This is a genomic window from Desulfomicrobium apsheronum (genome assembly GCF_900114115.1).
Classification (GTDB): Bacteria; Desulfobacterota; Desulfovibrionia; order Desulfovibrionales; family Desulfomicrobiaceae; genus Desulfomicrobium; species Desulfomicrobium apsheronum.
Map to the genome: position 1 here is coordinate 170,934 of NZ_FORX01000005.1, position 57,671 is coordinate 228,604.

Annotated in this window: 47 protein-coding genes, 1 tRNA gene and 1 riboswitch (2 of these 49 cut by a window edge); of the genes, 25 read left to right on the forward strand and 23 right to left on the reverse strand. The window is 59.2% G+C overall.

The features are described 5' to 3' along the window. The 5 genes from BMZ40_RS07490 to BMZ40_RS07510 all read right to left on the reverse strand — a co-directional run. A protein-coding gene (locus BMZ40_RS07490; protein WP_092373651.1) for a protein-tyrosine phosphatase family protein crosses the window boundary here: on the reverse strand, positions 1-814 show its 5' portion. 227 nt of this gene lie to the left of the window's left edge; only the first 814 of its 1,041 coding nucleotides appear in the window; the start codon lies at positions 812-814; its stop codon lies beyond the left edge, outside the window. Continuing rightward, the gene (locus BMZ40_RS07495) at positions 811-3,264 is read right to left on the reverse strand and encodes a PEP/pyruvate-binding domain-containing protein (protein WP_092373653.1); all 2,454 of its coding nucleotides are present in this window, start codon (positions 3,262-3,264) and stop codon (positions 811-813) included. The genes BMZ40_RS07490 and BMZ40_RS07495 overlap by 4 nt, the downstream gene beginning before the upstream one ends. Then, positions 3,261-3,650 carry a response regulator gene (locus BMZ40_RS07500; RefSeq protein WP_092373655.1) on the reverse strand — a complete coding sequence of 130 codons (390 nt, stop codon included), beginning with the start codon at positions 3,648-3,650 and terminating at the stop codon, positions 3,261-3,263. The genes BMZ40_RS07495 and BMZ40_RS07500 overlap by 4 nt, the downstream gene beginning before the upstream one ends. 165 nt (positions 3,651-3,815) lie before the next feature. Further along, positions 3,816-5,849 (reverse strand): ATP-binding protein, encoded by a 2,034-nt coding sequence (locus BMZ40_RS07505; protein ID WP_092373657.1) that lies wholly within the window; start codon positions 5,847-5,849, stop codon positions 3,816-3,818. After that, positions 5,846-6,769, reverse strand: coding sequence for a phosphate/phosphite/phosphonate ABC transporter substrate-binding protein (locus BMZ40_RS07510; RefSeq protein ID WP_092373659.1), 924 nt, complete (start codon positions 6,767-6,769; stop codon positions 5,846-5,848). Before BMZ40_RS07510 ends, BMZ40_RS07505 begins: the two co-directional genes overlap by 4 nt. A gap of 296 nt (positions 6,770-7,065) precedes the next feature. Between BMZ40_RS07510 and BMZ40_RS07515 the strand changes: the two genes are divergently transcribed. Then, entirely contained in the window at positions 7,066-7,932 is an 867-nt protein-coding gene (locus BMZ40_RS07515; RefSeq protein ID WP_092373661.1) for an HDOD domain-containing protein, read from the forward strand. An 89-nt stretch (positions 7,933-8,021) separates the two neighbouring features. Here BMZ40_RS07515 and BMZ40_RS07520 read toward each other — a convergent pair whose 3' ends face one another. Then, positions 8,022-9,260: an OmpP1/FadL family transporter gene (locus BMZ40_RS07520; protein WP_092373663.1), complete on the reverse strand. Its 1,239-nt coding sequence runs from the start codon at positions 9,258-9,260 to the stop codon at positions 8,022-8,024. A gap of 148 nt (positions 9,261-9,408) precedes the next feature. Between BMZ40_RS07520 and BMZ40_RS07525 the strand changes: the two genes are divergently transcribed. The 4 genes from BMZ40_RS07525 (at position 9,409) to BMZ40_RS07540 (ending at position 14,441) form a co-directional block, all read left to right on the forward strand. Next, positions 9,409-11,040, forward strand: a complete 1,632-nt coding sequence (locus tag BMZ40_RS07525; RefSeq protein ID WP_092373665.1) for a PAS domain-containing protein — start codon at positions 9,409-9,411, stop codon at positions 11,038-11,040. Positions 11,041-11,140: 100 nt separating this feature from the next. Continuing rightward, the gene (locus BMZ40_RS07530) at positions 11,141-12,466 is read left to right on the forward strand and encodes a tetratricopeptide repeat protein (RefSeq protein WP_177193068.1); all 1,326 of its coding nucleotides are present in this window, start codon (positions 11,141-11,143) and stop codon (positions 12,464-12,466) included. Positions 12,467-12,651: 185 nt separating this feature from the next. Further along, positions 12,652-13,503, forward strand: coding sequence for a flagellar motor stator protein MotA (motA, locus tag BMZ40_RS07535; RefSeq protein WP_092373669.1), 852 nt, complete (start codon positions 12,652-12,654; stop codon positions 13,501-13,503). A gap of 35 nt (positions 13,504-13,538) precedes the next feature. Continuing rightward, positions 13,539-14,441 carry a flagellar motor protein MotB gene (locus BMZ40_RS07540; protein WP_092373671.1) on the forward strand — a complete coding sequence of 301 codons (903 nt, stop codon included), beginning with the start codon at positions 13,539-13,541 and terminating at the stop codon, positions 14,439-14,441. A 109-nt stretch (positions 14,442-14,550) separates the two neighbouring features. On the opposite strand, the gene BMZ40_RS07545 is transcribed toward BMZ40_RS07540, so the two are convergent. Beyond that, positions 14,551-15,885 carry a DEAD/DEAH box helicase gene (locus BMZ40_RS07545; protein ID WP_092373673.1) on the reverse strand — a complete coding sequence of 445 codons (1,335 nt, stop codon included), beginning with the start codon at positions 15,883-15,885 and terminating at the stop codon, positions 14,551-14,553. Between the two features lie 260 nt (positions 15,886-16,145). Continuing rightward, positions 16,146-16,221, reverse strand: a tRNA-Lys gene (locus BMZ40_RS07550). Between the two features lie 297 nt (positions 16,222-16,518). Here BMZ40_RS07550 and BMZ40_RS07555 point away from each other — a divergent pair. Then, positions 16,519-17,178, forward strand: coding sequence for a TIGR04211 family SH3 domain-containing protein (locus tag BMZ40_RS07555; RefSeq protein WP_092373675.1), 660 nt, complete (start codon positions 16,519-16,521; stop codon positions 17,176-17,178). Positions 17,179-17,356: 178 nt separating this feature from the next. On the opposite strand, the gene BMZ40_RS07560 is transcribed toward BMZ40_RS07555, so the two are convergent. Both BMZ40_RS07560 and BMZ40_RS07565 read right to left on the reverse strand, forming a co-directional pair. Continuing rightward, positions 17,357-18,001, reverse strand: a complete 645-nt coding sequence (locus tag BMZ40_RS07560; protein ID WP_092373677.1) for a redox-sensing transcriptional repressor Rex — start codon at positions 17,999-18,001, stop codon at positions 17,357-17,359. A gap of 154 nt (positions 18,002-18,155) precedes the next feature. Then, entirely contained in the window at positions 18,156-19,139 is a 984-nt protein-coding gene (locus BMZ40_RS07565; protein WP_218143749.1) for a radical SAM protein, read from the reverse strand. 251 nt (positions 19,140-19,390) lie between these two features. On the opposite strand from BMZ40_RS07565, the gene BMZ40_RS07570 reads away from it, so the two are divergent. Continuing rightward, positions 19,391-20,080, forward strand: a complete 690-nt coding sequence (locus BMZ40_RS07570; protein ID WP_092373679.1) for a hypothetical protein — start codon at positions 19,391-19,393, stop codon at positions 20,078-20,080. Positions 20,081-20,195: 115 nt separating this feature from the next. Here BMZ40_RS07570 and BMZ40_RS07575 read toward each other — a convergent pair whose 3' ends face one another. From BMZ40_RS07575 to BMZ40_RS07595, 5 genes are all read right to left on the reverse strand, one after another. Next, the gene (locus BMZ40_RS07575; RefSeq protein WP_092373681.1) at positions 20,196-22,967 is read right to left on the reverse strand and encodes a cation-translocating P-type ATPase; all 2,772 of its coding nucleotides are present in this window, start codon (positions 22,965-22,967) and stop codon (positions 20,196-20,198) included. 225 nt (positions 22,968-23,192) lie between these two features. Continuing rightward, on the reverse strand, positions 23,193-24,482 hold the full coding sequence (gene thiC, locus BMZ40_RS07580; RefSeq protein ID WP_092373767.1) for a phosphomethylpyrimidine synthase ThiC: 1,290 nt from the start codon (positions 24,480-24,482) through the stop codon (positions 23,193-23,195). Positions 24,483-24,545: 63 nt separating this feature from the next. After that, a riboswitch (TPP riboswitch) is annotated at positions 24,546-24,639 on the reverse strand. Positions 24,640-24,684: 45 nt separating this feature from the next. Then, entirely contained in the window at positions 24,685-25,245 is a 561-nt protein-coding gene (locus BMZ40_RS07585; protein WP_092373683.1) for a tetratricopeptide repeat protein, read from the reverse strand. Between the two features lie 3 nt (positions 25,246-25,248). After that, a complete protein-coding gene (locus BMZ40_RS07590; protein ID WP_092373685.1) occupies positions 25,249-25,800 on the reverse strand; it encodes a cysteine peptidase family C39 domain-containing protein in 552 nt (183 codons plus the stop codon). Next, positions 25,787-26,185, reverse strand: coding sequence for a PA2779 family protein (locus BMZ40_RS07595; RefSeq protein ID WP_092373687.1), 399 nt, complete (start codon positions 26,183-26,185; stop codon positions 25,787-25,789). Before BMZ40_RS07595 ends, BMZ40_RS07590 begins: the two co-directional genes overlap by 14 nt. A gap of 566 nt (positions 26,186-26,751) precedes the next feature. On the opposite strand from BMZ40_RS07595, the gene BMZ40_RS07600 reads away from it, so the two are divergent. Both BMZ40_RS07600 and BMZ40_RS07605 read left to right on the forward strand, forming a co-directional pair. Next, positions 26,752-27,210, forward strand: coding sequence for a chemotaxis protein CheX (locus BMZ40_RS07600; protein ID WP_092373689.1), 459 nt, complete (start codon positions 26,752-26,754; stop codon positions 27,208-27,210). 262 nt (positions 27,211-27,472) lie between these two features. Beyond that, entirely contained in the window at positions 27,473-28,948 is a 1,476-nt protein-coding gene (locus BMZ40_RS07605; RefSeq protein WP_092373691.1) for a protein adenylyltransferase SelO, read from the forward strand. A 51-nt stretch (positions 28,949-28,999) separates the two neighbouring features. Here the strand turns inward: BMZ40_RS07605 and BMZ40_RS07610 are convergent, their stop codons facing one another. After that, positions 29,000-31,609 (reverse strand): PAS domain-containing sensor histidine kinase, encoded by a 2,610-nt coding sequence (locus BMZ40_RS07610; protein ID WP_143075570.1) that lies wholly within the window; start codon positions 31,607-31,609, stop codon positions 29,000-29,002. A 277-nt stretch (positions 31,610-31,886) separates the two neighbouring features. Between BMZ40_RS07610 and infA the strand changes: the two genes are divergently transcribed. The 4 genes from infA to BMZ40_RS07630 all read left to right on the forward strand — a co-directional run bounded on the left by infA (position 31,887) and on the right by BMZ40_RS07630 (position 34,821). Next, a complete protein-coding gene (infA, locus tag BMZ40_RS07615; protein ID WP_015772936.1) occupies positions 31,887-32,105 on the forward strand; it encodes a translation initiation factor IF-1 in 219 nt (72 codons plus the stop codon). Positions 32,106-32,222: 117 nt separating this feature from the next. Beyond that, positions 32,223-33,095, forward strand: coding sequence for a PHP domain-containing protein (locus BMZ40_RS07620; RefSeq protein ID WP_092373695.1), 873 nt, complete (start codon positions 32,223-32,225; stop codon positions 33,093-33,095). Between the two features lie 3 nt (positions 33,096-33,098). Continuing rightward, positions 33,099-34,352 (forward strand): peptidase U32 family protein, encoded by a 1,254-nt coding sequence (locus BMZ40_RS07625; protein ID WP_092373697.1) that lies wholly within the window; start codon positions 33,099-33,101, stop codon positions 34,350-34,352. Between the two features lie 4 nt (positions 34,353-34,356). Continuing rightward, the gene (locus tag BMZ40_RS07630; RefSeq protein ID WP_245751057.1) at positions 34,357-34,821 is read left to right on the forward strand and encodes a YaiI/YqxD family protein; all 465 of its coding nucleotides are present in this window, start codon (positions 34,357-34,359) and stop codon (positions 34,819-34,821) included. Positions 34,822-34,888: 67 nt separating this feature from the next. Here the strand turns inward: BMZ40_RS07630 and larC are convergent, their stop codons facing one another. Further along, on the reverse strand, positions 34,889-36,031 hold the full coding sequence (larC, locus tag BMZ40_RS07635; RefSeq protein WP_092373699.1) for a nickel pincer cofactor biosynthesis protein LarC: 1,143 nt from the start codon (positions 36,029-36,031) through the stop codon (positions 34,889-34,891). 44 nt (positions 36,032-36,075) lie between these two features. Here larC and BMZ40_RS07640 point away from each other — a divergent pair, with 44 nt between their 5' ends. From BMZ40_RS07640 to BMZ40_RS19160, 3 genes are all read left to right on the forward strand, one after another. Continuing rightward, positions 36,076-36,888: a carbon-nitrogen hydrolase family protein gene (locus tag BMZ40_RS07640; RefSeq protein WP_092373701.1), complete on the forward strand. Its 813-nt coding sequence runs from the start codon at positions 36,076-36,078 to the stop codon at positions 36,886-36,888. A 110-nt stretch (positions 36,889-36,998) separates the two neighbouring features. After that, complete coding sequence (locus BMZ40_RS07645) at positions 36,999-37,664, forward strand: CBS and ACT domain-containing protein (protein ID WP_092373703.1); 666 nt, start codon at positions 36,999-37,001, stop codon at positions 37,662-37,664. Positions 37,665-37,747: 83 nt separating this feature from the next. Next, positions 37,748-37,888, forward strand: coding sequence for a hypothetical protein (locus tag BMZ40_RS19160; protein ID WP_177193069.1), 141 nt, complete (start codon positions 37,748-37,750; stop codon positions 37,886-37,888). Positions 37,889-37,907: 19 nt separating this feature from the next. Here BMZ40_RS19160 and BMZ40_RS07650 read toward each other — a convergent pair whose 3' ends face one another. From BMZ40_RS07650 to BMZ40_RS07665, 4 genes are all read right to left on the reverse strand, one after another. Continuing rightward, positions 37,908-38,708, reverse strand: a complete 801-nt coding sequence (locus BMZ40_RS07650) for a tRNA1(Val) (adenine(37)-N6)-methyltransferase (RefSeq protein ID WP_092373705.1) — start codon at positions 38,706-38,708, stop codon at positions 37,908-37,910. A gap of 1 nt (position 38,709) precedes the next feature. Next, a complete protein-coding gene (locus BMZ40_RS07655; RefSeq protein WP_092373707.1) occupies positions 38,710-39,933 on the reverse strand; it encodes an LL-diaminopimelate aminotransferase in 1,224 nt (407 codons plus the stop codon). Positions 39,934-40,009: 76 nt separating this feature from the next. Continuing rightward, positions 40,010-41,545: a murein biosynthesis integral membrane protein MurJ gene (gene murJ, locus BMZ40_RS07660; RefSeq protein ID WP_092373709.1), complete on the reverse strand. Its 1,536-nt coding sequence runs from the start codon at positions 41,543-41,545 to the stop codon at positions 40,010-40,012. 147 nt (positions 41,546-41,692) lie between these two features. Continuing rightward, entirely contained in the window at positions 41,693-42,364 is a 672-nt protein-coding gene (locus tag BMZ40_RS07665) for a Crp/Fnr family transcriptional regulator (RefSeq protein ID WP_092373711.1), read from the reverse strand. A gap of 131 nt (positions 42,365-42,495) precedes the next feature. Between BMZ40_RS07665 and BMZ40_RS07670 the strand changes: the two genes are divergently transcribed. The 5 genes from BMZ40_RS07670 to BMZ40_RS07690 all read left to right on the forward strand — a co-directional run bounded on the left by BMZ40_RS07670 (position 42,496) and on the right by BMZ40_RS07690 (position 49,944). Next, positions 42,496-43,392, forward strand: coding sequence for a 4Fe-4S dicluster domain-containing protein (locus BMZ40_RS07670; protein ID WP_092373713.1), 897 nt, complete (start codon positions 42,496-42,498; stop codon positions 43,390-43,392). Between the two features lie 4 nt (positions 43,393-43,396). Further along, on the forward strand, positions 43,397-44,560 hold the full coding sequence (nrfD, locus tag BMZ40_RS07675) for an NrfD/PsrC family molybdoenzyme membrane anchor subunit (RefSeq protein ID WP_092373715.1): 1,164 nt from the start codon (positions 43,397-43,399) through the stop codon (positions 44,558-44,560). Further along, positions 44,557-46,743, forward strand: a complete 2,187-nt coding sequence (locus tag BMZ40_RS07680) for a tetrathionate reductase family octaheme c-type cytochrome (RefSeq protein WP_218143750.1) — start codon at positions 44,557-44,559, stop codon at positions 46,741-46,743. Before nrfD ends, BMZ40_RS07680 begins: the two co-directional genes overlap by 4 nt. Before the next feature lie 136 nt (positions 46,744-46,879). Next, positions 46,880-48,991 carry a transglutaminase domain-containing protein gene (locus BMZ40_RS07685; RefSeq protein ID WP_092373717.1) on the forward strand — a complete coding sequence of 704 codons (2,112 nt, stop codon included), beginning with the start codon at positions 46,880-46,882 and terminating at the stop codon, positions 48,989-48,991. Positions 48,992-49,077: 86 nt separating this feature from the next. Further along, on the forward strand, positions 49,078-49,944 hold the full coding sequence (locus tag BMZ40_RS07690; RefSeq protein ID WP_092373719.1) for a universal stress protein: 867 nt from the start codon (positions 49,078-49,080) through the stop codon (positions 49,942-49,944). A gap of 60 nt (positions 49,945-50,004) precedes the next feature. Here the strand turns inward: BMZ40_RS07690 and BMZ40_RS07695 are convergent, their stop codons facing one another. Both BMZ40_RS07695 and BMZ40_RS07700 read right to left on the reverse strand, forming a co-directional pair. Continuing rightward, on the reverse strand, positions 50,005-51,102 hold the full coding sequence (locus BMZ40_RS07695; protein WP_092373721.1) for an aspartate kinase: 1,098 nt from the start codon (positions 51,100-51,102) through the stop codon (positions 50,005-50,007). Positions 51,103-51,112: 10 nt separating this feature from the next. Continuing rightward, a complete protein-coding gene (locus tag BMZ40_RS07700) occupies positions 51,113-51,853 on the reverse strand; it encodes an RtcB family protein (RefSeq protein WP_281243776.1) in 741 nt (246 codons plus the stop codon). A 61-nt stretch (positions 51,854-51,914) separates the two neighbouring features. Here BMZ40_RS07700 and BMZ40_RS07705 point away from each other — a divergent pair, with 61 nt between their 5' ends. The 4 genes from BMZ40_RS07705 to BMZ40_RS07725 form a co-directional block, all read left to right on the forward strand. Next, positions 51,915-54,293: a hypothetical protein gene (locus tag BMZ40_RS07705; protein ID WP_092373723.1), complete on the forward strand. Its 2,379-nt coding sequence runs from the start codon at positions 51,915-51,917 to the stop codon at positions 54,291-54,293. Further along, entirely contained in the window at positions 54,286-56,079 is a 1,794-nt protein-coding gene (locus tag BMZ40_RS07710) for a hypothetical protein (protein WP_092373726.1), read from the forward strand. Before BMZ40_RS07705 ends, BMZ40_RS07710 begins: the two co-directional genes overlap by 8 nt. A 269-nt stretch (positions 56,080-56,348) precedes the next feature. Next, entirely contained in the window at positions 56,349-56,858 is a 510-nt protein-coding gene (locus tag BMZ40_RS07720; RefSeq protein ID WP_092373730.1) for a hypothetical protein, read from the forward strand. 75 nt (positions 56,859-56,933) lie between these two features. Next, on the forward strand, positions 56,934-57,671 hold the 5' portion of the coding sequence (locus tag BMZ40_RS07725; RefSeq protein ID WP_177193070.1) for a tyrosine-type recombinase/integrase. 621 nt of this gene lie beyond the right edge of the window; the window shows 738 of its 1,359 coding nt (coding positions 1-738); its start codon is at positions 56,934-56,936; its stop codon lies off the right edge, out of view.

The following is a 57,671-nucleotide window of genomic DNA, read 5'->3' on the forward strand; positions in this document are numbered from 1 at the left end:
AAAGAATGCATTTCCCATCCTCCAGCAGAGGGCAGCGCGCGCTGGCGTCGGACAGGCAATAGTCGTCGGCCGAAACCTGGCTGTCCGCAAGACGCTCCCGGCGAGCCGTCTCCACCGCCCTGGCGATGACCTCCAGGCGCTTTTCGCTGGTCAGCCCGACATTCATCTTCTGGGTGAGATACACGGCTTCGATCATCGACAATTTGATCGGCGTGCTGCAACACTTGTCGTGATCGCGACCACATTTGGAGGTGATATCGCGCGTTTCATCATCGACTCTGGCCTGAAGGGCTTCGTAATCCCGAAAGAACGGGCTTAAATCAACGGCCTTGTGCATTTCCAGGGACGGTTCGCGCACGGTGAGCTTCGGGCTTTGCTTTCCATATTTTCTGATTGTCCACCACTGCGAAAAATTGGCGGGTTTGGATCTGAGCGTTCGCAGCCGGACCCAGGCAAGGCGGTGCCCCAGGCCTCGGCGTAGCAGGTATGCGTTGAGCACCGTTCCGGTCCGTCCGATTCCATGACGGCAATGTATGAGCACCTTCTTGCCGAGATAAATGGCTTCATCGAGCCAGGCCAGCGCCTTTTCAAGCTCGGCCAGCTCCGGAGCCTCCTCGTCGGCAAGCGGCATGTGATACACCTCGAATCCGGCGGCGCACTCGATGTCGTGCAGATCGCAAAATTCGCCGCACAGGTTCAGGATCGCCCCGATGCCTTCGGCGCGCAGGCAATCGAGCTGCTCGTAGCTCATGGGAGCCGCTCCCACGGCCAACTGATCCGTGACCCAGGTCGCGGAATAGGCGCTGCGGCTCATGCGTTCTCCTCCGGGAAGAAGCGTTGGAGAAAAAGGGACGCCTCGCTGCGCGCCTCGGCCGAATCCGCGAGCTTCACATCCATGAGACGCGTCACGGCCAGAACCAACCCGAGGACGTTCAGGGCATGAGCGGTCTCGGCGGCGGGCATGCGCATGTACGACGCGTCGAGCATGTCTCCTTTGATGGCCGTTTCGTAACCGAAATGTTCCAGTACCTGCCGCACGAAGACCAGCCTGTTCATGCGCTGCGAAAGCGCCGCGCCACCGCCCTTGAAGCGGAACTTGATATAATTGGCGCCCGGCAAATCTCCACAAAGAGAATCCACTATGGAAAAATGATACCCAAAGCGGATGTTCAAATGCATGTATTCCGACGCAATGATCGAGTAACTGGCAAGAATTCTCGAATCCTTGCTGAAAATGCCGGCGCTGACCCGGTCAAAGGCCTCCCAGTCGACATGCAGCTGGCTCTCGTCCCAGGCCACGCGCTCATCGGCCAACCCGGCCCAGAGCGATCGCAAGGGAATGCAGGCCAGGGCTGCCACGTCCACGGGACCTTTTTCTCCGGCCTCGGGTGCCAGCCCGTCTCCCAGATCGAGCACATACATGACCAGCGGCAGGCTCGTTTCCAGGAGCCTTGACCTGCCAAGTCCCCTGCCCCCCCTTTCGACCAGGGAAAACATTTCCGCCACGCTCTTTTCGTGGCAAAAACGCACCAGATCATGCAACGAAAGGCACCCCTGCGGAGTGAAATTATCGCCCTCGGGATCCAGAAGGCTGAGGCGCACGGAGCACGCGGCCAGTTCCTGGTTTTCGGCCCGAACCTGAGCATGGGTTTTCTCCGCCGCAAGATTGCGCGCCATGATGGTCGGCAAACAACGGTCAAAGATTTTCCCCGCCGCCGCATCCACTGTCACCACCGCGCCATCCTCCAGAACGCCGGATTCGCACCCCACGACCACGGGCACGCCTCGCTCACGGGCCACCGAAGCCAGATGACTGGCCCTGCTGCCGCTGCCGGCCACGATGGCGGCGATGCGATCCAGAAACTGAGAAAGCGCGGGACGCAGGGTGCTCGTGACCACGACCGAGCCCTTGGGAATGCCCCGAAAATCCGCTCCGGTCGAAACATGATGAACGGGTCCGCAAGCCGCCCCTGGAGACGCGCAGTCCAGTTCCGAGATCAGCTCGATTGCGGTGCTGATTTCTTCGGGAGAAAAAACCTCCCTGTCCTGCTCCTGCTGCAGAGGTCGCGATTGCAGAATCGTAAGTCCGTCCGGTCCGTAGGCCCACTCCACATCCTGGGGCTGGCCGAAAACACTTTCAAGATGCATGGTCCGCTTGCCGAGTTCGCACAGGACCTCGTCGGAGACTGCCGCCGAGCTTTCGCAGACGCAGCCCATCAAAATGGACGGCTCGGGCTCCCGGGTCAGGTAATGCTTGCCCGGGGTCGCCGATCCGTCCACCAGCTCCGCCGCCAGTCCGCCGACCACATAGACGCCGATGGCCTTGCCTCCCACCGCCGCACACGCGGGATCGAAGGTGTAGACGACCCCCGCAGCCGAGGCCGCAACCATGGGCAGCACAAGGGCGGCCATGGCGGTGTCGTTGTCGGTGAGGCCGTGTCGAATTCTGTAGGCCAAGGCCCTGGGACAGTATTTTCCGGCCAGGACGCGTTTGTAGGCGGTCAGCACTTCGGACGGAGGGACATCGAGCTCGCTGGCGTATTGACCGGCAAAGGTGATGTCTCCGTCCTCGGCCAGGGCACTCGATCGCACCGCCAGATTCCTGTCCCCAAGATTCAGGTCCTCCACGGCGCGCAGAATTTCGTCCGCGATGTCGGTGGGAACCTTGGCCGCGAGGATCAGCTCCTGCAATTCACCGGTCACGCGAACAATGGCATCATTGTTGGACAGGGAAACGTCCTCGAAACGCTTCTCGATCTCCTTTTCAAGGTCATTGTCCCGCAGATAGCGGGCAAAAGCCGAAGCCGTGATGACAAATCCCGGCGGTGTCGCGACGCCATTGCGGCGCACGATGGACAGATTGGACGCTTTTCCTCCGACTTGGCCGGGATGGTCAGCGGCTTCGTCCAAGGAAAGCACGTAGGGAGGCCCAAAATCAAGCGGCGGCTGCGTGACCAGAACTGAAATTTCCGTGGCGATGCGCTCCAGCGCCGCCGGAAGATCGGCATAGGCATGGGGGTTCATGTCATAGAGACTGGTCGTCATGGCGCGGACAGCTTCCACAAGCTGCCCGGTCAGAACCCTGATTCTGGCCACGTCCGCCGGATCGTAGCCGTATATGGGAGCTTCGAGATCCGCGATCAGATCCAGGGCCCTGGCGTCGCTGTCCAGCAGCTCCTTGAAGTGCTCATATTTTTCACGGATGAGCCTGTTTGGAGCCACCAGCCGGGTGAACCAGTGCCGCAGCAGACGGGAAGCGGTCATGGAACCTCATCCTGCAAATCGGCGATATCCTGCCTCAACACATCCGCGACCTTGGATTCGAGTTCTTCCTTGTCGATGGGCTTGACGCAGTACTCGCTGGCTCCCAGCTTGAGCGATTCCCGTGCCGTTTCCAGGGTGGGATAGCCCGTCAGCATGATGACCTTGATGCCCGGAGCGAACTTCTTCATCTCCGCCAGTACTTCGACTCCGGTCATCCTCTTCAGCTTGATGTCCAGAATCGCGAGATCCGTGGCGCCCTTGGCCGCGTGGCGGATGGCCTCCTCTTCTTCGGTGAATGCCGTGACCTGATGACCCTGACGCTCCAGAATCCTTTTCACCAGGACTCCCGCATCGGAAACATCGTCCAAAACAATAATCGATGCCATGCATCTCTCCTTAAGATAGATTCTTGACCCGCAGGGCATAAGCGCCCCGGACCGTGCACCTGCGCCCAAAGCCGATGCCTGCGGGGTGTGTCCGAAATGTGCCCGCCTGGCTCCCGTCCTGCCGGAAGCTTGCCCGGCACGTGACGCAGGCCGTCAATATCGGTCCTAATACTCGGATCCGTGATCCAGGGGAATATCAACGGTAAATATCGTCCCCGGACCCTTCACGGCCCCCTCCGGCAAGACAGGGAGGTCGAAATCCGATGACAACGGGCTGTCCACCCGAATCTCGCCCATGTGATCCTTGACGATGCCAAAGGACACGGACAGCCCGAGTCCCGTCCCCTTGCCCACCGACTTGGTGGTGTAGAACGGGTCGAAAATCTTCTTCAAGGACACTTCGTCAATCCCGGTGCCGCTGTCGGCGACATCAAGCGTGACGATGCCGAGCGGTGTCTTGAGCTTGGTGACCACCACGATGACACCTCCGCTCTCGGGCATGGCGTCCTTGGCGTTGTTGAGCAGATTTATCCAGACTTGCTTGAGCTTCTCCGGGTCGCCGTAAATGATGGGGAAGCTGTCATCAAGCCTGGTCACGATCCGTACCCGGTCCAGCTCGAAGGAATGCCGGACCAGGCTCACGGACTCCATGACCGAGTTGTTGAAACACATCTCCCGCTTGTCGGTCTGCCCCTGGCGGGAAAAACCCAGCAGGTCGGCCACGATCTTGCGGCAGACCTTGGTCTGTTTCTCGATGACGGCCAGATCCTGGCTCAACTGGCTTTCTGGCGGCGCATCCTCCTTCAGAAGCTGGGAATACCCGAGGATGATCCCGAGCGGGGTGTTGATCTCATGCGCCACGCCGCCGGCCAGCTTGCCGATGGATTCCATCTTCTGCGCCTGGATGAGCTGCTGCTCGTATTCCTTGATGTCCGTGACATCCCTGTCCATGCGCAGCAGGCTCACGATGCGGCCCGATTCGTCATGCACCGGAATCTGGACCACATGGAACCACTTGCGGCCGTCAGGGCCATCGACGCGTTCCTGCCTGTCCACGCGCTCACCGGTGATGAGCACCTCCCGGCCTTCGAGATTTCTGCGCTCCGCCTCTTCTTCCGAGAACAGGTGAAAATCGTTGAGTCCCCTGATTTCGGGCACGGTCTTGCCCACGCTCTGCGCAAAAGCCCGGTTGGATGTCTGGTAGATCATGCGTGTGTCCACCAGGGAGATGAGATCGGGATTCATGTCCAGCACCGTGGACAGAAGGCGCTGCTGGTTGGTCAGGGTCTGCTCGGCTTCGCGCAGGCCGCGAATGTGATCGCGGAGGGTAAAAGCCATGAAATCGAGCGATTCGGCCAGATCCTGGATTTCATCACCCACGTTCTGCAGAAAAACAGGACAATCCCTGCAACTTGAGGGCTTGGGCCCGATTATGCACGCATGACAGGCGCATTTCGTATCCGGAACCAGCCAGCAACGGCGCACGCGATCATGGTGGGCCGGACAGCTCGTCTCGGTGCAGTTCATGATCTCCCAGCAAAAATGCTCACCCGGCAATACGGACAGGTTGTCGAGACTCCCCGTCACCAGATCCTCGGCATGAGCACGAAGCTTGGCCAGGCGGCGGGTCACGGTCCGGGCAAATATGCTGCCCAGGGCCATGGCCGCGAGCAGAACCCCGCCGAACATGGTCGCCAGGGCCGAGACGAACTGCTTGGTGGTTGCGTTCAAGCGGGACTTGGACAACCCGATGCGCACCGTCCCAATGCGCTCTCCCGCGACCATTATGGGCGCCGCAAAATCGTAGACGAAGATCTGGCCCGTATCGATGAGCTGGACATGAACCCGCTCATGGCTGCCGACCCGATTGGCCTCCACCAGCTCGACGGGATAGCCCTTGACGAAGGAATGGGTGACGACACGGTTGTCCGCGTTCTGGACAAAGGCGTAGACCACGTCGCCGATTTCACTGACCAGATTTCTGAGCACGAGATAATCCTGCGCCAAAAGCGGATTCACGGCGCGGGCTGCAAGGCTCTCGACCAAGGCGGCCCCACGCAGCTTGTTTTCCGTCACCAGAGCCGAAGACGTCATCTTGGCCACGACGGGCAACAGGACCAACGCCATGCCAAGCACGATGGCGATGATGCCCAGATTGAGCTTGGTCTCGAATTTGAGTTTGGAAAAAAGGGACTTCATTGAAAATCCCTGTTCAGGCCAAGGCGTCGTATCAAGGTTCTGATTGGCTCGTAGTCCTCGTCGTGGGCGGAAATGATGTCGATCATTCCGGCGGCGGCAAGAACCGGAGCATCATCGTGCCGGCTTGCGCTCAGGTCCAGCAGGGCCCGGGCGATCTTGTCCTTGATGGCCGGATCAAAGCCTTTGCGCACGGAGTACACCCAGCCCGGGTACGGACGGCTTTCCGCGAGCACGCGGATCTGGTCCAGGTCGATCTTGTCGCGCACGATATCAAGCGTGCCCTTGCGGATGGTGCCGACATCATAGGCACCCGTATACACGGCCAGGACCACCGCCTCCTGCCTTCCACCCGCGCCGGTGGCAAAGGCGACCTCCTGAAAATCCTTTTGCGTGATGCCATGATCGAAGAACAGTCCGAAAGGATACAAAAAACCTCCGGCGGAATTGGGGTCAACGGCAATGATTCTTTTTCCCCGACAGTCCGCGAGGCTGTTTATGGCGGGGTTGTCGGCGCGCACGATGATCTGGCCCTGGAAATTGGCACCCCCGTCAGGCTCCACGACGCGCGCGAAGGCTTCCGAGCCCAGCTTGGCCAAGGATATGTAAACGAAAGGATTGGTAAAGGAGATGTCTATCTCGCCGCGCTCCACCATCTTGACGTGCTCGGCGAATGTATTGGGAAAGACCTGTCGCAGGGACAGCCCGGTCTTGTGCCGCAGGTATTCGAGCAGGCGGCGATGACGTTCAAAGGAGACGGAGTGGGAATACTGGGGCAGATAGGCATAGGTGATGGCCGAGGTCGAGCCGAGCGGAGCCACGCTTTCGACCTTTGACATGTCCACCTTCACGACGGGCTCGTTTTCCGTACAGGCAGCCATGAAGAAGAGCAGTATGAAAATCGGAAGTCGTGCTAACGTCATGGTCCCTCTTCGGCAATGGAATTTATGCCAATGCACGTACCCCAAAAGGACAAAACCAACAACCAGAAGGTTTCTTCATCCTTGGGGCTGCGCACTTTCGGACATCCCCGTGCCGCGTGGAAGCGGCATGAAAGCGGGACGCCGGGGACCCTTCGGCGCAATGAACGGTCGGCCATGAGTCTGATTCGGGGTTCTTTTCAGGAAATCAAACCCCTTCGACTTTATCTAGGCTTGATGCGCGGCCCCCGACATTGTATTGGAACGCCAGTCAACAACCCTAAACACCGGATACAACCATGCACTCGGTCAAACGACTTGCCCATATCGACTTCAACATTCCGGGCGTGAAAGCCGTCGGAATGGAACTCATGAAACTGATCAACGCTCCGAGCCCCGATATGGAAGCCTTCGCCCGGACCGTCGAGCTGGATCCGGCCATCTTCGGCTCCATCCTGGCCTGCGCCAACTCCCCTTTGTTCGCCGGGATTACGGAAATCTCGGATTTGAAAGTCGCGCTCAACCGGCTTGGCATGAAGGAAATCCGTCGGATCATCTTCCATGTGGTCCTCGAATCGGCATTCAGGTCCGACAATGCAGAAATCAACAAGCTCTTGCGCGCCATCTGGAAACAGAATCTGGCCGTCTCGCTGACCATGCAGCGCCTCATTCAGGATTGTCCGCAAGTAAAGGCCCTGCCCATGGATATGGTCGGCATGATCTATCCCCTGGGCCTCATGCACGTCATTGGCATACCGGTGCTCGCCATCAACTACTATGATGCGTTTGCAAAATTCATCACCGAAGACCTCGCGCAGCCGCTGCCGGACATTTTCGCGCGTGAAAAAGAACTCTTCGACGGCTTCGACCACTTTGAACTGGGCGCGGAAATGATCAAGCGCTGGGGTTTTCCGGATTTCGTGCCCGACATCATCTCATCCTACCATGTGCCCGAACCGAGCCTGGATGCAGACAGCCGCACCCTGCATTCCCTGCTGCGTCTTGCCCGCCACCTGGCCCAGGAATACGGATACGCAGCGCTGCCCGATTCCCCTCCCGGATATTGGCTGCAAGGCAATGTCCTGGACCAGTCCGGAGTCAACGAAGATGATATCAAGGCGGACGTCATGGACCAGTTGGACAAGATCCTGAAGATGTTTCACTGATTCTCCACGGCGCCAGAAAAAACAGGGCCGCCGCGCCATTTTCGGACGCGGCGGCCTTTTTTGTCTCCAGGAAACAAGGCTAACGGACTTTAAAACCTGTAGGTCACGCTCAGGCCCGCCATGTGAGCATGAGCGTCTTCACGGGTCAGCTCAATGATGTTCGCCTCTTTTCTTGCCTCGTATTTGCGGTCCTTCATCCACAGATAACCGTAGGACGCATCCACGACCCAGGTGTCGTTTATCTTCCAGCCGGCGCCCAAGGTCACTATCTGCCGATCGGTGCAGGGCACGGCATAATCCTCGTAGTCGTCATTGACCGGAGACTGGTCGTAGACATAGCCGGCACGCAGATCGACGCTGTCGGTCAGGGCGTATTCGGCTCCAAATTGAAATCTCCACGTGTTGTTCCAGTTCTTGTCGCTTTCCAGTTTGTCGTCGAAACCGGGCTGAAGATCATCATAATTGACGATCAGGGATTTGTAGGAACTCCACCTTGTCCAGACCGCATCGAACTCCAGGCTCAAGCGCTCCACGGGCTTTACCATGACGCCCATGGTCACGGATTCGGGAACAGGTTCGGTGCCGGTCACATCCGTGCTCTTGAAGGGAAGCGGCGTCGACCCTTTCTGCTTGAAGTCACCGTCTCCGTGAACCGTCATTTGGATTTCGCTGCGCCAGGTAAGACCGAACGCAAGCCAGTCGAAAGGCCGGTAACGCGCACCGAGATTCATGCCGTAGCCCCAGCCATCGGCGGATATTTCATGCAGATAATCCGAATTCGGTATGTCTGGATGTTTGAAGGTCATATCGTATTCGAAATTCAGATACGTGGCCTCAACACCCACAGCCAGCGAAAAGGCGTCGGAAAACCTCAAGGCCAGATTGGGATTGATGGACACGGACTGGATGGCGGCGCGGGAGCAGTTGTAACGACCGACCCAGGAATCCGCGTCCTCGTATTCGGTGCCCAGGCCCACCCTGGAAAAAATGCCCAGCCCGAACCAGTAATTGTCCGAAAGCTGCTGCGTGTAATACATCGTGGGCAGGCCCCAGACCGAATCCGCGAAATCCATGTCGTCCGCCGTGCCGGACTTCACGTCCATGGTCGCCGAAGGAGCGATGGCCGTGGCTCCGATCTGAATCTGGCCGCCCGGCACGTCGGTGATGCAGGCCGGGTTGTAGGCCACGGATGAAGGATCTCCATCCCGGGCCACCATGGCCCCGCCCAAGGCGTTGCCTCTGGCGCTCCATTCATAGACGCCATACCCTGCGGCCCAGCCCTGCAATGGCCAAAGAACAACGCACAGCACAAAAATCCATCTTCGCATTTCTCTTCTCCCGCTTGTGATTTGCCCCGCCAACGTTGACAGAGCCCGGAGACTGTAGCAGGCAGAAATAAAACGTCAATGAACTATTATATCTTTTATATTCATTTTTTATGAACAATTTCTTTTGCCATACAGCGCCGGTGAACCCATGACCGTAAGCGATCTTTTGAGCTTCTATTCCCCGAGACTCGCGAGCACGAACGATATGGCCCTGATCCTCGACCAGAGGGGCGAGGTGCTTTATGCCAACGAGGCGGTGCGCAGCATCCAAAGTGCTCCGTTCAGAAGCTATGTGCCCCAGGACATCATCGAACAATTGCAGGCTGAAGTCCGGAGCAAGGAATTCTCGAGCCTGCCAAAGAACATCCCGCCCGTGCGCGAGGCCAGATTGCGCGTCATCCTCCCCGACGGCGCGGGCACTCGCCATGTAAGCTGGAAATTCATCGGCATCCCGGCCACTGACGGCGCGATCACGCTAGCCTGGGGCACCTTCAGGGCCACCGGACCCGGCCAGGAAATGGGGTTCACGGTCCTGCCGAGCGGCATCATCCAGGCCGCCAGCCCGGCCCTGTGCGCCATCTGCGGCTATACCCGGGACGAGCTTGTCGGCAGACCCGCGAGACAATTCTATTACACCGCCGCCTCGCGCAAGCGCATCGTCAACCAGCTCAATGAACGCAACGAGGTCGAGAACGGAGCCGTCACCCTGCGCTGCAAGGACGGCTCTCCGCTGACACTGTGGTACAGCGCCGAATCCATCCGGGCAGCGGGCGGCCGGATTCTTGCCTACAGCGGATTCTTCCAGCAGCGGCCCTTCACCTTTTCCTCCAAGCTGGCAGGTGAATTCACGCGCATCGTCGACGCCCTGCCCGACCTGGCCTGGGTCAGCGGACGGGACCTGCGCATCGTCGCGGCCAATCAGGCCTATCTGAGGGCTTACAAGCGCGAACGTGCCGAAGTCATCGGGCAAACCGAATACGACTTTCTGGAACCCGAGCATGCCCGCTTTCCCATCGAGGCGGCGCTCAAGGTCTTCGAGGAAAAGCAGGAACTCCTCCATCCCGCCGTCCCCCATCTGACCGATCCGCAGGTCTGGTACAGGGTCATCCGCCGTCCCATCTTCGACGACGACCGCCAGGAGGTCATTGGTCTTTTGGGAATTGCCCAGGATATCTCAGCCAAGGTCCTGCAGGAAAACGCCTTCATGGAGCAGCTGCGAGTCCGGGAGGAAGACGTGGTCGTGGTCAGCGACGATCAGGGCCGCATCCTGCGCCGCTCCGCCCAAACCCTGAACCCTTCGATATACGGGCGACCACAAACCTTTGACGCCTACACCCTCGACATGCGGCCGGTTCTCGACCTCATGCATCCGGACGATCTGCCCGCCGTGCGCCAGGCCATGCACCTCGTCCTGCGCGAACGGCGCGAACAGCACCTGGAATGCCGCATCCGCAATCAGACCGGAAACTATTCCACCATCCTGGCTCGGCTGCTCTTTCACGACGCCATCTACGGCGAACCGCGCATGTACGTGGTGGTACGCGACATCACCGAGCAGATGGGCCTGCGCAAGGCGACCATGGTCATCGAACGGCTCAAGCTGGCCTCGGGCACACGCACCGACCGCGAGCTGGCCTCTTTCCTGAATGTCTCCGCCGCAGCCATCTCCAACGCCCGCAAGAACGAGCGCGTCCCACCGGACTGGATCATCGACACAGGGCTGCGCACCGGCCGTTCCATCGACTGGATCGTCAGCGCCGTGATGCCGGGTCAGGCTTGAATCCGGCTCCCTCGCACCGGTTTATGGGGACAAGGAATTATTGTGCTTGCGGCGCGACATGGGTAGAAATCGGACTTTAAACACCATCTGGAGATTATCCATGAAACCGTTGCTTCTGCTGCTGTTTTTTTTGATCCCGGCCTGCGCCGGCCACCAGGCTACCTCCTCGGCGTCGCAGGAGAAATGGCTGACCCTGAACAGGGAATTCATCGCCCTGCACACCAAAGGCTCCCACGACCAGGCCTTGACGACAGCCCTGCAGGGAGTCGCGTTGGCGCAGGATTTCATGCCTCGGGAAAACGCAGATCTGGCGACTTCGCTGAACAATCTCGGGGTTACCTACGCAGCCCTGGGCCGGTTCGCGGAAGCCAGGGAAGCGTTGGAAAGAGCCCTGGCCATGCGCGAAAAAGTCCTGGGCCCCAATCACGCCGAAGTGGCCACGACCTTAAGCAATCTTGGGGAGCTTTATGCGGACATGAATCTGCCCTCGGAAGCGGAGGACGCATTCATCAGGGCACTTGAAATCCGGGAGGCCGGACTTGGGTCCGACAACGCCGATCTTGCCGAGACCCTGAACAACCTCGGTGAACTCTATCTGCGCCGAGGACTCCTGGATCAGAGCGACAAATTGTTGCGACGAGCGCTGGCCATCCGGGAAGAAAAACTGGGGGCAAACCACCCGCAGGTCGCCCGCACCCTCGACAATCTGGCCGGGATAGAACAGACCCGCAACAACTTTCCCCAGGCGCGGGATCTCCTGGAACGTTCGCTGATCATAAAGGAAGGCGCTCTTGGGCCCTTGCACCCCTGGCTGACAAACACCCTGACCAGTCTGGCGGAAGTCCTCATGGCCCAGGGTATGATCGCCGAGGCGGAACCCTTGGCGCGCAGGGCCGTGAACATCGGGGAGTCTGCATACGGCCGGGACAGCGTGCGCCTGGCCCTTCCGCTCACGACCCTGGGCAACCTGATGCGCAGGCAGGGACGTTTCGATGAAGCCGAAGAGATGCTCACCCGGGCGCTGCAACTGCAGGAGCAGACATTGCCGGCGGACCATCTCGACATTGCAATTTCCCTTGGCAATCTGGCCTCGGTTCACTATGCCCAAGGTCGATTTACCGAGGCCAAGTCGCTTTACGAACGGGCACTGGCCATCAACGAAGCGGGCCTGGGACAAAAGCATGGCGACGTGGCCCAGCTTCTGCACAATCTGGGCGTGGTCAATCGCAAGCTCGGGGATCCTCAGCAGGCCAGGACCTTGCTCATGCGGGCCCTGTCCATCCGCGAGGCACTGTTTGGCACATCGGCACCCCCGGTGGCCGACACTCTGGAGGCGCTGGCCTACACTCTGAAGGACGCAGGCGACGCCGCTTCAGCCGCCGCATATCTGGAGCGGGCCAAGGCCATTCGCGGACAGACATGGTGAGCGTGAATGCAGAAAATACGTTCATCCCAAAGGCTTTTCCGGATGCGTTCAGGCAAAAGCCTGAAATTCGAAATTAGACGTTTCATTTGTTTTTCTGTAGATGTATTGGCTCTTGCCACGGCGAAATTTCGCCAACATGATTCATAACGAACTTCATTTCAAAGTCAGGAGCGGGTTACAACGCAATGTTTGCGATCATAGGTTTATTGGTTGTTACGGGCTGTGTCGCCGGCGGCTACGCCATGGCCCACGGAAACTTCAGTGTTCTGTGGCAGCCTGCGGAAGTGGTCACCATTGTCGGCGCGGCGATCGGAACCTTTCTCATCTCCTCGCCGCTGAGGGTCATCAAGCTCACCGTCAAGGGCTTCACCAGCGTGTTCAAGGCCAAGGCCCCGGGAAAGGACGAATACCTGCAACTTTTGCGGGCCCTCTATGATCTGCTGACCCTGGCCAAGCACGAGGGCATCATCGCCCTCGAAAGCCATGCCAACAAGCCCATGGAAAGCAGCATCTTCACGCCCTATCCCTTTGTCATCAAGAACCATCACGTGCTCGACTTCATCTGCGACAACGTCAAGACCTACGCCATGGCCGGCATGGAACCCCATGAATTCGAAACCCTCATGGACATCGACATCGATACCCACCACGAGGAAGAATCCATCGCTTCGGGTTCGATCTCCAAACTCGCCGACTCCCTGCCGGCACTCGGCATCGTGGCCTGCGTGCTCGGCGTCGTCATCACCATGGGCGCCATCAACGAACCCCCGGAAATCCTTGGCAAGCACATCGGTGCGGCCCTGGTTGGAACATTCCTTGGAATCCTTCTGGCCTACGGCTACATCGCTCCGTTCGCGGCCAACATCGAACACCAAACCCGCGACCAGCACACGCTCATGAACGTGGCCAAGACCGCCATCATGTCCTTCGCCCTGGGTTGGGCACCGGCCCTGGCGCTGGAAGCCGCACGTCGCGCGGTGCCCAGTTCGACACGCCCCACTTTCGAAGAACTTGAAAACGCTGTTCGCAAGAAATAGCCCGACCGAGGTCGAGCAGGAAAAGATGAAACGCCATGGCCGATAAAAAAAATATCATCATAAAAAAAGTCAAAAAAGGCGGGCACGGCGGGCATCATGGCGGTGCCTGGAAGATCGCCTACGCCGACTTTGTCACGGCCATGATGGCCTTCTTCCTGCTGATGTGGCTCCTGAACAACGTGAGCGAAGAGAAGAAAGAGCAATTGTCCATCTATTTCAAGGAATTTTCGGTCATAGATGGCCTGCCTCCCTCCATGAGCATGGGAGCTGGCGGACAAAGCGCCTCCGACCCGCAGCTCACCCCGCTCATCATGGAAGGAACGACGGGCATGTTCGCCGAAGGCAAATCCCAGGAGGAAATCCTCAAGGAAGCCATGGCCAAGATGATCGAGGAGCGACTGAAGGAATACAAGGAGGAGCTCATCATCGACACCTTCGACAACGGCGTGCGCATCCAGATGCTCTACGGAGAGGGCAACCCCTTTTTTGATTCGGCCAGCTCACAATTGACAGGAGATGCGCGAAACGTTCTGAAAGTCATCGCCGACACCGTACGCGATCTGCCCAATCAGATTGCCGTCGAAGGTCACACCGACGCAGTGCCCCTCGGAGGGCCGCAATCCCGCTACACCAACTGGGAGCTTTCCACGGACCGCGCATCATCCGCGCGTGTCATTCTCCAGGAATTCGGGGTGGAGCCCAAACGCATGGTCAGGGTTGCGGGATATGCCGCCACGCAGCCACTGATCCGCGAAAATCCGGAAGATCCCCGCAACCGCAGGGTCAGCATTCTCCTCTTCAACGACCCGACGCGGAGCCCCGTGGACGTGAATTCGACATCAGGACAAAATGGTCAGCTGTCCGTCAATCCTCTCATGAACGGAACCTCCGGACCTGCGGTGCCACAGGGCGCTCCGACCCTGCCCTCCAGAAATTAAGTCCGGCCTTGTGCCGTCATCGTTCAACGACGTAAAAAACCCCTGCTCGCAAACACGCGCAGGGGTTTTATTATCTGTAAAAACAGCCGCTCAGGCCAGGATTCCGGTATCAGGAAGCGGCAGCAGCCACTCCGAATACACTTCGTCCCGGAGCGCATGAACGACGCGAACTTCCGGAGCGTCCCGCAGGTGAGCGCGAATCAGAGGCATTGCGCGGCGCAGGCCGTCCGGATCTTCCGACAGGAGCGTTGCGACCGGGGGTTCTGCCAGGAGCACGGGCTGGACGGGGCTCTTCAAAGGAAGCTTCGTCACCGCCGTTTGAATAGGCAAACCCGTCAAGGCGCACCCGCTCAAGACGCCCCCCCAGAATGCGCTCGATGGCATTGATCTGGGCGGAGTCTTCCGGCGTGACCAGGGTTATGGCCTGCCCACTCTTGTCCGCGCGGCCTGTGCGTCCGATGCGGTGCGTGTAGCTCTCGGCCGTATCCGGCAGATCGAAGTTCACGACATGGGAAATGCGCACGCAGTCGATGCCGCGAGCCGCGATGTCGGTGGCGACCATGATCCTGTATTTACCGCTACGAAAGCCATCCAGGGCCTCCTGTCTGCGGTTCTGGGAAAGATTGCCCTGCAACGAAGTCGCAAGCATCCCTTTTTGCTCCAGCTTGCGGGCAAGACTCTTGGCCCGATGCTTGGTGCGGGTGAAGATGAGCACGCAGTCATGCGGAGTCCTGCCCAGAAAAGCTTCGAGCAGAGCCATCTTCTGTCCGGCGGAAACCGGGTACAGGGCATGCTGGATCTTTTCCGACGGAGCCGTGTTGGAGACCTGCACCACGGCAGGCTGAACGAGAACCTGATCCGCGATCTTGCGGATTTCAGGCGGCATGGTCGCGGAAAAGAGGAGGTTCTGACGCTTGGCCGGCAATTTGGCCATGATGCGACGCAGGTCGGGCAAGAAGCCCATGTCGAACATGCGGTCCGCTTCGTCGAGGACCAGGGCGTTCACATGGGACAAGTCCACCAGGCCGCGGTTGACAAGGTCAAGCAGACGTCCGGGGCACGCCACCAGGACGCTGGCCGAACGGGCGGCCTTGACCTGCGGAGTTTCGCCGACGCCGCCGAAAACAGCCGCGGAGCGGATGCCGGTCTGCTTGCCGAGGGAAATGAAAGTTTCGTGAATCTGGAGCGCCAGTTCACGGGTTGGGGCCAGCACAAGCACCCGAATCGGGCCGCGCACGGAAATGCCGTCCGTGATCATGCGCTGCAACAGGGGCAGGGCAAAGGCAGCGGTCTTGCCGGTACCGGTCTGGGCCAGTCCAAGGACATCCTTGCCGGCGAGCACCGACGGAATGGCCTGAATCTGAATGGGGGTGGGAGTAACATAGCCGCAGTCACGGATGCCAACGTTCAAACGCTGGTCAAAAGAAAAAGAGGAAAAATCCACAAATGGTCCTGTGGTTGGAGGAAAATCAACGACTGGCGTGATGAACAATCGAAGGCCGGACTTGCCGGAAGAATGGAAAATCTCCAAGACGAGATGATGACGGGCCGTTGCCGGACAGGGTCCGCAAGGCTTCAAGGCTCAAGTCTGCTCACGCGAGAGAGGTGAGCCATAAGCCCCTTTGAGGGGGAATGCAAAGGAAATAATGCGGGCTAAAAAAGGCGAAAAGGCTGCATCGCGAACGATGCAGCCTGATTTTTCGGTGGTGGGCCAACAAGGAATCGAACCTTGAACCTGCTGATTAAGAGTCAGATGCTCTACCAATTGAGCTATTGGCCCGCGCAAACAGAAGGGCTTACTAGACAGCGGGGCAAACATTGTCAAACAAAAAATTGCATTTCAAAAAATAAGAATGACCTCGTGTGAGGCAGCCACGCACAATTGACTGCGCATCCTCCCGGCAAACAGCATGCAGGGCTCCCTTCGCCACGCAAGAAAAGGACACGATGTCCCGGCCGAGAGGCCACTCGCGTGACTTTTGACTCGACATGCCTGATCTGGCAGGAACAAATAGTTGTGCCACCTTTCATGGCAATGAAGGTGGTCTTGTCCGGCCATGAACTTTAAGGGGATGACATGAAAAGATATATGATGCTGGCCATGATGGCAGTGCTCTTGGTCGCAGGAGTGGCGCACGCGCAGACCGCCTACGTGACTGACGTTTTCGAGATAACGCTGCGCTCCGGACCGACCAACAGCAACAAGATCCTGAAGATGCTTCCGTCCAGCACTTCCGTGGAAGTGCTCAGAAACGACAAGGACTGGTCCCTTGTGCGGGCCGAAGGTACGGAAGGATGGGTGCTGGCGCGATACCTGACCCGGACGGTTCCGGCCGCCCTCCAGGTGGAGCGATTTGCCAAGGAGAATGAAACCCTGCGCGCCAAAATGACCGAAATGACCGAGAAGACTTCCGCCACGGCCGGAGAAAACCAGGCATTGCTGGATCGCCTAAACCGCGCCGAGACGGAACTGGCCACGTTGAAGCAGCGGTATGCTGAACTGGAACGGGGATCGAAAGCCTACGTGGATTTGAAGAAAGCCCATGATGAACTCACCGCCCAACAGGTCCAAACGGCGCAGCGTGCAGAAGCCCTGGAAATGAAGAACAGGGACCTGAGCGGTGACACGCAGTTCAGGTGGTTTCTCACCGGCGCGGGCGTCGTCGGCGCGAGCCTGCTCCTGGGCCTGATTCTGGGACGGTTACAACGGAAGAAAACAGGCCGCATGTTTGGCTGAAAGATGCCCGGCGGCGTGTGCCGCCGGCCTTCGAACAACGTGCAAGCACAGCGCACTTACTGCAATGCTGCGGTCCATCGCAATCAAACCTCGCGACATGGCCGCAAGCATTCTGACCGCATCGAAATGCCGCATCCTTCCGCCTCCATCATCCATCACAATGCGGCGGTTCAAGAGCTCAGAAATCCTGCAGTTGGTAGGTCAGCACCCCGAGCTCCACAGTGATGTCCATGTTCAGAACCACCATGTTTTCAGGGACCCGCACCGGACGGGAAGCGAAATAGAGCGCTCCTCGGACGCCCAGCTGCGAAAGGCGGTCGATGACGCTCTGGACTTCCGGCGGCGGGACGGCAATGATGGCCAGGTCGATGCGGCTTGCGTCCAGCTCCTGCTCGATGTTGGCAATGTCGTGCACGGGGATGCCCTCGATGGAAGTGCCCACGCTGACGCCGGCGTGGTCGAAAATCTGGACCACCTCCAGGTTGCGTTTCTTGAAAGACGCCGAATGCATGAGCACGCTACCCAGGCCTCCGGCTCCGATCAGGGCGACCTTCCAGTGCCGGTCAAATCCGAGAACCCGCGCGATCTGCTCACGCAGCTCCGGCACATGGTAGCCGACGCCCCTGACTCCGAAGGACCCGAACTCGGCGAAATCCCGGCGGACCAGGCTCTGGGTCACGCCGTCGATCTTTTCGAGGTCTGCGGATGAAATGACCTTCACGCCCTTGTTCTGAAGATGGTCCAATGTGCGCAGATATGTGGACATACGCCGGATGATGAGGTTCTTCTTGTCGATCCTCGGGCGTTTTTTCGTGTTTGCCATGATGCGGATACCTCGTGTGCTGGTGTGAAACAGAAGAAAGTTCGCCCATCACATGCACTGCGGTCAAGAAATAATTCAGTGCATCCGGTACGGGCTGCGGCCATCCGGTTCGAAACGCTTTTCCGGCATTGCCGCACCGCACCGATTTCCCGCCTCAAAGCAGCCGCCGACCCTGGATATCGAGATTCACAAGGCCCAGCTTTTTCGCTTTTTCGACAACAGCCGCATATTCCCCTGAAGTGATTGTTCTGGACAGTTCCGGATGCTCCTGAGCCTTATATTCTGGATGGTACTGCGCCATGATGTTGACGTATGTATCCGCAAGAAGATTTTGAGCGATCCATTCCATGATCATTTCGGATCCGCCGACATTGTTTGGCAAGACAAGATGCCGGATGATGAGCCCGCGCTGCATGATTCCGCCTCCGGCATACTGCGCCGTGCCTGTCTGCCGCTGCATCTCGAGGATGGCCTTGGCCGTCAGTTCCGGATAACTTGCCGCACCTGCCGAATACTTCGACGCCATGTCCGCTTCCCAATACTTGAAATCCGGCATGTAGATGTCCACAACCCCGTCCAGCATTCCGAGGATTTCAAGCCGTTCCCAGCCGCAGGTGTTGTAGACCAGCGGCAGACGTAGGCCGCGGGCGGCTGCGATGTCGAGGGCGCCGAGAATATGGGCGCTGTAGTGCGTGGGTGTGACCAGATTGATGTTGTGGCACCCCGAGTCCTGCAGGCAGAGCATCAGCCCGGCCAACTCCCCAATGCTCTGTTCCATGCCCTCCCCCGAAATGCTGATCTCCCAGTTCTGGCAGAAGGAGCAGCGCAGGCTGCAATGGGAAAAGAAGATCGTCCCGGACCCGTTCAGTCCCACAAGGGGCCGCTCTTCCCCGAAATGGGTGCCGTAGGAGGAGATGACGAGCCGCGTGCCCGGAGCGCGGCAAAACCCGCGCTCCCCCTGCAGGCGGTCGGCCCCGCACTCCCGGGGGCAGAGGCGGCATTCCCCCATCATGGCCCAAAGGGCCCCGGCGCGCCGACGCAGCTCGCCCGAGCGGTGGAGGGCAAGATAGGCCGGCTCAAAAGCCTGACGCCGCGAGGCCGGATCTTCGGGATTTCCATGGTTGTCGGTCATGTTCATGAATGCCTCCGCAGGATTGAAGCAAGGGACGGTTTCGGGGAACGACCCGGATTGGGACAAGACCGGATTCGTGACTATGATTACATGACATGTCTTGCCACTGAGTGTTTTCTCGCCTGAAAAAAACGAAAATCCTATCGGTCCTGATTTGCACGCTGCCAAAAAAACCGTACCTTCCTTTGACCCGAACGAAAACATCCCGCCAATGCGCCAATGCGCCTCCACACAAACCAACCACTGGACCGGAACCGATGAAACATGTCTGCTTCAGCCTTCTTTTCCTTCTCCTCTGCTCCACCGCCGACGCCGAGGGCGTCTGGCGGGTCAAGGGGCATGCCTTTTCCAATGTTCATGCATGGCAGAAAGGCACTGATGTGCGGGTCAGCGGGAGGGTCAGCGGCGGGCCGGCCAGAGCGCCCTTCCAGGCGGTGGTCCATGTGCAGAACGATGAAGGGAAAACGCACCGTGTGACCATCCGTAAAAAAACGTTCTCGGGCCAGGGCGAAACGTTCGAGGGCGGATTCAGGGCACCGAAGCGCTCCCGGTGGTGGCAGATCATCCAGATCGAAGTCGTCGGGGCAGACCCGGCCGAAATCGAGCGCCAGGCGGCGCAGTCGAGAACCACGCCACGCGTGGCCGCGCCCTATTCCCCCGCACCCGCCGACATGCCGAAAAGCGGCCCTCCGCAATGTTTCCCCCTCGAAATGAAAACCTCGGGCGAGGTCTCAAGCGTCCTCTTCTCCTCCATGCGCCCCGTCTGCGTGACCGTGCGCAATCGCACGTCCGGCCGGCTGGTCCTCATGAAGAACGTATCGCCACACGATCTCGAAAACACGTCCCTGCCCAGCGGCGAATATTCCGTAAAGATCGTGGGCGACGGGTTCGTGTCGCAGAAGGACGTCAGCATCTCCGGGCAAAGCCAGGTCATCGACCTGAACTAGGCGGACGCGTCCGGCGCCAGGCGTTTCGGCTCGGGCCCCGCCTGGCGGCCCTCGTTCGATGCGGGTCTCGCCTGGTCCTGGCGAACGGCCGATCCCGTGTTCATGCCCCCCCCCCTCACGACTTCATACCCCTTTCTGAAAACACCCGGCCCATGACCTTCACCCCTTCGAGGACAAGCAGGGGAATCGCACCCAAGGCGAAGAGCAGGACCGCGTCGGCCGCTGGAATGTGCACGGTCTTGAGGAAACGCCCCAGCAGCTCGTTGTGCTGGCTCAGCACCTGCGCGCCGAGCGTCAGGGCCACGACCAGCAGCAGATTCATGTTGGAGGTAACGGACGCGCGCCAGACGGGTCTGGTCGCGCTGCGGGCGCCGAAGGAGCGCAGGAGCTCGGCCACGACAAGGACCGTGAAGGCCCAGGATCGGGCCGTTTCCACGCTGCCCCCGTCCAGGGCGAGGAGATAGGCCGCGAAGGCCACCGAGGCGGTCAGGACTCCCGTAAGGAACATGCCGCCCAGGAAGCTGCCGTCCGTTATGCCTTCTGTCCGAGAGCGGGGGCGGCGCTGCATGACCTCGGGGTCGATGGGGTCCGTGGCCAGGCAGAGGGCGGGCAGACCGTCGGTGACAAGGTTGATCCACAGCAGGTGGATGGGCAGCAACGGCACGGGCAGGCCGATGATGACGCAGACCGCCATGAGCAGCAGCTCGCCGGTGTTGCCCGCAAGGAGGTACTGCAGGGTTTTGCGGATGTTGTCGAAGATGCCCCGGCCCTCCTCCACGGCGTCCACGATGGTTGCGAAATTGTCGTCGGTGATGACCATGTCCGAGGCCTGCCGCGTGACCTCGGTGCCGCTGCGGCCCATGGCGATGCCGATGTCCGCGCCCTTGACGGCCGGGGCGTCGTTGACGCCGTCCCCGGTCATGGCCACCACGGCACCCCCCTCCTTCCAGGCGCGGATGACGCGCAGCTTGTGCTCGGCCGTGACCCGGGCATAGACGTCGATGCCCGCGACGCGCCGGGCAAGCTCCTCGTCGCTCATGGCATTCAGCTCTGCCCCGGACACCGCCTGCCCTTCGGCAGAGATGCCCAGTTCACGGGCGATGGCGGCCGCCGTGTGCGGATGGTCGCCGGTGATCATGACCACGCGGATACCTGCGGCCCGGCATCTGGCGACGGCTTCCCCGGCTTCCGGGCGCGGCGGGTCGTACATGCCGCAGAGGCCGATGAAGGTCAGGCCCTGCTCGATGGCGTTGGGCGCATGGGGTGAAGGATCCGATGGATGGGAAGCGGGGCCGGAGCACTCCCGGGCGAGGGCGGCCGAGAGGACGGCGTCATCCAGGTCGCGCCGGGCGGAGCCCAGGACACGCAGGGCCTGGCTGGCCATGGCTGCGTTTTGTGCGGCGATGTTGCGGCGGTCCCCGTCGGTCATGGGACGCACGCCCTCGGGGGCGAGGATGCGCGTGCAGCGTTCCAGGAGCACATCGGGGGCGCCGTTGACCAGGGCGCGGGCGGTTCCGTCCGGCATGCGGCGGACAACGGTGCTCAGCTTGCGGTCGGAGTCGAAAGGGATCTCATGCACGCGCGGCATGGCGGCGTCAAAACCGTCCGGATCGCCGCCGGCCTTGGCCCCGGCCGCCAGCATGGCGGCTTCGGTGGGGTCGCCCACCGCGCTCCACATCCCATCCTTCTCGGCCAGGCGGGCATTGTTGCAGCCCAGCAGGACCGAAGCGAGTTCCAGCAAAACTTCCCGCTGCCGCACATCCGGGGCGCCCCCGCCCGCCAGCACCTCGCCATCCGGCGCGTAGCCCTCCCCCGTGACCTCGAAAGCCTGTCCGGCGACATACAAAGCGCGCACGGTCATCTCCCCGGCCGTCAGGGTGCCGGTCTTGTCCGTGCAGATGACCGTGGTCGAACCCAGAGTCTCGACGGCGGGCGGGCTGCGCACCAGGGCGCGGCGGCGGGCCATGCGCGAGACTCCAAGGGCCAGGGCCACCGTGACCACGGCGGGCAGGCCCTCGGGCACGGCCGCGACGGCCAGGCTGACGGCGCCCAGAAAAAGCTCGAAAGGCGCGCTGCCGCGCAGGTATCCCAGCAGGAACAAGAGCGCCACGATGCCCAAGGTCGCCCAAATGAGCACGCGGCCGAAGGCGTCGAGCTTCTTCTGCAGCGGCGTGTCCTCTTCGCCCGTCTCGATGAGCTGCGCGATGCGGCCCAGTTCCGTGCCCATGCCCGTGGCCGTGACCACGGCCCTGGCAGTGCCCGTGGCCACGCTCGTGCCCATGAAAACCATGTTCAAACGGTCCGCCAGCGGCGTCTCGCATGCGCAGGCCGCCCCGGCGTCCTTGTCCACAGCCTCGGACTCCCCGGTCAGAGCCGATTCAACGCACGAAAAAGCCGTTGATGCAAGAAGGCGGGCGTCGGCGGCCACCAGGTCGCCGGCTTCCAGGGCGAGCACATCGCCGGGAACGACTTCGGACGCCGCGACGGCGGTCACGCGCCCGTCGCGCAGCACCTTGGCCTGGGGCGCGGCCATCCTGCGCAGGGCCGCGATGGACTTTTCGGCGTTATACTCCTGATAGAAGCCCATGGCCGCGTTGAGCACGACAATGGCCAGGATGGCGAACGCGTCCACAGCCTCCCCGAGGATCCCGGAGACAATGGCGGCAACCACGAGAATCCAGACGATGAGGCTCCTGAACTGGGCCAGAAGCAGACGCCACAGGCTGACTCCCTCGGAGGCACTTATCTCGTTGGGCCCGCAGGCGCCAAGACGATGGCGCGCCTGGGCGGCCGCAAGGCCCCCGGCCCTTGAACCCAGGGCCGCCAGGACTTCCGAGACAGGAAGCACGTGCCAGGTTCTGTGTTCGTTGCCTGAAAATTCGGTCATGTTCTCTTTCCTGTCGGAACATCTTCGGCCGCCGCACGTCTGCCGAGGATGAATCGGTTGCAAGAGCGCTATGTGTGAAATCGCCTTCACGATAACGCCGGAGAACTTTCAAGGCAATGCGCCCCGATTCTTGGCTTCCCTTGGGGAGAACGGGGCGCATCGCGAATTTCCGTGCCTGCCGCCTCGTCAAAGCACGGCGACAGGCCCGATCTTGCGATCCGTCATTCAGGAAGAACATCCCCGACGCAGGGAATTGTGGGCATCCATGGCGCAGAGCTTGCCGCACATGGTGCAGGTCTTGCCTTCGCTGGCGCGATTTTCCTCCCAGCGGCGCCTGGGCAGATCCTGGTCCAGGGCCGCCGCGAACATGCCATCCCAGTCCAGTTCCTTGCGGCAAACGGACAAAGCGCGGTCCCGGTCCATGGCGCCTGGGACACCCTTGGCGATATCACCGGAATGCGCCGCGATGAGCGTACTGATCACGCCCTGATGCACATCGTCCATGTCAGGCAGGCAAAGATGCTCGGCGGGAGTCACATAGCACAGAAAATCCGCACCGGCCGCCGCCGCTACAGCGCCTCCGATGGCGGCGGTGATGTGGTCGTATCCGGGCGCGATGTCCGTGGTCAAAGGTCCCAGCACATAAAAGGGCGCGCCGTCGCAGATGCGCTTTTGCAACATGACGTTGCCCGCGATCTGATTCAGGGGCATGTGTCCCGGCCCCTCGATCATGACCTGAACACCTCTGGCCCTGGCCCGTCTGCCCAGCTCCCCGATGACCAGCAGCTCCTGGATCTGCGCGGAGTCCGTGGCGTCGCTGACCGCCCCGGGGCGCAGCCCATCACCCAGGCTCAGAGTGACATCGAAGCGAAACGCGATGTCGAGGAGCCTGTCGAATTCCTCCAGCAACGGATTTTCACGGTTGTTGCGTTCCATCCAGGCCGCCAGGAGCGCCCCGCCACGGCTGACGATCCCGGCCACCCGGTCCTGCGCATGCGTCCTTGCCACGGCCTCGCGGGTCACTCCGCAGTGCACGGTGATGTAATCAAGCCCTTCCGCGCACTGCGCCTCGATGGATTCGAGCAGCAAGGACGCGGTCATGGCTTCTATTGATTGTCCGGCATCGACCAGATCGGCGGCCACCGCATACAGGGGAACGGCCCCGACCATGACCGGCGAATGATGAAGGATCGCGCGCCGGGTGGTCATCAGATCGCGGCCCGTGGACAGGTCCATGACGCTGTGCGCTCCGGCCCTGACCGCCACATCGAGTTTGCTCAATTCAATGTCCAGCGCACCCTGCACTCCGGATGTCCCGATGTTGGCGTTGACCTTGGTTTTCAGGCCCGCGCCGATTCCCTCGACGGAAAAATTCCGCCCCACGTTCTTTGGGATGACGATCCGCCCCTGTGCCACGCCATCACGAATGATTTCAGGATCCAGATTCTCCTTCTCCGCCACTACCCGCATTTCAGGGGTAATCGTTCCCTCTCGGGCAAAAATCGACTGTGTCATGTTGACCTCGGTTGAAAATGAAAAAAGCCGCTTTCCAGCAAAGGAAAACGGCCGCACGAGCGTCACCATGTTTTTTCGTTTTCCTACGCTGGAATTATCCAGATCAGGTTCAAAGGGTATAATCTCAGGCTCATGCGAGCCACCCCCAACTTCTGTCGTGATGCTTAGTCGGTTCCAAACCCAAGGTCAACGGCGGGATCTTTCAAGGTGCGGCCCCTGCTATCTGGTCGCGCAGGGCGATTATTTCTTCGCGTAGCGGGTTCTCGCCCGGCAAATCCCGCAGGGCCTCGTCCAAAAGTCTCAATGCCTCGGCTTTCTCGCCAGTTCGAGACAGGACCAGCGCCCGGGTGCTCTTGAAAAGCACGTTACCGGGCTCGATCTTTAGAGCCTGGGCGGACCATTTCAGAGCGTCCCGCTCCTGCCCCAGATTTGTCTGGGCAAAGGCCAGATTGTTCATGGCCTCGGGATTTTCAGGATTTCGTTTCAGGGCCTGTCGGTAACTGGCCGCGGCCTGCGCCCAGTCACCCAGGGCCGCATGCACGTTGCCCAGATTGATGAGCGGCTGATCCCAGGAGCGGTCCTTGGCGGCGGCGGTTTCGTAGGCCATGAGGGCCAGATCAAGTTCCCCGGAAGTCTCGTAGGAGGCTCCGAGATCATTGTGTTCCCTGGCATCCAGCGGATCGGAGAGCACGACTATCCGTGGCGTGGCGCAGCCGGCCAGGGCAAAGGCAATGCAAAAGACAAGACAGCAGGCAAGGCGCACGGTTCACTCCAGAAACAGATATAGTCGGTTCATGCGTTCCCAGCGGTCGAGCAGGTCGCGATTGGGCAGAAACATGTCCCCGCTGGTTCCCACGTGCATGAGCAGCCCGCCGGGATCGTGATCGTATCCATAGACGACCACGTAATGCCCCTGGCTGAACATCTTCGTGCCCATGTCGAGCATGAGGATGACCGGCCCTCCAGAGTCGATCATGGCGCGGACCATGTCCAGGTCGCCGCGCCCGGATCGGGTCGTGAAACCCAGCGAACGGGCATGGTTCTCCATGTCGGGAAGCAGCGAGCGCTCAAGGCCCGGGGTGAAGACGCGGCGCGTCACTTCATCCAGGGCAACGTGCCTGCCGTGAAAAGCCAGCACCGAGGCCAGGGCCGCCGGTCCGCAGTCATTGACCTGGGTCTGGGGAACGAACGGCACCTGAAGCCGCACCGCGCGGGGAAAAGATTCCTGAACCGGCTGAAAGGCGGGACGCTGCAAGCACCCCGCACAGGAGAACACCAGGATCAGGACCAGCGGGCAAAGCGCCCTAGCTGATGACAATGCGCTTGTCGCTTATGTGCAGGATGAGCACGACCAGCAAAATGACCAGCAGGACCGCGATGACCGCCCCGAGAACGCCACCGCCCACGTCGCCGGAGAGACCGGCCAGCTGGTGCAGCTGCTCGTTGGAGAGCGAACCGAGCTTCGCATCCACCTCTTCCGGAGTCAGGCCGTAGTCCGCCAGCCGCTGGGTCACGACCTTGTTCTCCAGTGCGCTCTGGATGGAAGCGATGTCGGCGCCGCGCTCGGACACGATCTCGCCAGAAGACAGGCGGCTTTGCGCCAGAAAGGCCTCGGCGTTGGAAGGAACGAACGCGATAAAGAGATAAGCGACCAGAATCGGCCAGCACACGCGCGTGTTGAAAAACCATTTTTGTCGATTCATGCTTCAAGCCTCCATGAAATGATGTTCACAAGCTCCGCGACCTACCGGCATGCCCAAGCATGCCCAAGCATACCCAAGCATGCCCAGACACAGATTCGACACCTGTCGGACCAAGCACGCAGGAAGGAAAGTAACCCTTTCCTACAGTGCTTGAGGCTTGATAGTCAAACCGGTTTCAAACGTGAACGCCCCTGCGCACGACAAGGACGCCATGGCCAACATCCGGCTTGAACGCTCCTGGCGAACGAGTGGGCCGCAAGATCCCAACCACGAAAAATACGCTCCATGGTTCTGCATTCAATTCGGCAACATGCAAACTTCGGAGAATTTCACAACGCGCCAAACCGACGTATGACAAGTACTCTCCCTGCATCGCGAGTCGACGTGTCACACTTCAAATGTCTTACAAGGAGATCTATTGACATTCGCCAATATTAAGACTTTAGATTTAAAAACTGCATCACCTGTTTTTGAACAAAATTGAAAAAGAGTCTGTGGTTGAAATAGAACGTGATGCATCCTGCAAAAAAGCACTTTCTATTCTCAAACCATCCCAGGAGTGTTCAATGAGCCCCGATCTGGCCAAGCCCTTCATAAGCGCAACCAAGCATGTGCTCTCCGCCGCTGCGGCTCTTGAGGTCGTGGCCGGTCCGCCCTATGTAAAAAAAGACAAGATTGCCTGCGGCTGTGTTTCGGCCTTGATCGGCATCACCGGCGACAAAAAAGGGACTTTCTGCATCTCTTTCGATAAAAACACGGCCGTTTACATAGTCAGGCAAATGCTCGGCGACGCCATCGAGGATGTCGTACAGGACGTGCAGGACGCCATGGGCGAGATCACGAACATGATCTCCGGCCATGCACGGGTCGGATTGGTGAACATGGGCCTGAAACTTCAAGGATCCACACCGTCGGTCATCATGGGAGACAACCACTCCATATCATACCGGACCTCGGCGCGGGCCATCGCCATCCCCTTCTCCTGTCAGGCTGGAAAATTTACCCTCGAATTCTGCTTCGACTAGAACGACGCACGTCTCATAATCATAAAGGAAAAAGCATCGCCACGCCAATGGCGCAGGCACATTCAACCCTATGGCCGGTGAACCGGCTTGCGCCCTCCCTGCCATCCTCCAGGCCCTTTCCGCCCGCACCCTGACTTCCCCAAAGCGATCTCTCGGAAATCCTGCCGATTGGTATCTCCATGCCGTCATTGCCGTTCGACTCCAAAAACAGTAATGACTATCAAGAGTATCCCTTTTTTGCATCCAAACCCACTGGAGCGCCATGTCTTCTCAAGATCAAAATCCACTCGCCGGACAAGGCTGGAATTTCGACAATAGCTACACCCGTCTGCCCGAATCCCTTTTCGTGCGCCAAAAGCCCGTTGCGGTAAAAAAACCGGAACTTGCCCTCCTGAATCGCGAACTGGCGGCGTCCCTGGGCCTTGATGCGGACAGTCTCGACGGTCCGGAAGGGGCCGCCGTTTTTGCCGGAAACAACCTCCCCGCAGGCGCGGATCCCATTGCCCAGGCCTACGCGGGACATCAGTTCGGGCATTTCACCATGCTCGGCGATGGCCGCGCCATTCTTCTCGGCGAACATGTCACCGCGAGGGGCGAACGCTTCGACATCCAGCTCAAGGGCTCGGGCCAGACCCCCTTTTCCCGCCGGGGCGACGGGCGCGCCGCCCTTGGACCCATGCTCCGCGAATACATCATCAGCGAAGCCATGCACGCCCTTGGAATCCCGACGACGCGCAGCCTCGCCGTGGCCACCACCGGCGAACCCGTGCACCGCGAAACAACCCAGGCCGGGGCCATCCTGACCCGCGTGGCGAGCAGCCACATCCGCGTGGGCACCTTCGAATACCTTGCGGCGCGCAACAAGACCGACGATCTGCGCATCCTGGCCGAATACACCATGCGCCGCCATTACCCGGAGCTTGCCGAGGCCAAGAACCCCTTTTTGGAACTGCTGCGCGCGGTCATGGAGGGGCAGGCCCGACTCGTGACCAGCTGGCTGCATGTCGGCTTCATCCACGGGGTCATGAACACCGACAACATGGCCCTGTGCGGAGAAAGCATCGACTACGGCCCATGTGCATTCATGGACGCATACGACCCGGCCACCGTGTTCAGCTCCATCGATCGCGACGGCCGCTATGCCTACGGCAACCAGCCCTCCATCGCCCAATGGAACCTGACCCGCCTGGCCGAAACCCTGCTCCCGCTGCTGCATGAGCGCGAGGAACAGGCCACGGTACTGGCCCAGGAGACCCTGGAGGAATTTCCGGAGATGTTCAGGCGGCACTGGATTGAAGGCATGCGGGCCAAGCTCGGTCTGTTCACGGCCGAGGACGAGGACGCGTCCCTGGCCCGGGAGCTGCTGAAGCTCATGCAGGAAGACGGCGCGGATTACACCCTGACGTTGCGCGGGCTGACGGAAGAGACTCCGGATGGCTCATTCTTCCGCGACACCGGCTTCATGCGCTGGCGTGAGCGCTGGGAAGCACGGCTGGCGCGACAGAGCGAGACGCCCGAGGAGTCGCGCATTCTCATGCGCGCGCACAATCCGGCCGTCATCCCGCGCAACCGCCGCGTGGAGGAAGCGCTGGAAGCGGCAACCCTTAAAAACGACCTTGCGCCCCTGAAGCGGCTTCTGGACGCCCTGTCCACTCCCTTCGAGGACCGACCCGAACACGCGCGCTACCGCGATCCGGCTCCGCTTGACGCCGATTACCGGACATTCTGCGGAACATGACGAGTTGCCCTCAATCATGAGAAAAGCGGATGTGTTCCTCATCGTCGATGATCATGATTCGTGGATGCACTCGCCCTCCTCTTCACGGCCGGACCCAAGGACCGGGAGTTCAACGATGAAGCGCGTGCCCTCGCCGGGACGGGACTCCAAACGCATCCCGCCATCGTGGCTGCGGGTGATGATGAAGTAGGACACGGAAAGGCCGAGCCCCGTGCCCACTCCCGGCGGTTTTGTCGTGAAGAACGGCTCGAAGGCCCGGCGCTGCACTTCGGGCGGCATGCCCGGGCCGTTGTCCTCCACTTCCAGAACCACGCGATCCCCCTCGGTCTTCATGCGCACCACGATGCGCGGCCTTGTGACCTCCGGCCGGGCCGAAGCCATGGCCTGAGCCGCATTGCGCAGCAGGTTCAAAAACACCTGCTCGATTTCGGTCTCCGTGCACCTGACGGCGGGAAAATTATCATCGCACTCCCACACAATCTCTATCCGATTGAAATCATAACTTTTCTTCAGGTCGTAATCGTTACCCGCCAACAGCATGGCCCGCTCGATGACGGCGCGCAGATCGCAAAGCCTACGCTTTGATTCGCTGCGGCGACTGAAATCAAGCATGTGTCGGATGATGTCCGCAGCTCTTACGGAAGCATCCTGGATATTGCGGATGAAATCGTAGAGCCCACGGGTTCGCATATACCGATCGAACAGATCCATATCGAGGCCGATACCTTGGGCCGCCTCGATGTTCTTGGGAAAATCCGGCCTGCTTCTCTGCACGAGGTTCTGGCTGCTGACCATGATGATGCCGAGCGGATTGTTTATCTCATGGGCCACGCCCGCCGCGATGCCGCCCACGGAAATCATCTTTTCACTCTGGATCATGAGCTCCTGCATATGCTTGAACTCCGTGACATCACGCAACACGGCCAGAACGCATTCCTCTTCACCAACGGTCAGAAGCTGACTTGAAAGAACGCACGGAACCGATTTTCCGTCCTTGCAGCCGAGAGAAAAGTCAACGTTGTCGATCTGTCCGCCCTGCTGCATGCGTCGACGAACAACCTCGCGCATGGTCGGATTTGCATAGAGACCCAGATCAAGGGCGGTCTTGCCCACGGCCTCGTCGCGGGCGAAACCTGTCAGCCGGGTGAAGGCCTCGTTGACGTCGATGATCCGTCCCTCGGACAAGTTCATGAGAACGATGACGTCGGGCGAGAGTCTGAACAGACGCGAAAATTTTTCCTCCGACTGCCGCAAGCGCTCTTCCGCCTGCTTGCGATCCGTTATGTCAATGCCGATACCGGTCAGGTAGGTACTGCCGTCGATGACCAGACCCACGCCCGAAAAATAGAAGGGAATGACACGCCCGTCCTTGGTGAGCAACTCGGCCTCGACCATCGCCACGCCATCCCTGAGCCCCCTTTCAAGCGCGGCCCGGATATTGGATGCATGAGGCTCCCGCCCGCCAAACCAGTCGAGAATGTCGCGCCCCAGCAGTTCCCCGGCCGTGAAACCCGTCATCGTTTCATGCGCCTTGTTCCAGCGCACGAGCCGTCCATGGCTGTCGTAAAGAAACAATAATCCTGGCACGCTCTCGAAGATGGCCTGGGTCAGCATCCGCTCCTGGGCAAGTTCCCGCTCGGCCTGCTTGCGGGCGCTGATATCCTCGACCACGCCGTTCAAGAACAGCGGCCGACCTTGGGCGTCCTCCTGAATCGATGCGGTCAACACGCCCTCGAAATGCGTACCGTCCTTGCGCACGAACTCCATCTCCATGCTCAAAGCGCCATCGGAGGCCAAGAGCGCCCGCAAAAAAGCCTCGCGAGACGAAGGTTCCGCATAGACCGAATCGACCCGAAGTCCGCTGGAGGCCAGATATTCGTCCCGGGAAGAGTAGCCGAACATGCCCCCCAGCGCGGCATTGCCCTCCAGCAGTTCCCCGTCCAGGGTGGAGCGAAAGATCCCCACGGGAGAATGATCGAAAATCACTCGGTATTTCCTCTCGCTCTCGGCCAGGGCGGTTACCTGCCGATCGATGGTGCGCCCCATGTCCAGAAACGCACGTACCAGCGGTTCGAACTCCGTGTAATGGGCGCCGGGATCGGTCTGGGTGTACTCTCCACGCGCAAAGGCCCCCACCAGGGAATCAAGGGCCGCGAACGGTGTCTGGAAATAATGGCGCATAAGACGTTTGGCCAGACAGTACTGGGCCAGAATGACGAGCAGGGCTATGCCGCCGCCGGCCAGGCCGATGCCGACCAGGGTCCTTTGCCGGGCGGAATCCGCCAGACCTAGGCGGATGAACCCGATAACCTGTCCGTCATGGCTGATCTCGGCCTCGCGAGTGATGAAAAGCGCCTTGCCGGTATTGTGCGCAAACCATTCTTCACCACGGGCATCCCGCAGTTCCAGCAGACCAACGTTCACGTCCATGCTCGTGGCCTTTGCCACCGCCGACGCGCTTTCCCGGTCAAGGGCCCAGAGCGGAGCTTCAAGGGCCTGAGCCAGGAATGTAATGGTGCTCTCGGCCCGTTCACGCATCTGGTTGCCCACCCGCCACGACAGGAAGAGGAAGACCAGCGTCGAAACGGCAAGAATGATGACCGTGCTCAGAAGTCCCAAAGAAAGGGAGAGACGTTTGGAGAGAGATTTCCTGGGAGCCACGGGAACCGATCCTTGTGGACAGAGGTGTCATGCGCGAAGCAAAGCAGGTTTCGTACCTTCACATAGCGCAAACCTGTTCATCTTTCGAGGAAAAATATTCCCCGCACTTTCGAGTCCAGCCCCGAAAAATCCCCTCGGACAAGGCGCATCCCGCGCCCTGCGCGTAGCGTTGTCCATTGCAACAGGATATCCGCCCTTGTCATTTGTGAATCAAGCGGGTAAGGAACTCTGTCTTTAAACAAAAAACTACTGTAAACAGAGAAGGTATCCGTTTTATATGGCCAAGGAAGAGTCTATCGAAGTTGAAGGTGTCGTCGAGGAAGCCATGCCCAATGCCATGTTCCTGGTTCGTCTGGAAAATGGCCATCAGGTGCTTGGACACATCTCAGGAAAGATGCGCAAGTTCTACATCCGCATCCTGCCCGGTGACAGAGTCAAACTGGAGCTTTCTCCCTATGACCTGACTCGCGGCAGAATCACCTACCGCTTCAAATAATCCCCCCTGTCGAGAATTCCCGGCACGCGCAATTCAACGCGTGCCGTTTTTTTGTCGCCGGATCCGGCCTGGCAAACACCCTTGTCATCCCCCGGCCCCTGCCGTACCCATGAGCTTATGCCGGAAATAGATCTTCACACCCACTCCACCGCGTCCGATGGCACGTTAAGTCCTTCGGAACTCGTCGCCGCGGCCGTTGCCGCGCGCCTCAAGGCCATCGCCCTGACCGACCACGACACGGTCATGGGGCTGCCCGAAGCCTGCGCCGCAGGACGTGAACTCGGCCTGGAGGTCATCGGGGGGTGCGAACTGAGCGTTGAATTCGAACGTGGCAGCATGCACCTGCTGGGTCTGTGGCTGCCCCAGCACCCGCCGCGTCTGCAAGCCACCCTAAACCGCCTGAGCGACCTGCGCACGGCGCGCAACGAAAACATCATCGCCAACCTGAACTCCTACGGTGTGGACATCACCCGCGCCGAACTGGAAGGCATCACCACCGGCGGCTCCATAGGTCGCCCCCATTTCGCGCAACTGCTGGTGCAAAAAGGCTTCGCGATCAACTTCCAGGATGCGTTCCTGAACTGGCTGCGGCCGGGCACCAAGGGCTACGCACCCAAGGAAAAACTCCGCCCCCGCGAGGCCATCGAGCTCTTAAAAGACGAACAGGCCACGGTCATCCTGGCCCATCCCTGCACGTTGAAGCTCGAAAAGGACGAGGTGGAGAACGTGCTGCGCGAGCTCAAGGACTTCGGCCTCGACGGCGTGGAGGTCTTCTATTCCATGCACACCCAGGCCCAGACAAATTTCTACGCGGGCCTTTGCAACAAGCTGGAACTGCTCCCGAGCGCGGGCTCGGACTTTCACGGCGACAACAAGCGAGGCATCGCCCTGGGGCGTGGCAAGGGCGGCCTGCGCCCCTCCTACGAACTGGTGCGGCGCATGAAGGAAGCACGGCAAAAACTCGGTTTTCAATTTCCAACCTGCTCGTAACCCATGACACCATCCCCCGAACTTCTCGTCCCTGTCGGCAGCCCGGACAAACTGGCCACGGCCCTGCGCTACGGCGCCGACGCCGTGTATCTTGGCGGCCAGTCCCTGAGCCTGCGCGCCAAAAGCGATGGCTTCTCCTTCCCTGAACTTGAAAATGCGGTCAAAGAGACGCACCGTCACGGGGCCAAGGTCTACTTCACGCTGAACCTGCTGGCCTGGGAAGAACACCTAAGCGACGTGGAACGGTATCTGGAAGAGATCGACGCCTGCAACGTGGACGGCATCATCATCGCCGATCCCGGCATCGTGGCCATGGCCCGAAAAAGAATTCCGCACATTCCCATCCACCTCTCCACCCAGGCCAATACGTCAAACTCCGCTTCGGCCATGTTCTGGCGGGATCAGGGCGTGCGCAGGGTCAACGTGGCCAGGGAACTTGGCGCCGGTCGCATCCGGACCATGGCGCAAAAAGTGCGGGATCTTGAGCTTGAGGTGTTTGTGCACGGAGCCATGTGCATGGCCATTTCGGGTCGCTGCCTGCTGTCCGCGCACCTTAACCAGCGTTCGGGCAACCTGGGCATGTGCACCCACCCCTGCCGCTTCGATTACAAGATCACGGCCGTCCGCCTGGAAGAACGCCTGCGCCCGGGCCAGGACATGTGGGAGGTTTGCGAAGACGAGCAATACACGCAGATCATGGGCGCCCAGGATCTGTGCCTGATCAAGTACCTGCGCTGGTTCCGGCAGGTGGGCATTCACAGCCTGAAAATCGAGGGTCGCATGAAGACGCCGTCCTACCTGGCCCAGGTCACGGACATCTACCGCACGGCATTGAACGACCTGGAGCAGGGGGCGTTTCGCCCCGCACTGTACCTCGAAGAATTACAGCAACTCGGCACGCGGCCGCTCTCGACCGGATTCTTCACCCCCGAGCGCATCACCCTGTGCCCCGCCCTGCCCAAAAATCTCAAGAAGAATATCGTCGCCAAACTGATCGAACCCGTGCGTCCTGGGCTGTGGCTCATGGACGTCAAGTGCCGCTTCCAGGTCGGCGACCCTCTTGAGATCGTGCTCCCCGGACTGCGCCGCCCGCTGCTGGCCTCCGGAGACTATGGCGTGGAAAAAGAGGAAGGCTTTCACCTGAGCACCGCGCACAGCGGACTGCGCCTGCTCCTGCATTGCGATCACCCGGAACTTGAACCGGGCATCTTCCTGCGCGCCCACCTGCCCGACGCCCACAACGGCCAGGGGAGCTGATACCATGACCGATACGCCCATGCGCATCTGGGTTGACGCCGACGCCTGCCCCAGGGTGATCAAGGACATCCTCTACCGTGCGGCCGACCGGCGCAAGGTACGGCTCATCCTGGTGGCCAATTCGCGCTTCCCCGTGCCCAAATCCGAATTCATCGATTTCATGCAGGTCGGCGCGGGATTCGACAAGGCGGACCTTGCCATCGTGGAACAGGCACGTGACGGGGATCTGGTCATCACCACCGACATTCCGCTGGCCGCGGGGGTCATCGAAAAAGGCGGACTGGGCCTGAGTCCACGGGGCGAAATGTTCACGCCGGACAACATCCGCAGCCGACTGACCATGCGCGATTTTCTGGACGAGATGCGCGGCAGCGGGGTCATGACCGGCGGACCTTCGGCCCTTAGCGCCCGCGATCGGCAGGAATTTTCCAACCAGCTGGATCGGCTGCTTACCGGACGCGGATACTGATCCGGACGGGAGCAACGGCCAAAATGGACCGGATGGACCGCGCGGACCGGAAAAGCAGGGTCGGCATTCAGTCGTTGCCCAGGAGGTAACGCAACTGGGCAACGGATCGGCCCGTGCGTTTGGCCAGGGCCTGCAGGGCTTCAAATTCGGGACGGGCGTAACGCTCCCCTTCCATGATGGTGTCCTTGGCGTCCACATCGCCCCAGGGCGTGGGCCGCTTGGATGCGGCACGCGGCAGCACGGCGCGGGTCGTCTCGGTCATGCGCAGTCCCAGGCTCATGGTCTGGGCAAAGGTCAGGTCGCGGATGCGGGCCAGATCCCCGGGCCTGCACAGCACCTGCAAAAGTCCCCCGGGCCGATTTTTCTTCATCACACCGGGCAGAAAAAGCACATCCAGCGCCCCGGCATCAAGCAACGCTCCAAAAACCCCGCCTATCTCCTCCCCCGTGAGATGATCGACATTGGTCTCAAGCACCGTCACCCGCTCCAGCCCCGGCCCGTCCCCGGCCAGAAGCAGCACGCGCAGGCCGTTGACCGTGGGCAGCTCCATGGTCCCAAGGCCAAGCCCTGAGCGTTCAAGACATCCAGAGGGACCCGACGTGAACTCGTCGACCATCCGGTCCAGCAGCAGCGCGCCCGTGGGCGTGATCAGTTCCCCGACAAGCTCCGTCGGGTACACGGGCTTTCCCTGCAAAAGGACTGTCGTTGCCGGGGCAGGCAACGGCATGAGCCCATGCGCGCACTGTACCGTGCCCGAAAACCAGGGCAGACGGGAGCAGGTCACGCGGCTCACACCAAGCACCTCCAGAACCCAAAAGGCCCCGACCACGTCGACCAACGTATCCACGGCTCCAACCTCGTGAAAATGCACATCCGCCACCGCGCAGCCATGCACCCGCGCCTCGACCTCGGCCAGGCGTTCAAGGGCGCCCTCGCTGCGTGAGCGGACATTCTCCGAAAAAGGCAAGGCCCGCACAATGGCCGTCAGGTCGGCCAGATGCCGCAGGGGCTGGGCATGGGGCGCGGCAATGTGCATGCGCTTGCCGCGTATGCCCTTGTCCCGGGCTTCGCGGGCCGTGATTTCGACATCGACTCCGGCCGTGGCAAAGGCGGCGCGCAAGGGGGACAGGTCAACTCCCAGATCGGCCATGGCCGCCAGGAACATATCGCCGGCGATCCCGGCTGGACAATCAAGATGCAACTCGGGCATGTGTTTCCTCATAATTCGTGACGTGTACAGCCAGGGGGTATCACATGAAAATCGCCGCAGTTCAACTGTCCGGATTTCCAGGAGATGTGCGCGGCAATCTGGACAAGATCCGCGCCGCGGTCCGGGTGGGGGCCGAAGCGTCCTGCCGCCTGCTGCTCTTTCCGGAAATAGCGGACCTCGGCTACGACATGCCGGCCATCGCGCTTGCCGGCCACGACTGGTGGCCCCGGGTCCGGGACGAACTCTCGGGACTGGCGCGGGAGCATGAACTCTGCCTGGCCTGCGGCGTGTGCCTGCCCGGTCCGGGCGGACTGGCCAACGCGCTGGTGGCCTTCGGCCCGAAAGGCGACATCCTGGCCACGTACCGCAAAATCCATCTCTTCACGGCCACGGATGCCGACGAAACCGAGGTCTTCAGTCCCGGCGACGAGATCGTCTGTTTCGACTTCGAAGGAATCCATTTCGGCCTCTCCGTGTGCTACGATCTGCGCTTTCCGGAACTTTACCGGGCGCAGGCGCTCGGCGGATGCCAGGCCCTGCTCCTGGCCTCGGCCTGGCCAAAGGCGCGTATCGACATCTGGCAGACCCTCTGCACAGCCCGGGCCCTTGAAAACCAATGCTATCTCCTGGGCGCCAATCGGGTCGGAAGCCAAGGAGCCTTCCCCTTTGGCGGACGGTCCCTCTTCGTCACACCCGGCGGCGAAATCACCCTGGCGGACGAGATGCGCGAGGGGCTGACCCTGGGCAGCATCGACCTGGCCGAACTGACCGACATACGTCGGAACATCCCGGCCCTCAATCATCGAAGACCCGAAATCTATGCCGAAGTTGCCTGCAATTCGACACGGAGCCTTTGACGGAATGCCGAAAAGGTATTATCGCGTGAACAACTTACATGCAATTTTCATTGCCTTGAAAACAACACTGCCTCATCAAGGGCGGCAACCCGCCTCCAAGGAGAAATAACATGATCATAAAGGAATGGATGACCAAGGACGTTATCACGGTGGACCCCGAAACCTCCATGATGCGAGCTGCCAAGCTGATGAAGGAAAAAGGCATCCGCCGTCTGCCCGTGGTCGATGAAAAGGGCAAGGTGCTCGGAATGCTCAGCGACCGCGACGTGAAGGAGGCCTCCCCTTCCAAGGCCACGACCCTTGACGTTCACGAACTCTACTACCTGCTCTCCGAGATCAAGGTCAAAAACATCATGACCCCGAATCCCATAACCATCAAGGATTCGGACACGGTGGTGAAGTGCGCGGCCATCATGCACGACAAGAAAATTTCCGGCCTGCCCGTGCTGAACGACAAGGACGAACTGGTCGGCATCATGACCCAGAACGAAGTCTACAGCGTACTCCTGAGCATCACCGGCGTTTACCATGGCGGCATCCAGATCGGACTCAAGCTCTCGGATGAACGCGGCAGCCTGAAGGAAGTGCTCGACTGCGTTCGCGGACACAAGGCCCGCATCAGCTCCATCCTGACCTCCTACGACAAGGTCGAGAAAGGCTTCCGCCAGGTCTTTATCCGCATCATGGACATGGACAAGTCCGCGCTGAACGAACTGCAGAAAGAACTGACCGAAAAATACAACCTGACCTTCTGGGTTCGGGACAACCTCAACTAAATCCGCTCGCCATTACCCCGGGGCCCGTGGACACGTTCACGGGCCTCGTTCATGTCGGCAGGAGCATCCAGGCAGGAGCATCCATGGAAGAGCATTATCCCATCAAGGACACCTTCGTCGAAATCACCAACACCTTGCAGGCAGCCCTGGACACGGATTACGTCCTCGGCCTGCTTTTCGCCACGGCTCTCATTTCCTTCATTATCGGCCGCATGAGCAAATAAGCTCCAGGTTACGTCTGGATCAAGGCTTTTTCGAATTCCCGCCATTTGTGCGGGAATTCCTGTTTCCGGAGTCCGCGTTACAGGCCAGGCGTGGGCAGAATGCCAGCGCCGAGGCGGCCAGGCGCGTCTGGCTGCCCAGGCCCTCGTGCAGAATCAGGGGAGGATGCACCGCAAGGCCCGGCCCTCCGTTCTTGAGGGCCCGCACAAGCACCAGCCGGGCCGTGCTGTCATGGCGCTGGTGCACGAACAGCACCTCCTTGGGCTGAAGCCGGGAGGCACGCAGCAGATCCAGCAGCTCGTCAATTCTTTCGGCCAGATGGATGAAGACGCAACTCTTGCGGTTGCGCACCAGATACCCGGCGGCCCGCACAAAATCCGAAAGCCCGGCCCGATGCTCGAAGCGTGCCAGCGTCTTGCTCTCGTCCGGGCAGATCCGGCCCCGGCCGGGATCGCGGTACGGCGGATTCGAGAGCACCAGATCCATGCTTTCAGGTGCAAGGCCCCACGGCCCGCAGGCGTCGGCCCGAAGCAGGGCGAAACGCTCCTCAAAACCCAGACGGCGGACATTTTCGCGTGCATGGCGCAGCATGTCCGGATTCAGGTCCAGGCCGATCCCAAAAAAATCGGGGTGGTTCAGGGCCAATCCAAGCCCCACCACCCCGCATCCGGTCCCCAGGTCCAGAACCCGGCCACGCACCCGCTCCCGCCCGGCAAAGGCGGCCAGGAGCAGCGCGTCCATGGAAAAACGAAAACCCGACTCCGGCTGGGAGAGCCCGCGCGGAAAATTCCGCCGGGCCTGTTCCTCGGCCGTCGTGGTCATGCTATTTCAGGACGGCGCGCAGCCGCTCCATGGCCTCCTGAACGTTGGCCAGGCTGTTGAAGGCGGAGATGCGGATATAGCCTTCGCCGCAGGAGCCGAAGCCAGCGCCCGGAGTGCAGACCACGGCGGCCTTGTTTAAGAGCATGTCGAAAAAGTCCCATGAGCCCATCTTGCCGTCGATCCAGACATAGGGCGAATTCTCGCCGCCAACGCAATCGTAGCCAAGCGCGGTCATTTCCTTGCGGATGATGGCCGCGTTGTTCAGGTAGTGATCCACCAGCGCCCGGGACTGCGCCTTGCCCTCGGGCGAATAGACGGCAGCGGCGGCTCTTTGCACAGGATAGGACACGCCGTTGAACTTGGTGGTGTGGCGGCGGTTCCACATGGCGTGAAGGCTGTGCGCGCCCCCCTGGCCGTCGTAGGCCATGCAGGTCTTCGGCACCACGGTGAAGGCCAGGCGCGTGCCCGTGAATCCGGCGGTTTTGGACAGGGAGCGGAACTCGATGGCCACCTCGCGCGCGCCTTCGATCTCGTAGATGGATCTGGGCAGCTCGGGATCGCGGATGAAGGCCTCGTAGGCGGCATCAAAAAGGATGAGCGCCTTGTTCTCGCGGGCATAATCCACCCAGGCCTTGAGCTGGGCCCTGGTGATGGTCGCGCCGGTGGGGTTGTTGGGGTAGCACAGATAGATGAGGTCCACGGGCTCGCCGGGCAGTTCGGGAATGAAGCCGTTTTCCCGGGTGCCGTCGAGGTAGACGAGGCCTTCGTAGCGGCCGTCCACGTTCTGCCCGGTACGACCGGCCATGACGTTGGTGTCCACGTAGACCGGATAGACCGGATCGGGGATGGCGATGCGGATGTCTCCGGCGAAAAGCTCCTGGATGTTGCCGGTATCGCACTTGGCTCCGTCGCTGACAAAAATCTCGTCTCCGGAAATGTCCGCCCCGCGCGACTGGAAATCCTCTTTTGCGATCAGGTCGCGCAGAAAATCATAGCCCTGCTCCGGGCCATAGCCACGAAATGTTCCGGCGTCAGCCATCTCGTCCACGCCCTTGTGAAAGGCCGCCACGACCGCTTCGGGCAGGGGCTCGGTCACGTCGCCGATGCCGAGACGGATGATCTTCTTGTCGGGATTGGCCTGCTGGAAAGCGGTCACCCGCCGGGAGATGTCGGCAAAAAGGTAGGAGGCTTTGAGCTTGAGATAGTTTTCATTGATGCGGATCATATGTGGTCCTCACTGGTCGGTTTTTCTGTGGTGAATGGAAGCGGGAAGCCTAACGTCAAAGCGCGCGCAGTTCAAGTCAGGCTCTTTTGCGCCATGCCCGCCTGCCCAGCACGTTGGCGAAAAGCCGCGCCTGGCTTACGTTCAGGAGCAGGGCCGCCCCCATGTACAGGGCCGCCCAGACGGGAATGAAGAGCAAACAGAACGGGCCGAGCCGGGTGCTCATCCAGCATCCGGCGAGCATGACCAGGCTCAGGGCGAACGAGATGACCATGTCGCGATTCACGCGGAACCAGGCTCCGCAATGCCGCCGCAGCAGGAAACCAAGGAGCACCACGTTGATCCAGGCCGACAGGGACGAGGCCAGGGCCAGGCCCACGTGCCCCAGCACCTGCATGCCGGTGTAGCCGGCAACCACGAAAACGCACAGACTGCCCAGGGCCACGCGCACCGGGGTTTTGGTGTCGCCCAGGGCATAGTAGGCCGAGGCCAGGGAGCGCACGCTCGAAAAGGCGGGCAGCCCGACCACGTAGCCAAGCAGGGCCATGGCCGTGCCATGCACCGCCGCCGAGGAAAACTCCCCGCGTCCGAAGAGCAGGTCCACCAGGGGCAGCGACAATCCGGCCAGGCCCGCGGCGGCGGGCAGGTTCACGAACAGGGTCAGGCCCAGGGAGGTGGACAGTGTTTCGCGGAACTCCGTGCGTTTCTCGGGTGCGGCCAGGATGGACAGCGAAGGCAGGGTGGCCACGCCCACGGCCACGCCGAAAACGCCCAGGGGAAACTGAAAGAGCCGGTCCGCGTAATAGAGGTACGACACGGAGCCCTCAGGCAGAAAGGAGGCCATCCCCGTGCTGATCAGGATGTTGATCTGGTACACGGCCGAGCCCAAAATGGTGGGCAGCATGAGCGTGCCGATGCGCCGCACGCCCGGTCCCGTCGGCTCCACCGGCCCGACCCAGGAAAAGCCCTTGGAGCGCAGGATGGGCTGCTGCAGGAGCCACTGCCCGACCCCGGCCACAAGCACGCCCCAGGCCAGATACACGGCCACGTTTCCGCCGACCTTTATGGCCAGAAGGCTGGCGCTGATGAGCACGATATTGAGAATGCACGGAGCCAGGGCCGGGATGAGAAAATGCCCCATGCTGTTCAGGATGCCCATGCACAGGGCCACTCCGGAGATGAACAGGATGTAGGGAAAGCAGATCTGGACCAGGCTCGCGGTCAGCTCGAAAAGCTCCGGCCGCTTGGCCGCGAAACCCGAGGCGATGAGCAGGGTCACGGCCTTGGGGAAGAGCAGTACGAAAACGGTCAGCAGGCCGAGGATGACCAGCAGCCAAAGCTGGATGGACCTGGCCAGCACAAAGGCCGCCTCGTTGCCCTCGCTCTGCCGGATTTTGACGAAGGTGGGCACGAAGGCCATGGTCAGGGAGCCTTCGGCAAAGAGACTGCGGAGCAGGTTGGGGACACGAAAGGCCACGAAAAACGCGTCGGCCAGCACGGACGCGCCCAGGGCGTAGGCCATGATCAGATCACGCACGAGCCCGAGCACCCGGCTCAGCATGGTGGCGCCGGAAACGATGGATGCGTTCTTGGCGATGGTTCGATTGGTGGACAAGTCAAGCTTCCAGAATGCTAGAGAAATGGGGATCGAACTTCTTGAAACGCCTTTGTTTATCCGCCGGGACCAGACGAGTCCACCAGGATTTGCCGGGAAAAAATCGTGGGCTCCGGGCGCATCACCCGCGCCGAAGCGACCCGCGCCCTAGCCCGCCGCATCCACCATGCCCTGATAGTCCAGAAGAACTATCTCCCGGCCCCGGGCCTCTATCAGTCCATCCTGACACAACCGCGCAAGGACGCGGGAAATGGTCTCCGGCGTGGTCCCCAGAATCTTGGCCACTTCCTGCCGGGAGACCGAGAGAGTCACACGGGGGGCGGCCTCGCCCCGGACCCGTACGGCATGCAGCAGAAAGGACGCCACGCGCTGATGGATGCTGCGCAAGGCCAGGTCCTCGATCATTTGATATGAATGCATCAGGCGGGTGTTGAGCACGAGCACGATATTGAGCAGCACCTGGGGCGAAAGGCGCAGCTGCCGCGCCATGCTCTCTCCGGAAAAGGCGATCACCTCGCAGGCCGTCATGGTCAGGGCGCTGACCGGCAGGACCTTGGCCCCGTAAAGCGTGCACAGGCAAAAAGGGTCGCCCTGCTCCACCAGATAGACCGTCTGGTCCCGTCCTTCGGCCGTGCTGCGGAAAAGTTTGAGCATGCCTGAATGCAGCACATGAAAACGTCTGGCCTCGTCGCCCTGGTGAAACACGAACTCACCGGGAGCAAAGGTTTTCCAGACCGCATCCCGCGCCAGTCCGGCCAGTTCCTGGGGGGAGAGGCCCTGCAACAGGCTCATTTCTTCCAAGGCCCGAATGATTTCCACGCATTTCCCTCCTGAAACTTGACGGCCGTCAAGACGCTTCGGCCGCACCTTGGGTATAAGTTTTCATCAAAATAGAGAACCCCCGCGCCCTGGAACCCGAAGAAGCATCTTTTGCCAAACAGGAGGATGTCATGACTATCGCTCGTCGGCAATTTCTCAAATCAGCCGGTCTGGGCATAGCCGCCATGGCCGCGGCTCCGGCCCATGCATGGGAATCCAAGGCCCCGGACGATCCGCTCGGATGTCTGGTGGACGTGACTCGCTGCATCGGCTGCCGCAAATGCGAGCTGGCCTGCAATCAGGTCAACAACCTGCCCGCGCCCGAGAGCTCCTTCGAGGACATGCGCGTGCTCGACGCCAAGCGCCGCCCCACGGCCGGAGCCTACACGGTCGTGAACCGCTATTATCCGGGGCCTGTCGGAGAACGCGGCGAGCTTGTGCCAAGCTTCGTCAAGGTGCAGTGCATGCACTGCCAGGATCCGGCCTGTGTTTCGGCCTGCGTCACCGGTGCACTGTCCAAAAAAGAGAATGGCACGGTGCACTACGATGTGGACCGGTGCATCGGCTGTCGCTACTGCATGATCGCCTGCCCGTTCGAGATTCCGGCCTACGATTTCCACGATCCTCTCACCCCGCAGGTGCGCAAATGCACCTTCTGTCTCGACCGGCTCGAAGAGGGCAAGAATCCCGGATGCGCCTCCATCTGTCCCACCGAGGCCATAACGTTCGGCAAACGCTCGACGCTTCTGGATCTGGCCCGAGGGCGCATCGAAAACGACCCCAGCCGCTACGAGAACCACATCTACGGCGAACATGAAGGCGGCGGCACGAGCTGGATGTACATCGCGGGCACCCCCTTCGCCAAACTCGGTTTCCCCGGCGTCCCCCTGGAGCCCCTGCCCCGGCGCAGCGAAACCATCCAGCACGCCCTCTTCAGCTACCTCTGGTCCCCCGCCCTGCTCTTCGGTGGGCTGGCCCTGACCATGAAAATGCTCACGGGCGAAAAATCAAATCCGGACAAGGAGTAAGCTCATGCATCACCCTCGACCCATCGACCGTCCCTTCTGGTCCCCGGGCGTCCTGGTCCTGCTCGGAGTCATGCTGGCCGGAGGCGTGGCCCTCATGGTCCGCTTCATCTTCGGCCTGGGCTACGCCACCAATCTCTCCAACACCAACCCCTGGGGCATCTGGATCGGCATGGACGTCGCGTCCGGCGTGGCCCTGGCCGCCGGAGGGTTCACCACCGCCGCCCTGGCCCACATCTTCGGCCGCCATGCCTACGAGGCCGTGACCCGTCCCGCGCTCTTGACCGCCGCCCTGGGTTACACCTTCGTCGCCTTCGCCGTATTTGTCGATATCGGGCGTTCCTGGGCCATCTGGAAACCCGTCTTTTTCCACAATTACAATTCGGCCCTCTTCGAAGTGGCCATGTGCGTCATGATCTACCTGAGCGTGCTCTGGATCGAGATGGTCCCGATCCTGGCTGAAAAATGGGGCTCGAAGATCAGGATCCTGGGCTGGTTCAATCGCAAGCTCTCCTCCTTCATGTGGATTTTCATCGTGCTTGGCGTTGTGCTGTCCTGCATGCATCAGTCGAGCCTCGGCACGCTCATGGTCATCGCCCCGACCAAGATCCACGCCCTGTGGTACACGCCCTTCCTGCCCCTGCTCTTTCTACTCTCGGCCTTCGCGGTGGGCTATCCCATGGTCATCGTCGAAACCAACCTGGCCACCACGTCCCTCGGGCTCTCAAGCGAGATGGAGGTCCTGGCGCCGCTGTCGCGCTTCACCATCGTCACCCTGGGGCTGTACATGTCGCTCAAGCTCTGGGACCTTGTGCATCGCGGAGCCCTGTCCCTGGCCTTTGAAGGAAGCCTCGCGGCCAACAGCTTCCTGGCCGAACTGGGGCTTGGCGTGATCCTGCCCTGGACTCTCCTGCTGTTCCCGTCGGTGCGCAGATCGCGGCGCGGGCTCTTCTTCGCCGCCCTGCTCATTGTCGGCGGCGTGCTGCTCAATCGGGTCAACGTCTTTCTGGTGGCCTACACCCCGCAAACCGGGACAATCCCGTATTTTCCGTCCATCGGCGAAATTCTCGTCACGGCGGGAGCCGTGGCGACGATCATGTTTCTGTACCGGACGCTCGTGACCTTTGCGCCGGTCCTGTCCGCACCCAAGCACGAGGAGATGACGCGATGAAAACATCCAGACGGGCACGACTCACCCTGGCCATGCTCTGCGCGGCCGTCATCATCATCGCGGCTGTGATCCTGCCAGATTTGGCCGTCACGGCTCCGGAACAGGGCAAACCATTGGGGCCAGTGGAGAAAATCCGCACACCTCGCAACCCGAGGCCCGAGGACTGGCAAGCGCCGGATCACGCCGCCGCCCTGGAGCGCGCCAAGGCCCCACGCGAATTCGTGGCCAAGGTCAAGAGCGAGGACCCCAAGCTGCGCCAGATCAGATTCAAGAATCTGGGGCTGGGCGTCGGCGACATCAAATACTCGTACATGATTCTGGACAGTCCGCTGGTCAACACCTTTGAAAATCTCTACGGACCGGCGCGCTTCATGCATTCCAAACACGCCGCCAGCCTCGGCGGCGACTGCGCCCTGTGCCACCACGCCAGCCCCGAAGGATCCGACGCGGGCATCGACAGGCTGTCCGAGACCGTGGCCTGCCGCACCTGCCATCAGGAGTCCTTCAACCCCGCGCACCCGGAACGCATCGGCCTCAAGGCGGCCTACCATCAGCAGTGCATGGGATGTCATGAAGAGATGAACAAAGGTCCCATCGACTGTGTTGGCTGTCACGCCAAGCGCGTCCCCGACCACAAGGATCTGGTCAGGCTCCCCGACGATCCGACCCCCATGGAGGTCACGCAGGAATGTCTGCGCTGCCATCAGAAAGCCGGCGAGGACATGATAAAAAGCGCCCACTGGCTTTGGAAAGGCCCGTCACCCTACACTGTCGAACGCCAGAAGAAGGTCATGAGCGGCAAGGCCACCGACACCCTGAACAACTTCTGCATCGCCCTGCCCTCCAACTGGCCCCGCTGCACCTCCTGTCACGCGGGATACGGGTGGAAGGACGAGACCTTCGACTTCACGGACATGACCAGGGTCGACTGCCTGGTCTGTCACGACGCCACGGACAGCTACCACAAATCCCCGCCCGCGGCGGGCATGCCCGCTCCCGAGGTGGATCTCAAGTTCGTGGCGGAGAACGTCGGCAAGACCAACCGCAACACCTGCGGCAACTGCCATTTCCAGGGCGGCGGCGGGGACGCGGTCAAGCACGCGGACATGTGCGCGGTGCTGCGCTATCCCGAACGCAACTGCGACGTGCACATGGGCGGCTACGATTTCACCTGCACCGATTGCCACGCGGCCGCGAACCACAAGATTCGGGGACGCAGCACCTCCCTGCCCGTGGCCGAGGGCTCGCGCACCTGCGAAGACTGCCACACCAGCAAGCCCCACTACGGGGACAGCATGCTCGACTTTCACCTTAACAAGCACACCGACGCAGTGGCCTGCAACACCTGCCATTCACCCGTCTACTCCAAATGCAAGGCCACCAAGACCTGGTGGGACTGGTCCGAAGCCGGAGACAAGTCACGCGAGCCAGTCAAGGACAAGTATGGCATGGAGGACTACAATTGGATGAAAGGCAGCTTCGAATGGAAGGAGGCCAAAAAACCCGTGTACGCATGGTACAATGGCTACATGGAGCGCCTGCTCCTGGGCGACGTCATCGCCCCCGAGGCCATGGGCTTCGCACCCGGCGACAGCCTGTCCGCCGAAGAGCGCCGCAGCCTCCCCGTGACCAACATCACGGCTCCCGTGGGCAGCATACGGGATCCCTCGTCCAAGATCTTCCCCTTCAAGCTCATGGACGGGATTCAGCCCGCCGACGCCAAGCACAACTATCTCCTGGTTCCGCACCTCTACCCGACATCGCCGGACGACAAATCCGCCTACTGGAAAAACCTCGACTGGCAAAAGGCCTTCGTGGACGGCATGAAGGCGGCCGGGCTGCCCTACAGCGGGGAATACGCCTGGGTACGTACCAACATGTACTGGGGCATCAAGCACGAGGTCATGCCCAAGGAGATGGCCCTGTCCTGCGTGCAGTGCCACGAGAGCCTAAAGGGAGAGAAAACCTGTGATCGATGCCATCAGGACAGGCGCGACGTGGATTTCAAGAAGCTGACCGTATCCGGCACCGACTTTGGCAAGATGCTCTCCCAGGGCCGCGATGTGGCGGAACTGGTCGGCGTCACCGATTACATCGACTTCAAGGCCCTCGGCTACAAGAGCGACCCGATCCTGAGCGGCGGACGTTTCACCAAGCTGCCGCTGGGACGTACCGAACCCTGAACCGAAGCGGCCTCCGGGGACCTTCCCGGAGGCCGCTTTTCCCTCCTCGAAGCATCGCCGTTCATACAAAAATACAGGTCCAAGACCGCAAGCCCGTTCTGGACAGGGTCTCGGTTCCACCGCTACATTGTCCTTCATGAACACCTTACAGCTCCCCACCCTCGCCAAGCTCCTCGTTCTGCTCGTCATTCTCGGAGGCTGCGCCGGTCGCCAACCGGCACCGGGCCTCACGACCTCGTTCTCCATTCCGGACGCCGCCAACCCCAACGCGGTCGAACTAAAAGCCTTCGAGAACATGTATCTTGATGATCCGGAAAAATCCCTTGCCGCGCGCTTTCTGCTGGACAACCTGCCCCCGGCCGACAGGCTGTCCATGGATGCCGATGCGCTGAGCGAAAACCTGGACTATGCATTCCTGGCGCGAGATGCCATGCCCTGGGGCAAAGCAGTGCCCTGGGGCACCTTCCTGCACTACGTCCTGCCGCACCGCGCCAGCCAGGAGCCCTTCCAACCCCACCGGGCCATGCTCTTCGCCGAACTGGCCCCGCTGTGCGCCACGGCCGGAAGCATGGAGGAAGCGCTTGCTCGCGTTGGCAAGTGGTGCGCGCAAAAGGCCCAATACCGCCCCACCTCCCGCCGCGACCTTGGAGTCATGTCCATCCTCGACGCCGGATATGGCCGCTGCGAGGAAACGAACATCCTCTTTCTGGCGGCGGCCCGCGCCGTGGGCCTGCCGGTGCGCCAGGCCATGGTTCCGTGGTGGCAGCATACCGACGGCAACCATGCCTGGGTCGAAGCCTGGACCGGGGACGGCTGGAAATTCCTGGAAAGCGGGACTGAATTTTCCGCCCTGAACCAGACCTGGTTCGCGGCCGAGACGCCACGCATGGCCAAGGTCGTGGCGTATGTCTTTGGCCAGCCCCAGGACCCAGCGGTGTACCGCATGGGTACCGGCTTCGCCCTCGTCGACAACACCTCTGCCTACACGCGGGGCACCCCGGTCCAGGTCAGCGTGCGCATGGCCGACGACCAGCCCGATGCGGGCCGCGACGTGTTCTTCTGCGTCTATTCCCTGGGCGGTCTACGGCCCGTGACCAAGGCCGTCACCAACGACAGCGGCATGGCCAGGGTCGTCCTCGGTCCCGGGATCTTTTTCGTCTCCTGCGTGGCCGACGGCGGTCTCGCCTGGACCCTGCTCGACACCCGGGACATGGACGAAACGCGAGTCCGGCTCCAGGCCGACGCTCCCCGCCCGCTCCCCGAATCCATCCGCTTTTCCCATCCCGGCCCCGCTGAAAACGCTTTCAATATCTCGACGAGCACAAGGCTCAAACGCCTGCGCAAAGAGCGCGAGCAGCGCTGGGAGCCATTTCTGCGCGACCTGCCGGCACCGCTGCGCGAACGTCTGGCCCTTTCGGGAGAGCGCACCCCGCACTGGCTGCGCCTTCTGAATCAGCCCGCCGGTCCGTCCACGCCCTGGCTCGTGCCCATGCTGACCGGCCTCGACGACAAGGACCTGCTGCAAGCCGAACCAGACAGCCTGCCCCGCGACATCGAACTTGCGGCCTTTGCCAGGGAGGCTTCGGCCAAGGCCAAGCTCTCCTATGACGACGAGATCTTCACCCGCTTCGTGCTCTCCTCCAGGCTCCATCTTGAACCATGGTCACCATGGCGCGCCCAGTTGTTTCCGTGGCTCGAAAAATCCATTGGCCTGCCCCTCGAAAAAAAGATGCAGGCCATCCGGACCCGCATCGACGACCTGCCCATCCTGCCGACAACCCTCTTCGGCCCGCCCCTGACCCCAGGGCAAACCCTTGCAGGCGGCTTTTGTTCCTCGACTTCGGACAAGGCGGTGCTGGCTGCGGCAGCCTTGCGCACCATGGGCGTTCCGGCCCGCTGCGCGGTCGATTTCAAGGGCGTGGAGTATTTTGACGGCGCTGACTGGCAATTCTGGGAGATGCAGGCCGCCGTGCCGGCCAGTGGCGCGCTGCACGTCACGGGAGGCACGGACTTGCGCCCCTTGCAGGATTTCGGCGTGGCCGGAATCGATGAGGGCTTCCTGCGCACCCTCGACGACCTGCCCTGGGAAAAAACCCGGGACGGTCTGTCCTGCGCCATGCAACCCGGAGACTACATCCTGCTTGAACCCCGACGCGAGAACAACGGAGTAACGGTCCGGCTGACTCCCTTCAGCGTCACGGACAATGAAACGACGGTCGTTCAGATCGGAGCAGCGTCACAGGAATGAAGCGAATAAAGTCCTCCGCGATTGCAAGACCCCGTGCTTTGCTCTACATCACAACATATTGAAACCCACCGCACGAGGATAGCCACATGGACAGACATATTCTGTTGACCGTAAGTGATGACTTCAGCTCCCTGCAGGCCGTACGATTCGTTGCCGGATTCTTTGCCACCGCCGACTATCCGCAGTTGACCCTCCTCTACGTCGCCCCGAATCCCAAGGCAGGACTGACGGAGGCGGAGATCATCCAGGATTACGGAAACCTGACCCGCAGGGAAACCCAGACCAAGAGCCTGGCCCAGACCGCCCTCGACAGGGCCGAGGAACTGCTTGTGAACAAGCATTTTCCCCGGGCCAACATCCACAAGAAAATCACCTTTAAACAGCTCGGCACGGCCAAGGACATCATTCAGGAAGGCATCGCCGGCATCTATGACGCCATCGCTCTGGGCCGCAGGGGCTTGTCCCGTCTGGAAGAACTTATCAACGAAAGCGTGAGTAAACAAATATTCACCACGCCCATGGAAATTCCACTGTGGATCTGTCGCAGCAACGAAAAACCCGCCCCAAGCGTGCTGCTCTGCACTGACGGCTCTCCCGCCAGCCTACGCTGCGCCGACCATGTCGGTTTCATGCTCGCCAACGCCCCCGAACACGAGATAACCTTGCTGCACGTGGACTGTGGCACATCCCCGGCAGTCCCGGAGGACGCCTTGGCCCAGGCCCGGCGCATGCTCGAAGAAAACGGCGTTGCCGGACGTCGCATTCATCAGAAGATTGTAAAATGCACGAGCATCACGGATACCATCCTGAACATGACCCGGGATGGTGCATATGGCGTCCTGGCCACGGGGCGCACGGGACGGGGAGAAAGCAGAACCCAGCACCTTTTGGGCTCGGTCAGCATGAACCTGCTCAAACAACTCGAATCCACGACCTTGTGGATCTGCCACTAGGAACTAAAAAACCCCCGCGCCATCTCCGGACACGGGGGTTTCATCGCTCATCGCCACGCTCTACGCGAAAAGCATGTCGTGAATCGCGGCCACCACGGGCTGGGGCACCGCGTCTTCCAGAAAAATCTCATACTTCGTGGCCGTGCTGCTGATGGCCAGAACGCGGTTCCCGGACTCTTCCAGGCGAGCCAGCACCGCGCTGATCCGGTCGCGCTGCGCCGCCACCCGCGAACCGATGAGGGACAGACTCACGCACGGGACACCTTCCAGGGCTCCGGCATTTTTTTCGTCCACGATGACGACACGCAGCCCCTCCACGGACTGGCACAACCGGCAGTCCGGAGGCAGCGGCACGCCCGCTTCACAGGCGATCCAGCGCAGACGGTCATGATAGACCATGGCCTGCAGGGTATCGCGGTTCAGATTCCCGCTCGAAACGATGGTTCCGATGAGCCCGGAACTGCTGGACCCGGCGGCGATGCGCACCCCCAGACGGCGGGCATACTCCACTGCGTCGTCCTTCAAGACCTTGGCCCCGGCGGCGGACATCTCAAGCATGGTCTCGTAATCCACGGTGTCCAAACGACGGGCCGAGGGCGCAAGACGCGGGTCCGAGGTATAGACCCCGTCCACATCCGAATAGATCTCGCACACGTCGGCCGAAAGAGCCGCCGCCACCGCCACGGCCGTGGTGTCCGAGCCGCCCCGGCCAAGGGTGGTGATCTCCCTGGCCGTGGACACGCCCTGAAATCCGGCCACGACGACCACGCGGCCCTGATCCAGAGCCTCACGCAGGCGGTCGCCCTTTATCTCCAGAACCCTCGCGTCCCCGTGATTGCAGTCGGTGATCAGCCCTATCTGCGAGCCGGTGAAAGACACTGCCAGGCCTGGCCTGATGCCGTTTATGGCGATGCTCATCATGGCGATGGAAATGCGCTCACCGGCCGAGACGAGCATGTCCATTTCGCGCGGGTCGGGGTTTTGGGCCAGCTCCCGGGCCTGCCCGACCAGCGCGTCGGTGCTCTTGCCCATGGCCGAGACCACAACGACCACTTTGTCCCCGCTCTCGTGACGGGCTACGATACGCCGCGCCAGATCCCGGATCTTGTCCGGGGTGGCCACGCTGCTGCCTCCGTATTTCTGAACGACAAGGGCCATGCTTTTCTCCTTATTTCGCCATTTTCACGATGCGCGGCAAAAAAGTTCCGCGAATACGCACCAGATCGGCCTGCGCGGCCATGACTTCCCGTATGTCCTTGTAGGCCATGGGCACTTCGTCGAGCCCTCCGGACAGGAGCCGCACCCCGCGCTCCTTGAGGACATGCTCCAGATCGGACCTGCGAAAGCGCGCAAGGGCCTCCTTGCGGCTCATGACCCGGCCAGCGCCGTGGGCCGCCGAGCACAGGGACATCGGATTGCCCAGGCCCTCGACCACAAAGGCCGGATCGACCATGGTGCCGGGAATGATCCCGTATACATCCCGACCGGCCGGGGTCGCGCCCTTGCGATGCACGATGACCTCACGTCCGTCGTGAATCTCTCGCCAGGCGAAATTGTGGTGGTTCTCGATGCTGCGCATGGGCGTCAAGCCCAGGCTCCCGGCCACGGCGGCATGGATAAGGGCGTGGCTCGCCGCGCTGTACCGGCCCATGAGCTCCATGGCGGCCCAGTATTCGCGCCCTTCGTCCGTATCCAGCCCAAGCCAGGCCAGATGTCCGAGGGCGCGCGGCAGCTCCGGATGCAGGCGTCTGGCCAGCGCGCTGTAGTGCTTGGCCACCTCCCCGCCCGTGCCCCGGCTGCCGCTGTGGGACATGAGGGCCAGGTACGTCCCTTCGGGCAGGCCCGGCATGGCCCCGGGCACATCCAGTATACCCCACTCGACGAAATGATTACCCGAGCTTTCCCGGATTAATAAATATTGTCAAAGATGGACAATAATGACATAACATCTCAAAAAAAGAGGATATTTTATGGAGATAATTTCCATTAATAACCAAAATAGCACCCTGACAATTATCAGCCGTGGACAGCTACGCGTTACTACTGAGGAATGGACCAGCCCAACAGAGCACTTCGAACGCCTTCAAGGCAACGCGTTGGAACTGCTCCTAGTACCTGCAATGAGGTCAGGGAAATGGGAGTACAAAAGATCGCTCTTGTTATTTGACTACCTCTTGCGAGTAATTGATGAACCCCTAATATCGTCTGCCAGTGATTTGTTTTCAATTCGCTTTCGGACTTTGCAATCGCTGTTTTATGGAGCCCTTGGCTCTGAACGGTTTATCAACATCTCCAAGATTAGCCGAATTAAATTAGCATATAATTTTTACAGTTTACTCAAGCGAGTTAACACACCAGTTTTATTAGCAACCCACAAGCCAAAAGCAGCGGTGAAGATTCCAGAAGACTTAGTACAGGCATTCGAGAAAATTGAACTCAACGAAGTGCAGGTAGACAAGCTTCGCCCATATTTCCTGACGACAAAATCCGGAACTGAATACAACGTCCTTCTAAAGGATATGATTCCAGTTATGGGGAAATCATTTACAAATACATTTTTTGATGGACTAAAAACAATCGCTCGGTCTAAAGCCAAGGATACCGGACTTAGAGACTTCGGTACAACATTTGCTCAATTCGTTAGCCACATTTCTGCCAAAAATCAACCTATCACACCAAAGCTTCTTACTGATCCATCGTATGTTCAAACGTTCTTGATCGATTTCATGGAGTATCATTTTATGAAAATGGTGCGTCGCAAAGCTGCTGTACAAGAAGCAACCATTGGATCGCTTCAGAAATTATGGAGCCGTTATAGAATCTACTGGAGCTCACTTGCCTCTCAAAAAATCGTAGCCTATCCAATGAATGCCTTCCCGTCTGGCAATCCAAAATTACTATCGTCCGATTCGATCAGACACCGCAAAGTCAATACGGATACGACTGGCAATACCACGATCATTACCGAAAAACTGATCACCGCCGTCCCACTTCACATCACCGACGAAGAAGCCACAAAGCTCATTTTCGTACAACTGAAGAACGATTTCATTAAGGTTCAAACATGGCTACGCGAACATCTAAATTCATTCTTCGATGACTATAAAGCTGGTCAAAAACTTGCTTCAGAAGTGCTAGAACTTCCGTCAGACGACCAAGTTGAACGAGCGACAAGGTCTAGCTCAAAAAAACCTAGCTTACCGCTTGCTATTAAGTACTTCAATGAGGTGCATGGCGGATATACAGATACCTCCCGCTTTCCAACCCCCGTCTACCCAAACTTAGAAGCGCGTTGTCGTGTCTCCAAAGAGCGCCTTTCGCGTTACCTAGGGATACCAAGCCGCCAGGAGGCAATGGCGTTTATGGCATTGCTCGCGTCGCACGATGGCCGGTTCTCTGAATCAGCAATAGCGACCGCTAAACTACTCGATAGCAATGGTAACCGAATCAATGCTGTTGAAACCGACGCTGGTATAATTCTCACCGTACTCAAGGAACGCAATGCGGGTGACGGTTGGCATGACGTAGTCCTGAAAGGAGAAGCCAAAGACTTAGTTAAGAAATGGATTCATGTAACAACTCCTTTACGAAACCACATGATGCATAATAAGGTTAAAGGATGGCAAAATATTGTTATTTACACAGGGAATTATTTAGGCTCACCTGCGCATTTTTCCCGCAGTAGTAACATTAATTCAACTTTTCGAAATTTTGCATTGAACTATAAGTTTCGACTAGGAAACCTAGCAAATCAAGTGACCATCCCGCGCATTCGGTCTACCCGTGCAGTTCTCGTCTTTCTTGAGAGTATGAACCTCGCAAAGATGGCTAAAGAACTGGGCAACACAAATGAGACATCTCTGAGACATTATCTGCCTGATTCGCTTTGGGAATACTTCACTACGCGCTGGATACGAATATTCCAAAACCTACTCATCGTCGAGGCCACCAGAGACACTCATTACATGCAAAAAGCCCTACACTTCAGCAGCGCTGCCGAAATGGACGAGTTCCTAAAGAATCACGCTGTAATTCCGCTCATTCCAACGAATAGCGAACTCTCGGATGCCTCGACTGATGCTGATTCAGAACGAAAAGCAGACGAACTAATGGTTGCAGCAAGCCCAGGAATATTTACCACACTTTTATCCATTTCCGAAGCTTCAAGACTAGTGGTCGGCCAGGGAATCCAACTATCGCCACAAGCCGTTTATTGGACGGAATTCACGCAAAGACTGAGAACGCATATCGAGAGTAGTGATTTTTGCGACCATAGTATTAAACAGATGATGCGTGCCGCGTTAGTTAACGCCAACCCAGCAAACTTCATTGAGGTAGTTCGTGGCTAGACAACTCCCTAAAGAGCTAGATTTCATCCAAAAATACCGGATCTCAAACCATGACTTGGAATATGCTAAATGGCGTATCTCGGACTTTGATGCTGATAAATGGGAATGCTCATTCGGCTATAAGACGTTCTACATCATTGATTTCAGAAAAGTCCTTAATGATGGAAGCTTGCTGACAAATCCAAAGAATCGAGCTCTACTCAATAATATTAAGCGATTCATATGCCTGCAAACACACCCATTACTCACTGGAAGCATTTCTGTTTCAAAAAAAACCTCGCTACAGCGTGTTTCAATAGCATTACAAATAATAGACTATTTTTTACTACAAGGATCATATCTTAAAATTTCTTCGAACGGATTTAGCAATATAACAAAAGATGATATTGTGATGTTTATCGACACTATTACAAAAAATCAATCCATCAAAATCAGCATTTACCAGCCAAAAAAATGGATTGTTTCGTTTTTGAAAAATATCAAATTATCCACAAAAAAACTTGCATGGACACAAGCAACCTATCCAGACCTCTTCGAATTTGGAGGCTTGGATTCAGACTGTTTACTCACAAAAGACCAGCTTATAAATGCCCGGGCATGGCTAAAACTTCACAATTACTACCATCAAGCAATCCAGAGTGAAGGTAGCGAATTCAAATACCGTGTCCAACGAAATAATTTGCTAACACTTATTATTGGAAACCGTGTCCTCTGCAACTTAAAATTCAAAAGACTCCAGCTAGAGGGATTAGATGTTGCCCCCAGCCATTGCTATGTCCAAGAATTACCAGCTGTTCCTGTTAGCAATATTGATGAAGACGAACGAGCCTCCACTGAATTTGTCGGCATCTATATCAGCGCATTAAAAAGCATGCGAATCGCTTCTCAAAACGGATCAGAACTCATTTCAGACCATGCTTTAACTGTAATAGAAAACACAGAGTTACTTCGATACGAGAGAACAAAGGAAAGGACACGATTTACAACTATCCCTTTTGATATTGTAAATATAATATTTGGAAAATCAATTGAATTTTATATTGAATATGGCGCAAACTTAATTGATTACTACATCGCACTAGCAGCTACAGGAGACAATATCCGCGAGTTGCCCATTCCTATTCCTAACAAACTGAAAAAACTTGGAATCAGCGCTTGGAGATTACCAGTCGACACGCCAACTGATTTCTTTCAACAACTCAGGAGTGGGAGCAGCCTTTACAATATGCTTGAGGTGCTGTACGGGGCCATTGGCATCCTGGTGAACACCCTAATGGCCAGAAGAGCTTCCGAACTGGATGAACTTACCCAGGAATGCATTGTTAAAGATTCTGACAGATATTTCCTTGCTTTCAATTTGAGAAAAGCAAACGTTCTTGAACACCGGCAACGATCGCTCCGCCCTCTTCCACATATTGCTGCCGAAGCCCTACAACTTTTGGCAAGGCTATCTAATACCCTACAAAAACTTGGCTACACAACAAACAAATACCTATTTGGCTTTCCTTTCAGTGCGTATTTCTTAAATTCGTCACTTTACGGCACGGCACAACCTGAATTAAGACGATGTTTCAATAGGTTTTGTGACTACTTCCAAATACCTACTGATGATCAAGGTCGAAGATACTACGTCAGGCAGCATCAACTTCGTCGAAACTTTGCACTTTTGTTTTTTTTGGAAAGGATCTTTTGGCGGCGTAGAGGTACTTCGACATTTTTTAGGGCACACCAAACCTTCGATGACATACAACTATGTAACAGAATCTATCCCAGGAAAAATACTTAAAAGAGTAAAAGCAACAGTTGCTAAAGACATGATAAAAGCCAACCATGAGGCAACAGAAGGATTCGCAAAACTAATTTGCGATAGGTATGGAATTACACTTAACCAGTTACACATACTTCCGGAACAAGATGTGGTCAATTACGTCGAAGATCTAATAGCATCTGGCGACGCCGTAGTGGAACCGGAGTTTATCGAAGGCCCCAATGGGGAGGAATACCGTATCATTTATAGGATTATCGACAAATCGATGCCAAAAATTGAGGCCTGACATGGTAAGACATCAATACGAAACATCCCTCCCAAAGTCTGCATCAGTACGCAATGAATACGAACTACTTCAAAAATTAGTTCACGAACTAGGATCCGTCGATCAGACCCTACGGGAAACAATTGCTTCAGCTTTGGTTTCACAAAGCGACCTTGCAGCCTTTGAACACTTCGATACAGGTATCGTCGGAATGTCCCTGAACACGCACAAGGCAATCGCCGACCAAGTCATCGAAGGCGGATACAAGACCTTAAACGAATACCGGAGGGCTGCTCTCCAAAAGCTAAGGGAGTTTGAGCGAAGAAAAGAAGGTCCCGGACGAGGGACAATTAATTGGTACAAGATTGCACTGGCAGAGAAGAACGAAAAACTTATCAGGGTGGCTAACGACATCGCACTCATGAGCCAGCGTCTCGATGAAGTCCTGGCGCTTGCGCAGCAGATGGCCGCAAAGGCAAGTATGCTAGATGAATTTCAAAAGCAACGTGACGAGTTGCTACGAAAATTTTAAACAATTGACACTTAATCCACAATGACTCCTCAGAGCAAACTTTACCTCATAACTTCTGGAGATTGCCGCCTACCGTTGCACGCAGGCCAAGGCGGTGTCGTTACTTATCCCGCACACGACATTCCCCAACTTTTATGGCCAGATGGGACTATCTGTTGGCTAGCGAATATCTTCTTGCTAAACGGATACCGGAAAGGACGCTCCAGGAAGAACAAAGGGGGAACGCTATTGACTTGGGCAAAAAATCTGAGCCACTTGATTCGATGGTGCTACCAAAACAAAATCGATTTTATAGATCTTACGGATAGTCATTTTAAAATGTTCATTAATACTCTTCTCATTGAGAAGGATACCGAGCAACCCTCTGAAAAAAGACGCTCCGAGCAACAGGTAACAACCATCTGCTCAACCGTTTTAAATTTCCTTGCGTTTCTTGATGGTAAATATCCTGGCTTAAATCTTCTTGGGCCTACTGGACGGATTCGGGCAGAGCAAAAGACATTTAAAATCATGACCGGAAGGAGCGGCACGACAATCAATCGAACAAGCTGGGTGCATGAATGCGTACCGCGTCACAGAAAAACCAGACGGCGTCAGCCCATCTCAACATCGGCGGTGAATCGACTCTACGAAGCAAACGTGACACTTAACGCAACGCCACTTGTATCCAGACGACGGTACATCATGCTCCGCCTCCTTGAAATTACTGGTGGTCGGCGCATTGAGATATCCCAAATAAAGGTTAAAGATATCGAAGAGGCTATAAAGACAGGTGAGTTGAAGTTGTTCAGCGCAAAGCAATCTCGGCATGAG

Bases quoted from the DNA above. Each gene is read 5' to 3' on its own strand.
- BMZ40_RS07685 (WP_092373717.1), top strand. From the start codon at position 46,880: ATGAACACCTTACAGCTCCCCACCCTCGCCAAGCTCCTCGTTCTGCTC.
- BMZ40_RS07575 (WP_092373681.1), bottom strand. From the start codon at position 22,967: ATGACCGAATTTTCAGGCAACGAACACAGAACCTGGCACGTGCTTCCT.
- motA (WP_092373669.1), top strand. From the start codon at position 12,652: ATGTTTGCGATCATAGGTTTATTGGTTGTTACGGGCTGTGTCGCCGGC.
- thiC (WP_092373767.1), bottom strand. From the start codon at position 24,482: ATGACACAGTCGATTTTTGCCCGAGAGGGAACGATTACCCCTGAAATG.
- infA (WP_015772936.1), top strand. From the start codon at position 31,887: ATGGCCAAGGAAGAGTCTATCGAAGTTGAAGGTGTCGTCGAGGAAGCC.
- BMZ40_RS07690 (WP_092373719.1), top strand. From the start codon at position 49,078: ATGGACAGACATATTCTGTTGACCGTAAGTGATGACTTCAGCTCCCTG.
- larC (WP_092373699.1), bottom strand. From the start codon at position 36,031: ATGCCCGAGTTGCATCTTGATTGTCCAGCCGGGATCGCCGGCGATATG.
- BMZ40_RS07650 (WP_092373705.1), bottom strand. From the start codon at position 38,708: ATGACCACGACGGCCGAGGAACAGGCCCGGCGGAATTTTCCGCGCGGG.
- BMZ40_RS07560 (WP_092373677.1), bottom strand. From the start codon at position 18,001: ATGGCAAACACGAAAAAACGCCCGAGGATCGACAAGAAGAACCTCATC.
- nrfD (WP_092373715.1), top strand. From the start codon at position 43,397: ATGCATCACCCTCGACCCATCGACCGTCCCTTCTGGTCCCCGGGCGTC.
- BMZ40_RS07670 (WP_092373713.1), top strand. From the start codon at position 42,496: ATGACTATCGCTCGTCGGCAATTTCTCAAATCAGCCGGTCTGGGCATA.
- BMZ40_RS07510 (WP_092373659.1), bottom strand. From the start codon at position 6,769: ATGACGTTAGCACGACTTCCGATTTTCATACTGCTCTTCTTCATGGCT.
- BMZ40_RS07530 (WP_177193068.1), top strand. From the start codon at position 11,141: ATGAAACCGTTGCTTCTGCTGCTGTTTTTTTTGATCCCGGCCTGCGCC.
- BMZ40_RS07540 (WP_092373671.1), top strand. From the start codon at position 13,539: ATGGCCGATAAAAAAAATATCATCATAAAAAAAGTCAAAAAAGGCGGG.
- BMZ40_RS07525 (WP_092373665.1), top strand. From the start codon at position 9,409: ATGACCGTAAGCGATCTTTTGAGCTTCTATTCCCCGAGACTCGCGAGC.
- BMZ40_RS07555 (WP_092373675.1), top strand. From the start codon at position 16,519: ATGAAAAGATATATGATGCTGGCCATGATGGCAGTGCTCTTGGTCGCA.
- BMZ40_RS07570 (WP_092373679.1), top strand. From the start codon at position 19,391: ATGAAACATGTCTGCTTCAGCCTTCTTTTCCTTCTCCTCTGCTCCACC.
- BMZ40_RS07520 (WP_092373663.1), bottom strand. From the start codon at position 9,260: ATGCGAAGATGGATTTTTGTGCTGTGCGTTGTTCTTTGGCCATTGCAG.
- BMZ40_RS07695 (WP_092373721.1), bottom strand. From the start codon at position 51,102: ATGGCCCTTGTCGTTCAGAAATACGGAGGCAGCAGCGTGGCCACCCCG.
- BMZ40_RS07640 (WP_092373701.1), top strand. From the start codon at position 36,076: ATGAAAATCGCCGCAGTTCAACTGTCCGGATTTCCAGGAGATGTGCGC.
- BMZ40_RS07645 (WP_092373703.1), top strand. From the start codon at position 36,999: ATGATCATAAAGGAATGGATGACCAAGGACGTTATCACGGTGGACCCC.
- BMZ40_RS07605 (WP_092373691.1), top strand. From the start codon at position 27,473: ATGTCTTCTCAAGATCAAAATCCACTCGCCGGACAAGGCTGGAATTTC.
- BMZ40_RS07505 (WP_092373657.1), bottom strand. From the start codon at position 5,849: ATGAAGTCCCTTTTTTCCAAACTCAAATTCGAGACCAAGCTCAATCTG.
- BMZ40_RS07500 (WP_092373655.1), bottom strand. From the start codon at position 3,650: ATGGCATCGATTATTGTTTTGGACGATGTTTCCGATGCGGGAGTCCTG.
- BMZ40_RS07630 (WP_245751057.1), top strand. From the start codon at position 34,357: ATGACCGATACGCCCATGCGCATCTGGGTTGACGCCGACGCCTGCCCC.
- BMZ40_RS07655 (WP_092373707.1), bottom strand. From the start codon at position 39,933: ATGATCCGCATCAATGAAAACTATCTCAAGCTCAAAGCCTCCTACCTT.
- BMZ40_RS07620 (WP_092373695.1), top strand. From the start codon at position 32,223: ATGCCGGAAATAGATCTTCACACCCACTCCACCGCGTCCGATGGCACG.
- BMZ40_RS07705 (WP_092373723.1), top strand. From the start codon at position 51,915: ATGGAGATAATTTCCATTAATAACCAAAATAGCACCCTGACAATTATC.
- BMZ40_RS07495 (WP_092373653.1), bottom strand. From the start codon at position 3,264: ATGACCGCTTCCCGTCTGCTGCGGCACTGGTTCACCCGGCTGGTGGCT.
- BMZ40_RS07595 (WP_092373687.1), bottom strand. From the start codon at position 26,185: ATGAATCGACAAAAATGGTTTTTCAACACGCGCGTGTGCTGGCCGATT.
- BMZ40_RS07625 (WP_092373697.1), top strand. From the start codon at position 33,099: ATGACACCATCCCCCGAACTTCTCGTCCCTGTCGGCAGCCCGGACAAA.
- BMZ40_RS07515 (WP_092373661.1), top strand. From the start codon at position 7,066: ATGCACTCGGTCAAACGACTTGCCCATATCGACTTCAACATTCCGGGC.
- BMZ40_RS07720 (WP_092373730.1), top strand. From the start codon at position 56,349: ATGGTAAGACATCAATACGAAACATCCCTCCCAAAGTCTGCATCAGTA.
- BMZ40_RS07600 (WP_092373689.1), top strand. From the start codon at position 26,752: ATGAGCCCCGATCTGGCCAAGCCCTTCATAAGCGCAACCAAGCATGTG.
- BMZ40_RS07680 (WP_218143750.1), top strand. From the start codon at position 44,557: ATGAAAACATCCAGACGGGCACGACTCACCCTGGCCATGCTCTGCGCG.
- BMZ40_RS19160 (WP_177193069.1), top strand. From the start codon at position 37,748: ATGGAAGAGCATTATCCCATCAAGGACACCTTCGTCGAAATCACCAAC.
- BMZ40_RS07565 (WP_218143749.1), bottom strand. From the start codon at position 19,139: ATGAACATGACCGACAACCATGGAAATCCCGAAGATCCGGCCTCGCGG.